Below are 57,671 nucleotides of genomic sequence, written 5' to 3' on the forward strand. Positions count from 1 at the left end.
GCGCCGAAGATGGCTTCGAGCTGGTGCTCGGCGATGCCGATGCCGGTGTCCCGCACCCGGAAGGCGAGCGCCGCGCCGTGCCGCCGTACGGCGGGCGGCAGATCCGCGCCGGTGACGGGCTCGATGCTCAGCTCCACGCGCCCGGTCTCGGTGAACTTCACCGCGTTGGACAGCAGGTTGCGCAGCACCTGGCGGAGGCGCGAGTCGTCGGTCAGCAGGGCGACGGGCACGCCCGGCCCGGTCACCACGTCGAAGCCGAGCCCCTTCTGGCCGGTCATCGGCCGGAAGGTGGACTCCACATAGGCGAGCAGCCGGTCCAGCGGCACCCACTCGGGGGAGATGTCCATCTTCCCCGCCTCGACCTTCGACAGGTCGAGGATGTCGTTGATGAGCTGGAGCAGGTCGGAACCGGCCGAGTGGATGATCTCCGCGTACTCGACCTGCTTGCCCGTGAGGTTGCCGCTCGGGTTCTGCGCCAGCAACTGCGCCAGGATGAGCAGGCTGTTGAGCGGGGTGCGCAGCTCGTGGCTCATGTTGGCCAGGAACTCCGACTTGTACTTGGAGGCGAGCGCCAGCTCCTGCGCCCGGGTCTCCAGCTCCTGGCGGGCCTGCTCGATCTCCAGGTTCTTCGTCTCGATGTCGTGGTTCTGCCGGGCGAGCAGCGCCGCCTTCTCCTCCAGCTCGGCGTTGGAGCGCCGCAACTCCTCCTGGCCCACCTGGAGTTCCTCGGAGCGGGCCTGCAGCTCCGCCGTCAGCCGCTGCGACTCGTCCAGCAGCTCATCCGTGCGGGCGTTGGCGATGATGGTGTTGACGTTGACGCCGATGGTCTCCCGCAGCTGCTCCAGGAAGTCCCGCCGCACGGGCGTGAAGCGGTGGACGGAGGCCAGCTCGATCACGCCGAGCACCTGGTCCTCGACCACGATCGGCAGCACCACCAGGTGCGACGGCTCGACGAACCCGAACCCGGCGGGCACGGTGACCGCCCCGGCGGGCAGGTCGTCCACCGCGACCGTCCGGCGCCCGGCGGCCGCCTGCCCGACGAGCGACTGCCCGAAGCGGAACCGCGGCCCGTCACCGCCCTCGGGGCGCCCGTACGAGCCGATCATGCGCAGCGACGGGCCGTCGTCCGCCTCCTCGGCGAGGTAGAAGCCGCCGTACTGGGCGCCGACGAGCGGGGTCAGCTCCTCCATGATCAGCCGGGCGACGAGGGTGAGGTCGCGGTGGCCCTGCATCATCCCGGAGACGCGGGCCAGGTTGGACTTCAGCCAGTCCTGCTCCTGGTTGGCGCGGGTGGTCTCGCGCAGGGAGCGGACCATCGCGTTGATGTTGTCCTTGAGGTCGGCGACCTCGCCGGACGCCTCGACGGTGATGGACCGCGTCAGGTCGCCCTCGGCGACGGCGCTGGTGACCTCGGCGATGGCCCGCACCTGGCGGGTGAGGTTCCCGGCCAGTCCGTTGACGTTCTCGGTGAGCCGCTTCCAGGTGCCCGAGACGCCCTCGACCTCGGCCTGGCCGCCCAGCCGGCCCTCGCTGCCGACCTCGCGGGCCACCCGGGTGACCTCGGCGGCGAACGAGGAGAGCTGGTCGACCATGGTGTTGATGGTGGTCTTCAGTTCGAGGATCTCGCCGCGGGCGTCCACGTCGATCTTGCGGGTCAGGTCGCCGTTGGCGACGGCCGTGGTGACCTGCGCGATGTTGCGGACCTGCCCGGTGAGGTTGTTCGCCATCGAGTTGACGTTGTCGGTCAGGTCCTTCCAGGTGCCCGCGACGTTGGGCACCCGCGCCTGCCCGCCGAGCATCCCCTCGGTGCCGACCTCGCGGGCCACCCGGGTCACCTCGTCGGCGAAGGCGGACAGCGTGTCGACCATCCGGTTGATCACGTCGGCGAGCGCGGCGACCTCGCCCTTCGCCTCCACCGTGATCTTCTGCGACAGGTCGCCGCGCGCCACCGCCGCCGCCACCTGCGCGATCGAGCGGACCTGCCCGGTGAGGTTGGACGCCATCACGTTGACGTTGTCGGTGAGGTCCTTCCACGTGCCCGAGACCCCGCGCACGGTCGCCTGGCCGCCGAGGTTCCCCTCGGTGCCGACCTCGCGGGCCACCCGGGTGACCTCGTCGGCGAACGAGGAGAGCTGGTCGACCATCGTGTTGATGGTCTCCTTCAGCTCCTGGATCTCGCCGCGCGCCCCCACGTTGATCTTCTGGGAGAGGTCGCCCTTGGCCACCGCCGTGGTGACCTGGGCGATCGACCGCACCTGGGCGGTGAGGTTGTCGGCCATCACGTTGACCGACTCGGTGAGGTTCTTCCAGGTCCCCGAGATGCCCTTGACGTCGGCCTGGCCGCCGAGCCGTCCCTCGGTGCCCACCTCGCGGGCGACCCGGGTGACTTCGTCGGCGAAGGCGGAGAGCTGGTCGACCATGGCGTTGACGGTGTTCTTGAGGGCGAGGATCTCGCCGCGGGCGTCGACCGTGATCTTCTGCGACAGATCGCCCTTGGCCACGGCCGTCGTGACCTGAGCGATGTTGCGGACCTGGGCGGTGAGGTTGCCGGCCATGAAGTTGACCGAATCGGTCAGATCCCGCCACACCCCGCCCACGCCGGGCACCTGCGCCTGCCCGCCGAGCCGTCCCTCGCTGCCCACCTCGCGGGCCACGCGGGTGACTTCGTCGGCGAAGGCGGAGAGCTGGTCGACCATCGTGTTGACGGTGTTCTTCAGCTCCAGGATCTCGCCCTGCGCCGCCACGTCGATCTTCTGCGACAGATCGCCCTTGGCCACGGCGGTGGCCACCTGCGCGATGTCGCGGACCTGCGTGGTGAGGTTGCCCGCCATCGCGTTCACCGAGTCGGTGAGGTCCTTCCAGGTGCCGGAGACCCCCGGCACCCGCGCCTGCCCGCCGAGCCTGCCCTCGCCGCCCACCTCGCGGGCGACCCGGGTCACCTCGGAGGTGAACAGGGACAGCTGGTCCGTCATGCCGTTGAAGACGGTCGCTATTTCGCCGAGCAGCCCGTCGGCGTCCTCCGGCAGCCGGATGCCGAAGTCGCCGTCGCGCACGGCCGTCAGCCCGGCCAGCAACCGTCGCAGCTCCGCCTCGCCGACGTCGGGAGCGTTGCCGCCGCCCCGCCTGCGGCCCGGTACCGCGCCGGCCGTGGACTCGCCCATCTCGCCTCTCCCACCCGCCGGCGCGCCAAGGGGCGGCCCACGGGAGGGGTCTCCCGTGCCGCCCGTTGTCGGCCGTTCGCCCGTCGCCCGGCTCGTCGATCCGCTTCGTCGCTCCGTACAGCGGCTGTACGGCCGTGGGGAAGGATACTCGGACCGCGTCGGACGCGGTCGTCCCGCCGGTCCGGAAGGGCGGCGGCCGCCGGCTACCGCCGCCTCCCGGCCGGAGCGGTCCCGAGGACCGCGCGCAACAGGCGGGCGCCCCACGTGCCATGAGGCGGCGGGCCCACCGGGACGGTCGGCGGGACCCGGTCCGCCCGCAGCCGCCCGCCCAGGTCCCGCAGCACGTCCGGCGGGCACCCGGCGCGCAGCCGGGGGAACAGCCGCTGCTCCTCCTCCAGGACGTGCAGGCTCACCTGTTCGACGAGGGACACCAGCGAACGGGTGAACAGCGGGTCCTCCGGGCCCCGGTCCGCCACCTCCCGGAGGATGCCGCCGATCCGCCCGTGGTCCGCGCGTTCCCGCTCCACCCACGCGGCACCGTCGGCCACGTACCGGCGCACCGCCGGGTGGAGGTGCCGCTCCTCGGCCTCCGCGTGCCGCGTGAGCCGCGCGGTGACGTCGTCGGCGAGGCGCTTGCGCTCCGGACCGCCGGGCGGCGCCGCCCGGATGCCGTCGAACAGCGCGTCGATCGCCCGGTGCTCGGCGGTCAGTTCACCGATGAGGTCGGCTCGTTCCGGCACCTTGCTCCCTCCAGAGGGCGGATGGTCCGCCGTATTCCTTCCCGGCCGCCGGTCCGCCCGATCGGACGGCGCGCCCCAAGGCCCCACTTGGGCCAGCGCACCGGGCCCGGCAGGCCGGCGTGCGGCATACGGAGGGCCCTGTCCCGTCCGGCCGTGTCGCCCGCCGCGTTCGGCCGGCCGGCCGTCCATGCTCCGGGTACCCGGGCGGACGGAGCGAGGAGCGGCGCGTGCTGGTGCGGAAGCGGAAGGCGAGGATCGAGGCGCGGGCGCGCGAGGCGGCCGTCATGGGATACACGGCGCTCGACCGCCGGGCCCCCGTCTCGGAGGCGGGACGGCAGCTGCTGCGCAAGGCGTTCCCCGACCACTGGTCCTTCCTCCTCGGCGAACTCGCGCTGTACTCCTTCGTCGTCCTGGTGCTCACGGGCAGCTATCTGACACTGTTCTTCAGCCCGAGCATGACCGAGGGCGTGTACGACGGCTCGTACGGCCCGCTGCGCGGCCTCCGGGTGTCCGACGCCTACGCGTCGACGCTGCACATCAGCTTCGACGTGCGCGGCGGCCTGCTGATCCGTCAGACGCACCACTGGGCCGCCCTCGTCTTCGTCGCCGCGCTCGGGGTCCACCTGCTGCGCGTCTTCTTCACCGGCGCCTTCCGCCGCCCCCGGGAGCTCAACTGGGCCGTCGGCGTCACCCTGTTCCTGCTGGCCCTGCTGGAGGGGTTCTGCGGGTACTCGCTGCCGGACGACCTGCTGTCGGGCACCGGGATGCGGACCGCGTACACGATCGTGACGTCGATCCCCGTCGCCGGCACCTACCTCGGCTTCCTCCTGTGGGGCGGCTCCTACCCCGGGCACTCGATCGTCCACCGGCTGTACGCCGTGCACGTCTACTTCGTGCCGCTCGCCCTGTTGGCGCTGGTCGGGCTGCACCTGGTGATGGTGGTGTACCTCAAGCACACCCAGTGGTCCGGGCGGGGGAGGACCAACCGGAACGTCGTCGGGCAGCCGATGGTGCCGCAGTTCGCCACCAAGTCCGCCGGGCTGTGCCTGATGGTGTCCGGGGTGCTCGTGGTGCTCGGCGGTGTCGCCCAGATCAACCCGGTGTGGGACTTCGGCCCCTACCGCACGGACCAGGTGTCGACCGACGCCCAGCCGGACTGGTACGTCGGCTTCCTGGAGGGCGCGCTACGGCTGATGCCGCCGTGGGAGAACACCGTGGCCGGGCACACCCTCATGTGGAACGTCCTGGTCCCGGCGGTGCTGCTGCCCGCCCTGCTGTTCCTGCTGCTCTACCTGTACCCCTTCTTCGAGCGCTGGATCACCGGTGACCTGATGGAGCACCACGTCTGCGACCGGCCCCGGGACCGTCCGGTGCGGACCGCCCTGGGCGTGGCCGCCCTCGTCTGCTACGCGGTGCTGCTGGCCGCGGGCGGCAACGACGTGACCGCGTCCGTCTTCCGGGTCTCGGTGGAGACCCTGACCTGGATCTTCCGGGTGGCGCTGGTCGCCGGCCCGGTGCTCGCCTTCATGGTGGCCAAACGGGCCTGCCTCGCGCTGCAGGCCCACGACCGGCGGCTGCTGGAGGAGGGCGAGGAGTCCGGCGTCGTCGGCCAGAGCGCGTCCGGCGGCCTCGCCGAGCGGCACCGCCCGCTCGACGCCGCGCACCGCTACCGGCTGCTCGTCCGGGACGTCCCCCCGCCGCTCGCCCACCCGGGGGAGGCAGCGCCCCGGCGGGAGCGGCTGCGGGCGGCGCTGAGCGCCTGGTTCTCCCGCGACCGGGTCGACATGCCGGCGACGGACGAGCAGCGCCTGCAGGTCACCGGGCGGACCGCGGGACCCCTGCCCCCGGCGGAGGAGTGAACGGGCGCCGGGCGACCGCCGTTCACACGTCCACGTCGGTGAACTGGAAGACCATGCCGAACACACCCGCCAGCATGACCCCGCAGCCGATCAGGAACAGCCACAGCCCGAAGACGATCCCCACGCCCATCAGCGCCATGCCCACGGCGGTGACCGGCGGGTAGGCGCTGTGCGGCGGGAAGAAGTCGACGGTGCCGGCGCGCTCCCGCACCTCCGCGTCGGGCACGTCCTCCGGACGGCGGCCCTTGCGCCGGTAGTTCATCGCGCAGAAGAACGCGATGACGCTCGACATCACCAGGGAGACGGTCAGCGCGGCGACGCCCGCGGGCTCCCGCGCCCACCACGTGTACAGGGCGTCGGCGAGGAGGAAGAACACCGCGACACCGGCGAAGAGGATCGCCTCGGACTTCATGGGCGCTGCTCTCCCAGCGGGTCGGGGGTGGGTTCCACGGCCGCGCCCGCCCCGCGGCGGACCTCGCGCGCCTCCGGGTGGTGCAGGTCGAAGGCGGGCGAGTCGGAGCGGATGCGGGGGAGCGCGTCGAAGTTGTGGCGCGGCGGCGGACAGGAGGTCGCCCACTCCAGGGACCGCCCGTACCCCCACGGGTCGTCGGTCTCCACCTTCCGCCCGTACCGTGCCGTCTTCCAGACGTTGTAGAGGAACGGCAGCGTCGACCCGCCCAGCAGGAACGCGCCGACGGACGAGACGGTGTTGAGCGTGGTGAAGCCGTCGGCGGCCAGGTAGTCCGCGTAGCGGCGCGGCATGCCCGCCTCGCCCAGCCAGTGCTGCACCAGGAAGGTGAGCTGGAAGCCGACGAACAGGCTCCAGAAGTGCACCTTCCCCAGCCGCTCGTCCAGCATCCGGCCCGTCATCTTGGGCCACCAGAAGTAGAAGCCGCCGAACATGGCGAAGACGATCGTCCCGAACAGGACGTAGTGCAGATGGGCGACGACGAAGTACGAGTCGGTGAGGTGGAAGTCGAGCGGCGGCGAGGCGACCATGACCCCGCTCAGCCCGCCCAGCAGGAAGGTGACGAGGAAGCCGACCGCCCACACCATCGGCGTCTCGAACGAGATGCTGCCGCGCCACATCGTGCCGATCCAGTTGAAGAACTTGATGCCCGTCGGCACCGCGATCAGGAACGACATCAACGAGAAGAACGGCAGCAGGACCGCGCCCGTGGCGAACATGTGGTGGGCCCACACGACGGCCGAGAGCATGGTGATGGAGATCGTCGCGCCGACCATCCCGACGTACCCGAAGACCGGCTTCCGGCTGAACACCGGGATGATCTCGGTCACCACGCCGAAGAACGGCAGGGCGACGATGTAGACCTCCGGATGCCCGAAGAACCAGAACAGGTGCTGCCACAGCAGCGACCCGCCGGTGGCCGGGTCGTAGACGCGCGCCCCGAACTTCCGGTCCGCCTCCAGGGCGAGCAGCGCCGCCGTCAGCACCGGGAACGCCAGCAGCACCAGGATGGAGGTGAAGAGGACGTTCCAGGTGAAGATCGGCATGCGGAACATCGTCAGTCCCGGGGCCCGGAGGCAGACGATCGTGGCGATGAAGTTGACGGCCCCCAGGGTCGTGCTCACGCCCGAGAGCACCAGCCCCATGGCCCACAGGTCGCCGCCCGCCCCGGGGGAGTGGACCGCACGGCTCAGCGGCGTGTACGCGAACCAGCCGAACGACGCCGCGCCGCCCGGCACCACCAGCCCGGACACCACGATGAGCCCGCCGAACAGGAACAGCCAGTACGTCAGGGCGTTGAGCCGGGGGAACGCCACGTCCGGGGCGCCGATCTGCAACGGCATGATCGCGTTGGCGAAACCCGTGAACGTCGGCGTCGCGAAGAGCAGCATCATCACGGTGCCGTGGATCGTGAACAGCTGGTTGTACTGCGCGTTGCTGACGATCTGCAGCCCCGGGCGCGCCAGCTCCGCGCGCATCAGCATGGCCAGTACCCCGCCGACCAGGAAGAAGCCGAACGAGGTGACCAGGTACATGTTGCCGATCGTCTTGTGGTCGGTGGTGGTCACGTAGTCCCTCAGGCGCCGTCCCGTCCGGACGCGGGGGTTCTCGGAGACCGGCACCGGCCGGCGGAACCGCTGATCGTCCACGTGCGTCATGTGGCCTCCGGGGCACGGGGGAAGTACGCGAGCCGGGCGGAAACCGGCGCCTGCGGTGTAGCCGGGGCGAACGCGTCCGAAACCTCGGCGGCGGCATCCGGAGCCGTCCGCGGCCGGTGCACCCCGTCGGTCCGCCCCGCGCGCCCGTGGACTCCCCGCCGGTCCGCCCCGGGCGCCCGACGGCCCCGTCGGTTTGCTCCACCCGCCCGGCGGTTAGGCAATCACCGGCGCTCCGTGCGCCGCCGCACGGCCTGGCGGGCCGCCGCGGTCCCACGGGCGGGGGAGTACGACGGCCGAGGGTGACGATGACCGGTACCACACCAGAGAACACCCCCGACGGGGGGAACCTCGCGCCCCAGCCGCTGCGCCAGTACGCGCTGCTGGCGGATGGCGAACGCGGCGTCATCGTGGGCCCCCGCGGCGAGTACGCCTGGATGTGCGCCCCCCGCTGGGACTCGGACGCGGTCTTCTCCACCCTCGTCGGCGGCACCGGCGTCTACCTGGTCACCCCCGTGGGGCGGTGCGTGTGGGGCGGCTACTACGAGGAGGGGACCCTCATCTGGCGCAGCCGCTGGGTCACCGACGCCGGCATCGTCGAGTGCCGCGAGGCCCTCGCCTTCCCGGGCGACCCGCACCACGCCGTCCTCCTCCGGCGGATCATGCCCTGCCGGCACCCCGCCCGGATGTCCGTCGCCCTCGAACCGTGCGCGGCCTTCGGCCGGTACCCGCTGCGGGGCTTCACCCGCCGGGCCCCCGGGGTGTGGGCGGGACACGCCGGCGACCTCGCGGTGCGCTGGTCCGGCCGGTTCCCCGATTCGCGGCCGGCCGACGGCGGGGGACGGCGGCTGGTCACCGAGCTGACGGTGGAGGCGGGGGAGTGCCTCGACCTCGTCCTGGAGATCGGCGACCGGCGGTTGCCCGACCGGCCGCCCGACCCCGACGCCCTGTGGCGGGCCACCGAGGACGCCTGGCACGCGGCCGTCCCGCCGCTCGACGGCGTGGTCGCCCGGACCGACGCCCGCCGCGCGTACACCGTCCTGCGCGGGCTGACCGGCTCGTCCGGCGGCATGGTGGCCTCGGCCACCACCAGCCTCCCCGAACGCGCCGAGGAGGGCCGCAACTACGACTACCGGTACGTGTGGATCCGCGACCAGTGCTACGCGGGACAGGCCGTCGCCGCTGCCGGGGACACGGCGCTGCTGGACGACGCCGTCCGGTTCGTCACCGCCCGCCTGCACGAGGACGGCCCCCGGATGGCCCCCGCCTACACCATGGACGGGCGCGTCATCCCCGACGAACGCGAACTCGACCTCCCCGGCTACCCCGGCGGGTTCGACCGTGTCGGCAACAAGGTCAGCGGGCAGTTCCAGCTCGACGCGTTCGGCGAGGCCCTGCTCCTGCTCGGCACCGCCGCCCGGCTCGACCGGCTGGATGCCGACGGTTGGCGGGCCGCCGGGATCGCCGCCGACACGATCGCCCGCCGGGGCGACGAACCCGACGCGGGTGTGTGGGAGTTGCGCCCGCGACGCTGGGCGCACAGCCGGCTGGCGTGCGCGGCGGGCCTGCGCCGGGCCGCCGGCGCCGCCCCCGGTGGGCGGGCGGCCGAGTGGAGCGCCCTCGCCGACCGCCTGGTGGCGGACACCGCCGCCCACTGCCTCCACCCGTCCGGCCGCTGGCAGCGCTCACCCGAGGACCCCGGCCTGGACGGCGCCCTGCTGCTGCCCCCGCTGCGCGGCGCCGTCCCCGCCGACGACCCCCGCACCCGCGCCACGCTCCGCGCCTACGTCGCCGAACTCACCGAGGACCACTACGCCTACCGCTTCCGCCACGGCGACCAACCGCTGGAGGAGGCCGAAGGGGCTTTCCTCCTCTGCGGCTTCGTCACCGCCCTGGCCGAACACCAGCAGGGCCGCGAGGTGTCCGCCTTCCGCTGGTTCGAACGCAACCGCGCCGCCTGCGGCCCCGCCGGCCTCTACGCGGAGGAGTACGACGTCGCCCAGCACCAACTGCGGGGAACCTCCCGCAGGCGTTCGTCCACGCCTTGATGCTGGAGTGCGCGGCGCGACTGGCGGGGCCTTGGGCGGACGGATGAGTCGCCGCCCGGCTGGTGACGGACCATCAGATGTGCCGCGGTTGCGGTTCACGTTGTCTCTCACGTTGGTACCTAGGGAAGGCGATCCGGTCGGCCGGTGACGGACGGCGCATCATGCGGCTGTACCTACCCGCCGCGTTGTTCTTGACGCTTTCACCGGTCTCGGGGTGGTCACTTGCGCTCTGCGGCGTCACTGCTGCCACAAGCCGGTCGGCAGGGTGACGAGGATCACGTCCGTGAGGCCGTGATTTGGCAGCAAAGGGCGTACACGGCGCCGGGCGTTGAGGCGGTATGCAGGGGAAATGGGTATGCGGCGGGTGGAAGGCGGCTCTGAAGTATGCGAAAGCAATTTGCGATTTTTTGCATGTGCACGTGCATCGCTGGAGGTTCGACAAAGAGGGCTCCACCCCAAAGAGTGCTCTCCTATCGGAAACCCTTCTCGTTGTGGCCATTCTCGGTCACGAGATTGCCGCAGTAGTCGATCAAAGTGCAGGGGATTCGATCGCGACGACAAAACGTTGGGCAAAGCGCAGTGAGGGGCTTGACGGATAGTGAGGAATCGCGTCTCGCTTAGGAGGTTTCGCGCGAAATGGATCTTCGGTGCCGAGGTGGCGCCGGGCGTTAACGGTGGCCCGCTAAGCTGGCTTCAAGGCAGCGTCAGAGCCTGCCAACTGAAAGAGGCGGTCGCGGGATTGGGGCCCGCAACCGCCTCGCATGAGCCAATACGCACTGTTAGGGAGCACATTGCTCATGATCGAAAGTCGACAACGCGAAGAAGCGCCCCCGACCTCAGGCTTAAGTATGCCCTCATCTGGGGCGGAAGGAACGCGCCCAGAGGGGACTGGAGTCAAGGCACTCCTGAGAGTGGTGTACTGCCTGATCATCGTCGTGCGGTCCTGCGCGGCCGGTGAGGTCTCATTCGAGAGCCTGCTTCAAGTGCTGGGCAGCGCTCAACTGTTGACTCGGGAGCTTGTGGTGGCCTTGCGCAGGCGGCGCCGCCACTGAGTGGGCGCGGTGGGCGGCGGCCATGTGTCGTCGCCCTCCGTCACCCGTTCTGCTGATGGCATCCACCCACGTCCTCGCCCACCCCTCGATCGGGGTCTGTCCCACACCGCCGAGCCGCCCTACGATGGGCGGCTTCTTGTCGTGGCCGGACCGCAACCGAAGGGGGCAGCGTGGTCCGCAGAGAGAAGGAACAGGATCCCGACATCGACCCAAACGTACCGAGCGTGGCGCGCATGTACGACTGGTTATTAGGAGGGATCGAGAACTACCAATCGGATCGCACAGCCTGCTCCGAACTGCTCAAGATTGCGCCAAGTTCGCGCGAAATCGCCCTTCATAACCGGGCTTTCCTCCGCAGAGTCGTCGGCATCCTGGTACGCGACTACGGAGTGGAGCAGTTCCTCGACCACGGCTCGGGGCTCCCCACCCAGGACAACGTGCACCAGGTGGCCCAGCGGATCGACCCCGACTGCCGCGTCGTCTACGTCGACAACGACCCGATCGTCCTGGCCCACGGCCGCACCACGCTGGACGAGAACCGCAACACGGCGGTCGTCTCCGCCGACATGCGGGACACGGACGAGATCTTCGGCCATCAGGCCGTCCGCGACCTTCTCGAACCGGGCCGCCGCACAGCGGCGTTGTTCGTCTCCGTGCTGCACTGCCTGCCCGACACCGGTGATGCAGAGGACCCCCGCGAAGTCGTCCGCCGCACCGCGGAACGCCTGAGGGAACTCGGGCCCGGCAACCTCATGGTGATCTGCCAGCTCGTCAGCGACGATCCCGCCATCCGTCGCCAGGTCACCGAGCTGATGGCGCGCAGTACGGGCGGCAAGTGGGGCCGGGTGCGGGAGAAGGAGGAAGTCCGCGCCTACTTCGACGGCCTCGACGTCCTGGATCCCGGGCTGGTCGACGTCATCGACTGGCGGGCCGACCCCACGGCGCCACTGCCGGCCAAACGCCCGGAGGAGTGGGTCGAATGGGGCGGAGTGGCGCGCCTCCCCGGCTGACGGCGCTCAGCTGAACCCGGCGATCGCCTTCTTGAGGAGGAGTTCGCTCTCCCTCCGGTCGGCGGCGCAGCTGCTCAGCCGGTTCAGGACGTGCCGGTACTGGTCGATCTCCCTCGGGCGGGTCAGGTACTGGGCGCTGTTGAGGTGCTCCAGGTAGACCAGCTCGGGGGGGCCACCGTCGTCGAAGTACAGGTGAGTGACCGACGACAAGGGGACGGCGTCGGCACCCTTCAAGAACGGGATCACCCTGATGTTGATGCCGCCCTGCCGACCGATGTCGATCAGGTACTGGAGCTGTTCCCGCATCACTTCCGGGCTCCCCACGAGCCGGCGCAGAACCGCTTCCTCCAACAGCGCGACCACCCTGGGGCGGCCTGCCCTGAACGCCGCCCGGCGGCCCTGGCGCAATCGGACCCGGCGGTCGATGGCGTCCGCGCTCGCTCCGTGCAGAGCGGCACTGATCAGCACCCGGGTGTAGGCCGGTGTCTGGAGAAGGCCGGGGACGACGTGGGTCTCGTACGTGTAGATCTTCTCCGCCTGGCCCTCCAGGCTGATGAGCCGGCGCAGGAAGGCCGGGGTGACATCCGTGTACTGCTGCCACCATTCCTCGCTGCGCGTCTGCTGCAGCAACTCCTCGATCATGCGCAGCCGTTCCGCTGGAACTCGGTAGAAGTGGACGAGGTCCCAGATGTCCCGCTCCTTCGGCGGGCTCTCGCCGCGTTCCAGGCGGCTGACCTTGGAGATCGACCCCCGGATGACAGGGGCGACGTCCTTCAGGCCCAGTCCGCGCTCCTGGCGCATCCTGCGGAGTTCGTCGCCCAGGAGACGGGTGGAGCCCGACTGCTTCTGGTCACTTCGCCGACCGGCGACGGAAGCAGCTTGCTCCGGCTGAGGCTTGGGAACGGCAGACATCCACTCTCCCCTGCGCGACCGACACATGCCGGTCCCAGCATGGAGGGTGGATGCCTGCCGTTCTACCTCTGGCCTACGGTTCCGGCCTCAGTCGACCAGGCCGTCGAACTCGCAGCGCTTGGCGCCCCGGAGGAAGGCGACCATCTCCTCCCTGGTGTAGACGAGGGCCGCCCCGTCGGGGAAGCGGGAGTTGCGCACCGCCACCTCCCCGCCGGGCAGCTGCGCCAGCTCCACGCAGTTGCCCTCGCCGATGCTGTCGCTGCTCTTGACCCACTCCACGTCCGCGAAGGCGCTCGCCGGCATGCCGTTGCTGAAGATCATGTGAATGACCTCTCCCTTGCGCTTCTGACCTGCGGGTTTGCTTCTGACGAGATCACCGTTTCCCATATGCAATTGCATGGGAAGGGGTGATGAGAATGCTAGGGAGTGCGGGACGCTCCGTGGTGTCCCCCGAAAGTGTGTGGTTGAAAAACGCGTGACAAGTGCTGTGCCGCCGTTGCCCTGGGAGGTCGCGTGGGGCCACCGGGCAGCGGGTTCTCAGCGTCACCGGCAGACAGCACAGCACACCTTTTCGAGTGGATCGGGCAGGGGAGTTCTTTGCCGCCCGCGTCCCACGGCAATGACTGAGATGCGCCCGTCTCCGCCGCCGTGAAAGGAACCCCGCCGTGTCCGTGCCGTCCACGATCGACCACAAGACCCGCGGCTACAGCCTGGCCCAGGCCTACTGCCTCGCCCAGGCGTCCGATCTCGCCTACAAGGACAAGGGCGCCATCGAGAAGCAGGCCCGCGACTGGGGCTTCGACACCGTACGGCACCACGAGACGCGCTTCACGCCACCGTTCCCACTGGAGGACACCCAGGCGTACACGATGGCCGGCGACGACATGGTCATCGTCGCCTTCCGGGGCACCGAACCCGCGAAGATCAAAGACTGGCTCTCCGACGCCACCACCCCGCCCCGGCCTGGCCCGGCGAGGACCGGCTACGTCCACTACGGCTTCGCTGAGGCCCTGGAGTCCATCTACCCGGAGATCAAGGACACCCTCCAGGAAGTGCGGACCGACGGCCAGACCCTCTGGTTCACCGGCCACAGCCTCGGCGGCGCGCTCGCCATGCTCGCCGGCGCCCGGATGTACCTGGAGGACCCCAAGCTCCTGGCCGACGGCGTCTACACCTACGGCCAGCCCCGCACCTGCGACAGAATCCTCGCGATGGCCTGCAACAAAGGCTTCAAGCAACGCCTCTACCGCTTCGTCAACAACAACGACATCGTGCCGCAGCTGCCACCCGAGCCGGCGTACACCCATGTCGAGACCCTGCGGTACATCGACGTCGACGGTCGGATCCGCGAGTCCATGTCGTTCTTCGGCGGCCTCGCCGACAAGGCGAAGGGCCTGACCGCGGACGCCTTCGCCCCGGCGAGCGACGGCATCCGCGACCACTCGATCCACAGGTACCTCGCCGCACTGGAGCAGAACCTGCGCTGACGTCCGACGATCACTGCTTCCCGGCGATCGCTGACCCCAGGCGACCGCTGCCTCAGGCGACCAAGGACATCCGTCCCGGCGAACCAAGGGTGGGACACACGGGGAGCCGCCCCCGGGCCCGGCCAGGCTGGGAGGGCGGCAGTTCCCCCACAGGCCGGGACGAAGGACCACGAGCACACTCAGCCGCCGGGGCGGCAGCCCGGCACCACGGGACCGACCCGGGGCGGTGTACAGCTCTTCAGGCGGCGGTCAGGAGAACGCCCGCACACCGAGCCCCGTGGGCCTGGAAGACCGGGGCGCCGACGCTCTGCGCGCACAGGGGCGGGGAGTCGCGGGAAGGGAGGACTTCCCCTACCGCTCGCCCGGAGGGCCGCTCGGCTCGTCGGTGTCGTCGGGCGGCGCGGCGTCGGGTCGCGGATCGGGGCACCTGGGGACGCCGTGGGACGGACCGCCGGCGGACGGCTCACCACGGAACCGGCCGTCGGGGCATGATCCGTCCGGGGAGGAGAGGGCCTGCTGCCCTTCGGCGCGGGTCGCCTGCCGGCAGATGCACCGCGCGTCGACGGAGGCCGGCGGTGTCTCGCCGCGTGGGACGGCCGGGGGCGAGGGTTCGTCCGTTGCGGGGGCCGGCCGGGGTGACGGAGCCGCGGGCCGGAGGAGTGGCGCTTCGGTGAGCGACAGTCCGTCGTGGGCGTCGGCCGCGGGCGGTCGGCCCGACGTCGACGGCATGGTCGTCGTCGATGGCCGGCCGGTCGGGGGCCCGGGCGCTGCGAGCGACGCGTACGGTCTGGGCACGGGCGAGGACGGAATGGGCTGTGGGCCGGGTTGCGGAGCGACGGGTGCCGGGACCGGGGGCGCCGGCGGAACGTAGGTGGCGCTGAAGGACGCGCATCCGCTCGTCACCATCAGCACAATCGCCACCAGGACGGGCTGTAGCGCGGACGACACTGGGCCACTTCGCACACTGACTCCTTCGCTGCGGACCGTCGGCACGGTGTGTGGGTGAGGGCAGAGGCTGTGCCGAGCGGACGAGATTCCGTGCGGCGCCTCGCACACCCCGGCCCCACTCACCGGAGGCCCGGAAGGCGCTGCCGGACCTGATGGCGCGCGCCCTCGTCAGGGTCGGGCGCTGAGGACCGAGATGAAGATCTTCAGTCCGGTGAACAGCGTCACGATCGACCGCCACACTGCCAGGATCGTGTGCGCCGTGGCGACGGGGGCGGTGGCGATGAGGAACAGAAGGATGATCACGACCAGCCAGAAGAAGAGACCGCGCGGACGCGACAGCAAGAACCCTCTCCTCGGATGACGGTGGTGCCGGGCGGACGCGGTCCTGGTTCATTTTCGTCTTCCGGCGCGGGCCAGGTAGGCGGCCAGGACGAGAGCCGCCGCCCAGGGAGCGCGGGAGCCGGTCTCCTTCCCTCCGCCGCGGCGGTTGGGTTCGCCGGCGACCTTGGCGTGGAGGGTGAGGTCCTGGTCGGCGAGGGTGCGCAGGATGCCGCGGGTCTGCTGGAGTGCTCCCGGTGCGGCGATGATGATGTCCAGGGCGGTGCGGGCGGCTTGTCGCTCGGAGAGGGTTTCGCGGGCGAGGCCGAAGATGATGGTGCGCAGGTTGTCGGCGAAGACGTCGGTGATGGACAGTTCCGGGCACAGGTAGCGGATGGATCCTTCGAGGTTGGCGAAGGATTTGCCGAGCAGGGAGATGGTGGGGCTGCTGCGGATGCCGCGGTGGGTGGCGTGGGTGAGGACGGCGGTCAGGGTGAGGCCGAAGTCGAGTTCGTCGAGGGAGGCGGAGGTGACCTTGGGTACGAGGCGGCTGATGTCGGAGCGGAAGCCGGCCAGGTCGGCCCAGGCGGTGGGGTGTCCCATCTCGGCCCAGGTCTTGGCCAGTCCGGCGCCGTCGTTGTCGGCGATGGTGAGCAGGGCCAGCACCAGGCTGCGGCTGGTGGAGCTGTCCATGCGGCCGACCATGCCCCAGTCGATCAGGTGGGCGGGCTCGCCGGGGTGGACGAAGAGGTTGCCGGGGTGGGGGTCGGCGTGGAAGTAGCGGTCGAGGAAGAAGCCGTGGTACATGAACGCCATCAGGTCGCGGCCGATGCCGGTGCGCTGGGCGAGGGTGAAGTCGCGCGGGTCGGCGTCGCGGATCGACGTCCCGGGGGCCAGGGACTGCACCAGCACCCGCCGGGTCGGCGGCATCAGCACCCGCGGTACGGTCAGGTGCTCGTAGGTTTCGGTCAGTTGCCGGGCCCGGCGCATGTTCGCGGCCTCGACGCGGAAGTCCGTCTCGGCCTCCATGGCGTCGAAGAGCACCTCCAGCATGGCGGGTACGTCCACCACCGCGGTGAACCTCGGCGTCGCACGCGCCACGAGAGCGGCCGCCCGGCGCAGCAGCCGCATGTCGTCGGCCATCACCCGCTGTGTGCCGGGCCGTTGCAGTTTGACGGCCACGGGGGTGCCGTCGGCCAGCCGCGCGCGGTAGACCTGGGCCAGGGACGCCGCCCCCAGCGGCAAGGCCGTGTCGAAATCCCGGAGCAAGCGCCGCCACTTGGGTCCCAGGTCCGCTGCCAGCACCGGCTCGAAATCCGAGAACGGCGCGGGAGAGACCCGGTCGTGCAGCGTCGCCAACTCCTCCAGCACGGCCGGCGGTACGAAGTCCGGCCGGGTCGACAACAACTGGCCGACCTTGATGTAGAAGGGCCCGAGGTCCTGAAGCGCCTCGCGCACGGCCCGCGCCCGCTCCTCCGCCCCGTCCCCCGGTTTACGGCGGGCCCGCGCCTGTTCGGCCAGCAACCGCCCCAGCACCCGGGCGACGTACCGCGCGCGCCCACCGGACACCTTCCCCCCATCCCCAACCCCGCCATCCCGTACCGCCCGACGCCCGCGTGGACCGGCCACGACGCCGAGCGCCGATTCGGCACACCGGCCTTCCGTTTCTCCTCGCCGTCCAGTGCACGCCATGCCGTCGTGGGGCAACAACCGCGCACCCACCGGCGCGCGAGGACGGGGAGGCGCGCAGGGCGCCAGGCAGCGGAGCGCGGCGGACCCCGAGTCCGCGCGCGCCCGCCGACAGCGCCGCCGACGCCGCGTCCGCCGTGCGCGGCGGCCGCCCGCGCCCCCGCGTACATGCGAAGCGGTTACCGCTTCGATCCCCATGGAGTGGCTGAGCGCCTGATCGGTAGCGGGTCATGGCCGGCCCGAATCCACTGCCGTACGCGCGTGGGCCCGCAGTCGCGGTTACGGGGCAGGGCGAGACCGCCGGCGCCGGGGGAGCAGGGACCTTGATGCGAAGTGCCATGGCGCAGTACGTGACGCGTCTCGCTCTCGTGGCCGTGGTACCGGCGGGCGTCAGTGGATGCGCGTCCTTCAGCGAGACCTACGTTCCACCGGCCCCCGAGGCGCGTACCGCTGCCGTCCCGCGGCCCCGGAACGGCACCACGAGTATGCCGCTGCCGAGCCTCTTCGCCGCGCTCCTCGCCGTGCTCCCCGGGCCGGACTTCTCGGTACCGCCCTCACCTGTCTGCGGTCCGCTCAGTCGGCCTGCGGAAGGCGGGCGGCCGTGATCAGTGCCCAGAGAGCCGACAGACCGCCCTTTCGTGCGGCGAGGCGGGCCCGCGGTCGTCACTCGGCGGCTCGTCCGGACGTCCCGGCGCCCGGCCGCCCCGCGGCGGTCCGGCCCACCGGAACGGCGGCGGTCGCACCGGTGTCAGTGTCCTCCTCCGGCCGGACGGCGTTGCTCACCGCCTTCCGGAGGTCGTGCTCCAGGTCCCCCGCGCGGTCCAGGAAGTCGTCGGTGAAGTCCTTCACGTCGTCCATCACGTCGCCGATCAGCCGGAAGAATCCGGTGCGGCGGCTGCGTGTGCCGGTGGCCATCGGCGGAGACCTCTCTCGTGTAACAGGGGGGCGTACGGGGAAGGTACGGCGCCGGGCCCGTCGTGACAGCTCGTGCCGGCTGGGGCTGTCGGCGGCTTCTTCCATCAAAGTCGCTGGGCCAGGGCCGGTACAGAGGCGCGAGCGGTCCTGGGGCAGCATCCGGCCCTGACCGGGAGGACGGGACGGCGCGGGGCCTGTTCCGACGGAACGCCGTGCCGCAAGGAGCCGCCCTCAACGGCCCTCACGACGCTCGTGAACGTGTCAGTGCTCCGGCGCGGACAGCCGGATCCGCCCCTGGTGGTGCGCTCCGGACGGACACCGCTCGCCAGGCGGACTGCCGTCCTCCGTCCTCGCGCCGCTGTGCCTCCTTTCGCCGGACAGTGCACCCTGTTTCCCGCATCCGGGCAGGTGAAGGCTGGGCATGCGAACGATGGACGGCATCCACCGTTGCCTCGCGGGGACAGCTCACTCAGCCGGCGTCGTGCAGGGGCCGGCCCGTGTCGGTCAGGCCGGGTGACGACATCGCGCAGCGCTCGTCCCCGCGAACCGCCGACGACCAACGAACGCCCCGAGCATCCCGCATCGCGGAGGTCTCCATGAAGAGTCCGTCGGAATATACGACGAAAGTACCGCAGTCTCTGACGGCCGTGACGGACCCGAAGGCGCTGCGGTCCCTGCCGGCCTCGGCACTGCCGTCGCTGGCCGCCGACATCCGCCGCTACCTGGTGGCGACCGTGTGCGCCTCTGGAGGCCATTTGGGGCCGAGCCTGGGCGTGGTGGAGCTGACGATCGCCCTCCACCGGGTCTTCCGCTCACCGCGCGACAGCGTCCTCTTCGACATCGGCCACCAGGCTTACGTGCACAAGCTGCTGACGGGACGCCAACAGAGCTTCGGACGGTTGCGGCAGGCGGGCGGGCTCTCGGGCTACCTCTCGCGGGAAGAGTCGGAGCACGACGTGATCGAGAACTCCCACGCCTCGACCGCTCTGTCCTACGCGGACGGGCTGGCCAAGGCCCGTGCGCTGGCCGGGGAGGGCGACCGGGCGGTGGTGGCGGTCATCGGCGACGGGGCCCTGACCGGTGGCATGGCCTGGGAGGCGCTCGACAACATCGCCGCATCACCCGAACGTCCCGTGATCGTCGTGGTGAACGACAACGGCCGCTCCTACGCCCCCACCACCGGCGCCCTCGCCGCCCACCTGGCCGAACTCCGCTCCCGGCACCCCGGCTCGGCCCCGGCGGGCAACGTGTTTGCCGCACACGGACTGGCCTACCTCGGGCCCGTGGACGGCCACGACATCCCCGCCCTGGAAACGGCCCTGCGCCAGGCCCGCGCCCTCGCCCGCCCGGTCGTCGTCCACACCGTCACCGTCAAGGGCAGGGGATACGCACCGGCGGAGGCGCACGAGGCGGACCGCTTCCATGCCGTCGGCGTCCTCGACCCCGCCACCGGCCTCCCCCCGCCCACCGCCACCCTCCCCGTACAGCCACGCAGTTGGACCGCCGTCTTCGGACAGGAACTGCTGGACCTGGCCACGGAACGCCCTGATGTTGTCGCGGTGACCGCCTCCATGCTCCGGCCCACCGGTCTGCACCCCATGGCCGTACGCCACCCCGACCGGGTCTTCGACGTCGGGATCGCCGAACAGCACGCGGTCACCAGCGCCGCCGGCCTGGCCCTGGGCGGCTACCACCCCGTCGTGGCCGTCTACGCCACCTTCCTGAGCCGCGCCTTCGACCAGGTCCTCATGGACGTGGCCCTGCACCGCCTGCCCGTCACCCTCGTCCTGGACCGCGCCGGCATCACCGGCCCCGACGGCCCCTCCCACCACGGCATGTGGGACATCAGCCTGCTCGCCCCCGTCCCCGGTCTGCGCCTGGCCGCACCCCGCGACGCCACCCGGCTGAAGGAACTGCTGCGCGAGGCCGTCACCGTCGACGACGGGCCGACCGCCCTGCGCCTGCCCAAGGCCACCGTCGGACTCGACGTCGAGACACTGGCCCGGATGGACGGCCTGGACATCCTCCACCGCAGTGCGGGCCGCCCGTTGGACGTGCTGCTGATCGCCGCCGGGCCGACGGCTCAGCCGGCGGTCGAGGCCGCCCGGATCCTGGAGGACGAGGAAGGCATCGGCTGCACCGTCGCCGACCCCCGGTGGATCGTCCCCATCAGCCCCGCTCTCCTCCACCTCACCGCCCGCCACCGCCTCGCCCTCACACTGGAAGACGGCTCCCGCACCGGAGGCTTCGGCAGCCTCCTCGCCCAAGCCTGCGCCGACGCCGCCGTCACCACACCCGTACGCAGCCTCGGCCTGCCCCGGACCTTCCTGCCCCACGGCTCCCGGGCCGCCCTGCTCGCGGACGCCGGGCTGGACGCCGACGGCATCACCACCGCGGTGCTGCGCGCCCGGACCGACTTCACCACCTACGACGTCACCCCCGCCATCGACCCGGTCAACGGCGCGCGGAGGCCGCGATGACCACCGACCTCGGCATGCCCGACCTGCCCCCCAAGACGCCGGAGCGCCGCCCGACCCGACGCATCCACGTCGGCGATGTCCCCGTCGGCGGCGGCGCTCCGGTCTCCGTCCAGACCATGACCACCACCCTCACCGCCGACGTCGACGCCACTCTGCGGCAGATCGCCGAAGTCACCGCGGCCGGCTGCGACATCGTCCGCGTCGCCGTCCCCTCCCAGGACGACGCCGACGCCCTGCCCGCCATCGCGAAGAAGTCCCCGATCCCGGTCGTGGCGGACATCCACTTCCAGCCCCGCTACGTCTTCGCCGCCATCGACGCCGGCTGCGCCGCCGTCCGCGTCAACCCCGGCAACATCAAACGCTTCGACGACCGGGTCGCCGACATCGCCAAGGCGGCCTCGGCCGCCGGAGTGCCGATCCGCATCGGCGTCAACGCCGGCTCCCTCGACCCCCGGCTGCTGGCCAAACACGGCGCGGCAACCCCCCAGGCGCTGGCCGAGTCGGCGTTGTGGGAGTGCTCGCTGTTCGAGGAGCACGGCTTCCGCGACATCAAGATCGCGGTCAAGCACCACGACCCGATGACGATGGTCGCCGCCAACCGCATCCTCGCCAAAGCCTGTGACTACCCGCTGCATCTGGGCGTCACCGAGGCCGGGCCCGCCTTCCAGGGATCGATCAAGTCCGCCGTCGCCTTCGGCATCCTGCTGGCCGAGGGCATCGGCGACACCATCCGCGTCTCGCTGTCCGCCCCGCCGGTCGAGCAGGTCAAGGCCGGCATCCACATCCTGCAGTCCCTGGGGCTGCGCCCGCGCAAGCTGGAGATCGTCTCCTGCCCCGGCTGCGGCCGCCTCCAGGTCGACATCCACCGCCTGGCCGCCCAGGTGGAGGCGGCCTTCGACGGTTTCCCGCACCCTCTGCGCGTCGCCGTCATGGGCTGCGTCGTCAACGGGCCCGGCGAGGCCCGCGAAGCCGACCTCGGGGTTTCCTGCGGCAACGGCAAGGGCCAGATCTTCCGCCAGGGGCGCGTGCTGCGCACGGTACCGGAGAGTCGCATCGTCGAAGCGCTGCTGGACGAGGCACTCAAGCTCGCGGAGACGACCGACAACGCCGGCCCCACCTCCGTGGGAGGACCGAACGCGGGGGACACGCCATGAACACGCCCACTCCCTCCACGCGCGGTATCGAGCTGGACCGGGCGAAGGCCACCGTCGAGGCGATCCTGGACGACTTCCTGACCGCCAAGGCCCGGTCCGCCGAGCAACCGGAGGCGGAGCGGTTCGGCAGCGTGCTCAGCGGCCTGCTCGATGCCGGCGGCAAGCGCCTGCGCCCGCTGCTGTGCGTCATCGGCTGGCACACCGCGACCGACGCCCAGGAACCCCCCGCCCTCTGGCACCTGGCCGCCTCACTCGAACTCTTCCACGCCTTCACCCTCATCCACGACGACGTCATGGACCGCTCCGCCACCCGACGCGGCAGGCCCACCGCCCACCGCGTCCTGGCCGCCCACTACGCGGGGTGCGGCCAGGCCCGCGCACGCGACTGGTTCGGCACCAGCGGCGCCATCCTCCTCGGCGACCTCGCCCTGGTCTGGTCCGACGAACTCCTCCACCGCGGCCACCCCACCCCCCGCCAACTCACCGCCGTCCTCCCCCTCCTGAACGCCATGCGCACCGAGGTGATGTACGGCCAGTACCTCGACCTGCTCACCACCGGACGCACCCCCGACCTGCCCACCGCCCTGACCGTCATCCGCTACAAGACCGCCAAGTACACCATCGAACGCCCCCTGCAACTCGGCGCGGTCCTCGCCGCGGCCCCGCCACCACTCCTGGCCGCCTGCACGGCCTACGCCCTGCCCCTCGGTGAGGCCTTCCAACTCCGCGACGACCTCCTCGGCGTCTTCGGCCACCCCCACCACACCGGCAAATCCACCCTCGACGACCTCCGGGAAGGCAAAGCCACCGCCCTGGCCGCACTGGCCCTCGAACGAGCCGGCCCCCGCGACCGCACCCGCCTCGAACAACTCCTGGGCGACCGCACCCTCACCGAGGAGGGGGCCGCCGAAGCCCGCCGCATCATCCTCGACACCGGCGCCAAACACACCGTCGAGCAAATGATCGACGACCGTTACCGGCAGGCCATGACCGCACTGCACCGCGCCCGGCTGCCCCACGACGCTGTCCAGGCCCTGTCCGCCGTCGCCGAAGCGGCCGTATACCGCGCGTCGTGAACGCCGCCCGCGCCTGCCCCGGCTGGACAGTGACGACCTGGAACGCCACCCCGCCTACCTCCGCATGGAACCGGAGGCCGAAGGCCGGACGTGGTGCCTCGAACGGGTCGTCGTCACCGTACACACCCCCGCCCCCGAGACCCCCGTCCCCGACACCGGCCCTGCGGCGTACACCCTCGACAACCCGGTGCTGGACGGCATCGCCGACGACCGCAGGGTCTGGCTCGGCGACCCTTACAGAAAGAGCATCGCGCTCCGCGTGGTCCCGACGGCACGCACCGAACCGGCCGGGCGACCGGGCGAAGGCCGCGAGAGCCGGCACGTCCCGGCGGAAGCCGCACCGGGCCGGGCCCACGCACCCCTTGGAGAGGAACCCGTGAACGACCGACCGTCCGCTTGGAGCGCGGGTCATCCGCCGGCGCCGCGCAAGGTCCTGCTCGCCGCCCCGCGGGGTTGGTGCGCGGGTGTGGACCGTGCCGTGATCGCCGTCGAGAAGGCCCTGGAGCAGTACGGCGCGCCGGTGTATGTGCGCCATGAGATCGTCCACAACAAATACGTGGTGAAGACCCTGGAGAAGAAGGGCGCGATCTTCGTCGACGAGACGTTCGAGGTGCCCGAGGGCAACATCGTCATCTTCTCCGCCCACGGCGTCGCCCCGGTCGTCCACGAGGAAGCCGCACGCGGGAAGCTGGCCACCATCGACGCGACCTGCCCGCTGGTGACCAAGGTCCACAAGGAGGCCGTGCGCTACGCGCGCGAGGACTACGACATCCTCCTGATCGGCCACGAGGGCCACGAGGAGGTCATCGGCACCTCCGGCGAGGCCCCCGACCACATCCAGCTCGTCGACGGCCCCCAGGACGTCGCGAACGTCGAGGTCCGCGACCCGGACAAGGTCGTCTGGCTCTCCCAGACCACCCTCTCCGTCGACGAGACCATGGAGACCGTCGGCGCCCTGAAGAACAAGTTCCCCAACCTGCTCTCCCCGCCCTCGGACGACATCTGCTACGCCACGCAGAACCGGCAGACCGCGGTGAAGAAGATGGGCGCCGAGGCCGACCTCGTCATCGTCGTCGGCTCCAAGAACTCCTCCAACTCCGTCCGCCTGGTCGAGGTCGCCCTCGGCGCCGGCGCCCGCGCCGCCCACCTGGTCGACTACGCCGAGGAGATCGACGAGGCGTGGCTGGAGGGCGTGTCCACCGTGGGCGTCACCTCCGGCGCCTCCGTCCCCGAGATCCTCGTCGAAGGCGTCCTGGAATGGCTCGCCGCCCGCGGCTACGAGGACGTCGAGACCGTCAAGGCCGCCGAGGAGTCCATCACCTTCTCCGTCCCCAAGGAACTCCGCCGCGACCTCCGCGCCGAGGCCGCGGCCAACCCGTCGCCCGCCGGGACGGCTTGAACCCCGGCCGTGGTAGCCGCGTCGGCCTACGGGGCGTTGGTACCGGGCCATCACCTCGCCCGCCCCGGACCCCGACCACGTCCTCCGCTCGCGCCACGGCCGGCCAGGCGGCGGGCCTCAGGTGTCGCGCCTGCTCGGCCGGGGCGAGGCGTACTCCGGTTCGGGGTAACCCCCGCTCGCGTCATACCGGATGCTGCGCCCCTCTTGGTACCACTGATTCATGCCGGTGAGGATCGTCTCCAGGGAGCGGGCATAGCGGTCGATCGTCTCCCTGAACGGTGCGAACGACGGTACTTCGAGCAAGGCCGCGTGGAGGTCGGCGGCCTCCTTCACGTAGCGGTCGTTCATCCTCATGACGTCCGCGCACGCGTCATGGAGCGACATGCCTTCCCAGTGGCGCAGGGCCAGGATGTGGTTGATCACTTCCGTCTCGCGATGAATCTCCCGGTCCAGCGAGAAGAGGTCGTTCTGCACCACGAACAGGCGGTGGTGCACATCGAGCAGCCGTTGCAACATCGGGTGCCGATAGACCACTTCGGGCAGCAGGCAGTCGTTCACCAGCTCGGCCATGGTGAAGTGCGGGCGCATCCCGATCGCGGCATCGTGGATGGACAGACCGTAGGCGAGGGACGGAAACACGCCGGCGAGCTTGTACGGCACTTCCTCCATCACCCCATAGGTGATGTAGCGGTGGAAGCTGTCGGCCAGTCGCTCGAACCAGAAGTCGGGCATCCCTGCTTTCCGGCACTCATCCCGCACCGCGGCGACTTGCCGGAACAGTCCCAGGTCTGTCGGAGTGGGCGGCTCGCCGAGCAGAACAGCGATCAGATGGTCCCGGATCGCGGCCATCTCGGTGGCCGGACAGAGTTCGAAGTAGTCGTCAAACACGGTGTGGAAGATCAGGAGGCGGCTCGCCAGGAGAACGGCCTCCACATCATCCACGGGGAAGATGTACGCGGTCACCTGGGTCAGCCCGTGCCGCTTGTACTTCTCCAGCGTATCGGCCGACAAAAACGTGTAGTCGGTGTCGTACCAGTGGCACTCTGCCGACAACACATGGTCTTTGAAAGGGCTGGGAACCCATGGCCACGGATAGCGGGGGACAGGGACCCCGAGGTGATTCTTCCACCCACCGGTCGATGGTTCACCGGAACCGGTCATGAGTGCTCCTCTCCACTGGATGATCGGGGGGCACCGCCACCGTCAGCATAGGATCGGCATTTCCCCTGGGACAGGGCGCGCGGACGGGCCGAATTCACTCCCGTCGGCTCCGGCGTAACGGAAGTGCGGACGGGGTTCCTAGCCGGCTGTGGGTGAATGTTAGGTATGCGCTGGAATTCCCGAGATCCGACCGACGGGCACGGCATCGGGACGGGACGCCGGCCGGGGGGTATTCGTGACCCGACCGTGAGGACGGTTCCGGGGGCGCGCAGATGGCTCAGGCGCGGGGCGCTCCGCGAAGATCGGGGGCCGTGCGGCTCACGACTCGCATGCTGAGCGCTCCTCGTGCTTCAGGAGGAGGCGAGTCGTCTTTTTACGCCGAGGCGGGGCGGGCAGGTCCGAGATGAAGGCTCGAACTTCCGACCACTGGATGCGATGGGAATGATTCGAAGGGCCGGTGTGCGGAGAAGGCGGGGCACCGCGCCCAGGGCGGACTAGCGGACCGCTACGCTTCCCGCCCGGATAACAGGCAGCGCGACAGGCACAGCGTTCTTCGACCGCGCCACAACGGCTCAGAGCCCATGCCGTCACGACGAGGCAGCGAGGTGAGGACGGCACCAATGGACCCGAGCGAGATGGCCAGGCTGCGTTATCCCTTTCCCAGCCTGATGAACCCCTACGCCGAGGCGTTGCAGGAGCACACCGACCGGGCGTGGATCGATGGGGAGTGGGCCGGCATCGTGCCGCCCGAGATCGCGGAAGGATTCAAAAAGGTCAAGACCGCCTACATGACGGCGTTCTTCTTCCCGTCGGCGACTTGGGAACGGTTGATCCCGCTGGGCCGGATGATGCTGTTCTCCCTCTATCAGGACGACGTGTACGAGCGCGCCACCCCCGACCTGGTCCGGCACCTGCGGCAGCGGACGGTGGCCGTCGCCCGGGGCGAGATCACCCCACGGGAGGCGGGGGTGCCGCTCGCCCGGGCGGTCGCGCAGATCCGCACCGATGCCCTCTCCTTCATCCCGCCCACCTCGGTAGCGCGGTGGGCCGACGACCTCGATCTGTACTTCCAGGGCCTGGAAGCCGAGACCAGGCACCTCGCGGCCGGCACCGTCCCGGGCATCGACGAGTACATGGCGATGCGGGAGAAGGCATTGATGATCCACCCGTTCCTGGCCCTGAAGGAGATCGAGACCGGAACCGTCCTGCCGGAGGAGATCCATGACCACCCCGTCATCCGGCGGCTGAAATCGCTCACCGTACGGATCACCGGCTGGTTCAACGAGTTCCAGTCCTACGACAAGGACATGCGCACCGGCATGGGCAACGTGAACCTCATCAACGTCCTGGCCCACCACCAGCGCATCCGCGTCGACCAGGCCCGCGAGGAGATGTTCGCCCTCCACGACCGCGAACTGGACGAGTTCGTGCGCCTTCAGCGCTCCCTCCCGGACTTCGGCAGCTGGACGGACGCGGTCGCCCAGCACGTCCACCACTTCAGCTTCGTGATCTCCGGCTGGCGAGGCGTCGACCGGCACGTCCACCGCTATGACCCCGAGTACTACCCCGACCAGGACGCCCTCCGCGCCACCGCGGGAAAGGAAGAGGACCTGACGTGACCGACGCCGACAGCCAGGACCCGACCGCTCCCGGCCAGTCCGACACCGGCGAGGAACTCGTCATTCCCCGCCTCACCTACCCGTGGCCGACCATCGACAGCCCGCTGGCCGATGCCCTCGATGAGGAGACCTTCCGCTGGTACGACGAAGACTACGCGGACATGTTCCCCGACCCGGCCGACCGGGAACGCTACCGCAAGCAGTTGCTCTCCCGGGTCACCCCGTACATGTTCCCGACCACCGACGACATCGACCGGTTGCGTCCGGCCGCCCGGTGGATGAACTACATCACGCTGATGGACGACTTCTTCGACCTCACCCCGGCAGAGGAGATCGCCCCGCTGCGCGACCGCATCTACCAGGTCATGACCGGGCGGGACGATCCAGGGCCTGACGAACTGGGCCTGCTGCGGCAGATGGCCGCCGCCCGGGAGGAGTTCCGCCGGTACGCGCCGCAGTCCTGGATCGAGCGGATGGCGCTCAGCTACTGGCAGTACATCCATTACGGGCTGATGGAGGAGATCGCGTTTCGCAGGCAGGGCGTCTACCCGTCGATCTACCGCTGCCGCATGATCCGTATGCACTCCATCGGCATGCGGCCCTTCGCCGACCAACTCGAACCGGTGACCGGCCTGCTGCTGCCCGCCGACGTCTTCCACCACCCGGTCATCCAGCGGCTCAGGGACCTTCAGGCGTGCGTCATCTACCTCCAGAACGACATCAGCTCCCTGTACAAGGAACTCGCCCTTGGGCAGAACGAGGTGGTCAACCAGATCCTGACCATCCGCCACCACCGCCAGGTGAGCCTCCAGCGGGCTGTGGACGAAGTGGTGGCCATGCACGACCGGGATGTGGAGGAGATGTGGTCCCTCCAGCAGTGCCTTCCCGACTTCGGACCCCACCAAGCGGCCGCGTCGAACTACGTGCGGCACCTGGGAATCCAGGTCGTCGGGCTGCAGAACTGGTACGACGAGATCGGCCGGCAGTTCCGGTACGACCGCGGCGGATTCGTCACCGCTCAGTACGGCCGCGAAGAGATCGAGATCAAGACGAAGACGTCGTACGTCAACCCCGACGGCACCCCCTACCGGCCACCGCGCATTCACGGACCCGGCTGGGAAGAGCGGCGCCCCGCCGAAGTGATCGACAACACCCAGCGCTACGTCGACGACAACGGCACCCCGTGGCAGGGGCAAGGCTGACGATGCGTCAGGAAGGTCGGCAAGTGGTCAGCCTGCGTCCTGCGAGACCTTGGGGGCACTGCTCGGGCACGCGACTCGTTGTAAAGTGGGGAAACAGCCCTTGACCTGCAAAAACGCAGGCAGGGAGCCTACTCACGGGAGTATCTCCATGTACCGCACCATGATGAAGTCCAAGATCCATCGCGCCACCGTCACCCAGGCCGACCTGCACTATGTGGGATCCGTGACCGTGGACGCCGATCTGATGGACGCCGCCGATCTGCTGCCCGGGGAGAAGGTGGACATCGTCGATATCGACAACGGCGCACGGTTGTCCACCTATGTGATCGAAGGGCCGCGTGGGTCGGGTGTGATCGGGATCAACGGTGCGGCGGCCCGGCTGGTCAGCCCTGGGGATCTGGTGATCCTCATCGCCTACGGGGTGATGGAGGACGCCGAGGCCAGGGCGTTCGAGCCGCGGGTGGTCTTCGTCGACGAGCGGAACGCCGTGGTGGACCTGGGGGCCGACCCGGCGGCGGTGCCGGAGGGGGCGGGGCTGGTGCGCGGGGACCGGGTCGCGGGCGTCTAGCGAGTACCCGGGGTCGGGGCGCCGGCCGCCTCCGTCAGGGCCCGGACGGACAACCGGCCCTGGGCGCGCACCCGTTCGTCGTCCGACGGGCGGCAGCGGCCGGTCGCCGGGTCGAATTCGGCCATGATCACGCCCGCGTGGTCCGCCGCCGGCTCGTCCAGCCGGGCCGGCCAGCCGCGGGCGGTGAGCGCGGCCAGAGCCGCGCGGGAGTGCTCCGGTCCCATCAGGGTGTCCTCGGTCCCGTGCACCAGCAGGACGGGCACCGGCGCGACCGGCCGCCCGGCGGCGGAATCGATCGGGTCTATCGGATCGACCGGTTCCATCGAGTCGGTCAGGTCCGTCAGCGGCGGCGTCCCCGTCGTCCGCGCCGGCAGGTCGTAGCGCGACGCGAGGCCCACAACGGCCGCCGGGCGCCAGCCGTCGGCGACGTCGGGGCGGAGCGCGACGCCGAGGGCGGCCGAGGCCCCCGCGGACCAACCGGCCAGCACGATCCGGTCCGGATCGCCGCCGTATGCCGCCGCGTTCGCCCGGCACCACGCCAGCGAGCCGAGCAGCGCCGCCCGTCCGGCGTCGGGCGCGTCGGCCCGCCAGTCCGGTACGGCCACGACCACGCCCCGCGCGGCGACCTCCCGCGCGAGAGGGGCGAGCACGCCCCGGTCGTCCGGGCTCGTGCCGTGCCAGAGCAGCACCACCGGCAGCCCGGCGTCCGGCCCTTCGGGGCGGTGGACGTCGACGTCCTTGCCCTGCCGCGTCCGGGCGAGGTGGAGCTGCGGGGCGGGGAGCGAGGGCATGGCGGCCTTTCCGGGGAAGGGTGCGGATGGCGTGACTCCTGGGGCTTCCGCGGACGTTACCAGCCGGTTTCGCCCGTGGGGACGGCCCCGGGGCGCCCATGACGCCGCCCCCGCCCCGCGCCCCAGACCCCGCGGCCGTACGGCCGGCATCGCCACGCCACCACCGCCTCGCTGTCCGTGACCGGGTGGCTGCGCCGAGTCGCGCATCCGGGAGGCCCGGGTCATGCTGAAACGGCCGGCAGCACTCCGTGGCGTACGAGCGAGGGCGGTGACCATGACTGAGACAGCTCTCCGACGGCGTACGCGCCAGAGCCCCGCGACGGCCGGGCTGTTCGCACGGCTCGCGGCACTGCCCGACGGGCCCGAGCGGACCCGGCTGCGGCAGGAGCTGATCGCCGCCTGGCTCCCCATGGCCGAGCGCATCAGCCTGCGCTACCGGTCCAGTGGCGAGAGCCCGGCCGATCTCCGGCAGGTGGCGGCGCTGGCGCTGGTCCGGGCCGTCGACCGGTTCGATCCGGACCGCGGCTTCGCCTTCGAGTCGTTCGCCGTCCCCACCATCAACGGCGAGCTGAAGCGGCACGTGCGCGACCACGTGTGGTCGCTGCACATCCCCCGGCGTGACCAGGAGCTGCGGGCCGCGGTCCGCGCCGCGCGGTCGCGGCTGGAGCAGAAGGGCGCCGGAACGCGCGTCACCGAGGCCGCCCTGGCCGAAGAGGCCGGACTCACCGAGGCGGAGGTCCGGCGGGGCATCGACGCGGACGGGGTGCACCACACGCTCTCCCTGGACCACCCCATCGACGGCGCGGGCGAACTGCCGCTGGCCGACACCCTGGGCCGGGTGGACCGCGCGCTGGACCTGGTCATCGACCGGCAGTCGCTCAGGCCGCTGCTCGACGCCCTCCCCGAACGCGAGAAGTCGGTCCTGTACTGGCACTTCTTCGGCAATCTCACCCAGCAGCAGATCGGCGCCCGGCTGGGGGTGTCGCAGATGCAGATCTCGCGGATCCTCAGCCGCACCTGCGCCCACCTGCGGCGGCAGCTGCTGGCGCCCGTCTGATCCGGGGGCTCCGGGGCACACGTACATCATCGAACGGCATGCACAGCACGCAACGGCACCGAACGAGGTTCACGACCATGACGTCACAGCACACGCACCTGACCCCCGACCTGCCGCCCGTCGTGGAGGTGCCGGACCTGCCCGGTGCGCCGGGGCCGCGCCCGTCCGGCACGGCCCGGCGACGTGGGGAGCGGGGCGACGCGGGGGACGACGGGGGGAGCGCCGGGTCCGGGCCGTCCCGGCCCGCCGAGCCGGAACGGAGCCGGAACGAGCGTGGCGCCCATCACGAGGGTGATGGGCGCCACGAGTGCGCGGGGGAGGGTTCCGGCGGCTGACTGTGACCCGCCCCCGCGCGGTGTGCGGTCCGGTGTACCGCAGTCCGGGGGTGAATCAGTCGGCGACGCAGGTGTTGCCGAAGGTGGGGTTCAGCAGGGCGATGATGTCGATCGAGTTCCCGCACAGGTTGATCGGCACGTGGATCGGCACCTGGATGGTGTTGCCGGAGATCACGCCGGGGGAACCCACGGCCGCTCCATTGGCGTTGGAGTCGGCTACTGCGACGCCCGAGGCGCCGGCGGCGACGGCGCCGGCGGCGGCGGTCATGAGGACTGCCTTGGCGATACGCGACATGGCTGAAGCCTTTCTAAGGGGTGTTGAGCGTCAATTGTGACCGGGGTTTCCGGTGGGGATGCACCAAAATGGCCTGCTGAAGCATCAATTAACCCATTGAGGGCAATAAGTCAGATGTGATGCACGGGAATTGAGGGGGCGCCCGATACGTGGGAGCATGGCGGGTCGTCGCGGACGGCCCGCCTTCGTGCATGCCCTCCGGCGTATGGGTCCGGCGTGCAGGCGCCTTGCGCTCGCCGGGGCGGGTTTGGTAATGGAGGCGGGCTTCCGTACAGTTTCCCGGAAGCCTCAATCGAACGTATGGACTGGAAACAACAGCGGCTATGACGGTCACAGAAGAGAGCCGCGGCGACGCCCGGGGCACCGCCGAAGGGGCGGGCATCGCCCCCGAGCGCCTGGCGATCTGCCTGGACGTGCTCAAGGAGCTCGACGAGCTGCCGATCGACCACCCGGACGCGATCACCGTCCGCCGGGCCACCTCGGGCATCTACCGCACGGTCAAGCAGCGCCGCCGCCAGGAGCGCCGGGCCGCCAAGACCGCCCACGACCGCCAGGTCACCGAGGCCACGGCCACCGGCTCCGCCGACCGCATCGACGACGAGACGCAGGGCATCCTGCCCAGCTCCACCACCCTCGGCGAGATAGCGGGCATCCTGGAGCGCCCCCGCTCCTGCTACATCTGCAAGACCCGCTACGTCGAGGTCGACGCGTTCTACCACCAGCTCTGCCGCCCCTGCGCGGCCGAGAACCGCGCCCGCCGCGACGCCCGGACCGACCTCACCGGCCGCCGGGCGCTGCTCACCGGCGGACGCGCCAAGATCGGCATGTACATCGCGCTGCGGCTGCTGCGCGACGGCGCGCACACCACCATCACCACCCGGTTCCCGAACGACGCCATCCGCCGCTTCAAGGCGATGCCGGACAGCGACGAGTGGATCCACCGGCTGAAGGTCGTCGGCATCGACCTCCGCGACCCCGCGCAGGTCGTGGCGCTCGCCGACAGCGTGGCCGCCGAGGGCCCGCTCGACATCCTGATCAACAACGCGGCCCAGACCGTCCGCCGGTCGCCGCGCGCCTACAGCGAGCTGGTCGCCGCCGAGTCGGCGCCGCTCCCCGCGGGCGCGCTGCCGGCGGCCGAGGTGATCGGCGCGTTCGGCAGCGGCGCCGTGGACGCCGTCGCCGCGCTGCCCACCGGGAACGGCGAGGGCCTGACCGCCCAGGACGTCACCGACCTGGCGCTCGTCTCCGGCTCCGCCTCGCTCGCCCGGATCGAGGCCGGTACGGCGATCGACGCCGGCGGCCTGGTTCCGGACCTGGCCGCCACCAACAGCTGGATCCAGACCGTCTCCGAGGTCGACCCGGTCGAGCTGCTGGAGGTCCAGCTCTGCAACTCGACCGCGCCGTTCATCCTCATCAGCCGGCTGCGCCCGGCGATGGCCGCCGCCGCGGCCCGCCGGAAGTACGTCGTCAACGTCTCCGCCATGGAGGGCGTCTTCAGCCGCGGCTACAAGGGCGCCGGCCACCCCCACACCAACATGGCCAAGGCCGCGCTCAACATGCTCACCCGCACCAGCGCCGAGGAGATGCTGGAGACCGACGGCATCCTGATGACCAGCGTCGACACGGGCTGGATCACGGACGAGCGCCCGCACCCCGACAAGGTGCGGCTGGCCGAGGCGGGCTTCCACGCCCCCCTCGACCTCATCGACGGCGCCGCCCGCGTCTACGACCCGATCGTGCGCGGCGAGGAGGGGGAGGACCTGTACGGGTGCTTCCTCAAGGACTACCGGCGCGCCGACTGGTAAGCGGAGTGCGGTAGGGGCGGACGGACGGGCCGGTGCGCGGGAGCGCCCGGCCCGTCCGTGTGCGCGGGGTGCCCCGGCGGCCGTCCCGGGGGTGGATCGTCAGCCGGCCGGCGGGGCAGCGGACGCGAGGACCCGACGACCCGTTCGTCCCGCACCGGCGGCCCCGCCCCACAGCGCCGCGCACGACAGCGCTCCCCAGCCCACCGATACCGCCACCGCGCCGGCCCGACGCGCCGGGCCCGGCAGGGAGCGCCCCAGGAGCACCGCGTCGCCGAAGTCCGCGGCGATCCGCAGCAGCGTCGCCGTGCGCAGGGCCGCGCCCTCCGGCGCGAGGAGCATCGCCAGCCCGCAGGCGGCGTCGCGCCAGGCCAGCGGGGCCAGCGAGACGCGGACGGCGGGTGTGTCCGGGAGGCCCGAGGGGGCGCCGAGCAGCCGTGGGCGGCGGGTCACCGCCAGGCCGTAGACGGCGGTGGTCGCGCCGATCGCGCGCAGCAGTCCGGTCCGCATGCCGCCAGTCTTCCCCGGAGTCCGCCGTCCGGCACTCCGGCGGGGCGGGGGTCAGGCCGCGCGGACGGTCCGGGCGACGGGGTGCAGGGCGGCGTACTCCAGGGGCGCCGACGGGTCGATGGACACGTCCAGCGGGGCGGGCTCGGCGCCCGCGCGGACCAGCAGGTCGCCGACGGCCGCGATCATCGCGCCGTTGTCGGTGCACAGCCGCAGCGGCGGGACGCGCAGCTCCACACCGGCCGCGGCGCAGCGCTCCTCGGCCAGGGCGCGCACCCGGGAGTTGGCGGCCACGCCGCCGACCACCACCAGCGTGCCCACGCCGTGTTCGACGCACGCGGCGACGGCCTTGCGGGTGAGGACGTCGGCGATGGCCTCCTGGAGGGAGGCGGCGCCGTCCGCGACCGGCAGCGGCCGGCCGGCCGCGCGGTGCCGCTCGGCCCAGCGGGCGGCGGCGGTCTTCAGGCCGGAGAACGAGAACGTCCACGGGTCGTCGCGGGGCCCGGTCATCGGGCGGGGGAAGGCGACGGCGCCCGGGTCGCCGTCCCGGGCCGCCCGGTCCACGGCGGGGCCGCCCGGGTAGGGCAGTCCGAAGACGCGCGCGACCTTGTCGAAGCACTCGCCGGCCGCGTCGTCGAGGGTGTCGCCCAGGTGGACGATCGGGTCCCGGGCCAGGTCCCGGACCAGCAGCAGCGACGTGTGCCCGCCGGAGACGATCAGCACCACGCACGGGTCCGGCAGCGGCCCGTGCTCCAGGGTGTCGGCCGCGACGTGCCCGGCCAGGTGGTGCACCCCGTACAGCGGGACGCCCAGCGAATAGGCCAGCCCCTTCGCCGCGGCCACGCCGACCTGCAGCGCCCCGGACAGCCCGGGTCCGGTGGTCACCGCGACCGCCCCGACGTCCGCCATCGTCAGCCCGGCGTCGGCCAGCGCCTGCCGGACCACGGGCGTGGCGGAGTGCACGTGGGCGCGGGCCGCGATCTCGGGGACCACGCCTCCGTACCGGGCGTGCTCGTCCATGCTGGACGCCACCGCGTGCCCCAGCAGCCTCCCGTCCCGGACGAGGCCGGCGCCGGTCTCGTCGCAGGACGATTCGATGCCCAGCACCACCGGTGAACGTCCCACGCCGAATCCTCCTGCCGAAGTCATGTAGTTGCACATCGTACGCAATAAGTAGGTCCCGTCGTCGCGGTGCCGGGGCGGTCACCCGGGGCGCCGGCGCGCCGCCACCAGGGCCGTCAGCGCCGCGACGGCCGCGACGCAGCCGCCGAGCGCCATCAGCGTGGACGGGGACGTGCGGTCCAGCACCCCGCCCCCGGCGAACGCCCCCAGCGAGAACGTCGCCTGGAACGCCGCCGTGAACAGGACCGACGCCGCCTCCGGGGCGTCCGGCGCCGCCCGGACGAACAGCGCCTGCGAGGCCGCCGGCACCGCGCCGTACGCCACGCCCCACGCGGCCAGCAGGACCAGGGCCCCGGCCGGGCCGCCGCCCAGCACCGGCAGCAGCAGCGTCGCCGCCGCGAGCAGGCCGGCCGCCGCCCCGAAGACGTACCGCGGGTGCCGCGCCGCCCGGGGGCCGCCGAGGAAGGTGCCGAGGACGCCCGCGGCGCCGTACGCGAGCAGGAAAGCGGTGACGGCCCCATCGTCCAGGCCGGTCACCCGCTCCAGGAACGGGGTCACATAGGTGTACGTCCCGAAGTGGGCGAGGACGACGAGGAACGTCAGGAACGCCGCCGCGCGGGTGCCGGGGCGCCGCAGCACCTCCCCGAGGACCGCCGGGCGGGTCGCCAGGAGCGGAGGGAGCGGCGGGACGGTCGCGAGCAGCGCGGCCAGGACGCCGGCCGCCAGGACGGCCAGGGCGGCGAAGGCCGTCCGCCACCCGGCGAGGTCCCCGACCAGGGTGCCGGCCGGCACCCCCAGGACGGACCCGAGCGGAACCGCCGAGAAGATCACCGCGGTGGCCCGGCCGGCCGCCTGCGGTGGCACCAGCCGCTCGGCCAGCCCGGATCCGACCGACCAGAAGCCGCCGATCGTCACCCCGACCAGCATCCGCGAGACGAGGAGCAGCGGCAGCCCGGGCGCCACGGCGGCGACCACGTTCGCCACCGTCAGCAGGAGGGCGAGGGCGTGGAGCACCAGTCGGCGGTCGGCGCCCGCCGTGGCCACGGTGACCATCGGCGCGGAGACCGCCGCCAGCAGCCCCGGTACGGCCATCGCCAGTCCGGCCGCCCCGTCCGAGACGGTGAAGTCCGCGCCGATCGAGGTCAGCAGGCCGATCGGCAGGATCTCGGTGGTGACGATCGCGAAGAGGCCCAGCGTCACGGCGACGACGGCGGGCCAACCGGCCGCCGGTGGCCGGGCGGCCTCGGTCGGGCCGCCGGGCGGTGCGGAAGGGAGGACGGGCATGGAAGTTCCGTTCTGTACGGCGGGATTGGGGTCGGTGATCACTCCAGCAGCCCGCGTGGGGGAGGGGCCGGCGGATCCGCGACGCGGACGTCGCCGGCGTACGGTGATGTCGCGGATCCGCGAACCGCCCGGCCGACCGCGGGGCGGGGCGGGCGGTCTTGCCCCGATGCCGGGTGTACCGGAGTCCTCGCAGGTCAGTAGAGTTCCGGTACCGCCCGTCCATCGACCGCCCGAGGTGTCCGTCCGTGCCCGCCGCGTCCGCCGTGCCGTCCGTGCCCTCAGGGGCCGCCGAGCCCCGTACCCCCGTCACCGTCGTGGGGATCGGTGCCGACGGCTGGGAAGGGCTCGCGCCCGGGGCCCGGGAGGAGTTGCGGGCCGCCGAGGTGATCGTGGGCGGGGCGCGGCAGCTCGGGCTGGTGCCGGAGGAGTGCCCGGGGGAGCGGGTGGCCTGGCCGTCGCCGCTGCGGCCCGCCGTGCCGCGGCTGCTCGCGGAGCACGCCGGGCGCCGGTTGGCCGTCCTGGCCAGCGGCGACCCCATGTTCTTCGGCATCGGCCGGACCCTCGCCGACGAGCTGGGACCCGAGCTGCTGCGGGTGATGCCGCACCCGTCCTCCGCTTCGTACGCCTGCGCCCGGCTGGGCTGGCCGCTGGACGGCACCGAGGTGGTCAGCCTCGTCGGCCGGCCGCTCGACGCGCTCGCCGCCGCCCTCCAGCCCGGCCGCCGGCTGCTGCTGCTCAGCGCCGGCGCCGGCACCCCGGCCGAGGTCGCCGCGCTGCTGCGCGAGCGCGGTTTCGGGCCGAGCGCGATGACGGTCCTGGAACAGCTCGGCGGCGACCGCGAGGCCCGCCGCGAGGGCACGGCCGACGCGTGGGAGCACCCGGCCGGCGACCCGCTGAACGTCGTCGCCGTCGTCTGCCGCCCCGCGCCCGACGCCCTCCGGCTGCCGCTCGTCCCCGGTCTGCCGGACGAAGCGTACGACCACGACGGGCAGTTGACGAAGCGTCATGTCCGCGCGGCGACCCTCGCCGCCCTCGGGCCCGCCCCCGGCGAACTGCTCTGGGACATCGGCGGGGGCTCCGGCTCCATCGGCATCGAGTGGATGCGCGCCCACCGCTCCTGCCGGGCGGTCACCGTCGAACGCGACCCCGTCCGGGCCGGCCGGATCGCCCGCAACGCCGCCGCCCTGGGCGTCCCCGGTCTGCGCGTCGTCACCGGCGCCGCGCCCGCCGCGCTCGACGGACTGCCCGTCCCCGACGCCGTGTTCATCGGCGGCGGGCTCACCGCCCCCGGCCTGCTCGACGCCTGCTGGGCGGCGCTGCCCGAGGGCGGGCGGCTGGTCGCCAACACCGTCACCCTGGAGTCCGAGGCGCTGCTCGCCGACCGCTACCGGCGGCACGGCGGGGAGCTGGTCCGGCTGGCCGTGGCGCACGCCGTGCCCGTCGGTGGCTTCACCGGGTGGCGGCAGGCGATGCCGGTGACGCAGTGGTCGGTCGTCAAGGGCAAGGGCGGGGGCGGGGAGGCGTCCGGCCGGTCCGCGGCCGTACCCGCCCAGCAGCCGGCCCGGGCATCGAAAGAAGCCGCAGAAGCCGCAGAAGCCGTGGAAGCCGCGAGTCGTGAGCCGTGAGCCGCAGCCGTCGTGAAGCCGTGAAGCCGTGAAGTCGTAGAAGGAGCCCACCCCCATGACCGTCTACTTCATCGGTGCCGGACCCGGCGCCGCCGACCTCATCACGGTGCGCGGCGCCCGCACCCTCGCCCGCTGCGGCGTCTGCCTCTACGCCGGGAGCCTCGTCCCCCGCGAGCTCCTCGCCGACTGCCCGCCCGGGGCCCGCCTCGTCGACACCGCCAAGCTGGACCTGGACGAGATCACCGCCGAGTTCGTCCGCGCCCACGAGGCCGGTCAGGACGTCGCCCGACTGCACTCCGGCGACCCGTCCGTCTTCAGCGCCGTCGCCGAGCAGATGCGCCGGCTGGACGCGCACGGCATCCCGTACGAGATCGTGCCCGGGGTCCCCGCCTTCGCCGCCGCCGCGGCCTCCCTGGGCCGCGAACTGACCGTCCCGACCGTCGGCCAGACCGTCGTCCTCACCCGGGTCGCCGAGCGGGCCACGCCCATGCCGCCCGGCGAGGACCTGGCCACCCTCGGCCGCAGCGGCGCGCTCCTCGTGCTGCACCTCGCCGCCCGCCACGCGGACCGCGTCGTCGCCGAACTGCTGCCGCACTACGGCCCGGACTGCCCCGCCGCCGTCGTCGCCATGGCCAGCCGGCCCGACGAGATCGTGCTGCGCGGCCCGCTCGCCGGCATCGCCGACCAGGTCAGGACCGCGGGCGTGGTCCGCACGGCGGTCATCCTCGTCGGGCGGACGCTCGGGGCCGAGCAGTTCCCCGACAGCCATCTGTACTCGACGGAGCGCTGCCGTGACGCTGCGGGACGCTCGATGTTCTGAGCCCGTGCCCTAGCCCGCCGTGGCGGTCTCCGCCCGCAGGTCGGCCGCCTCGTGGCCGCCCTTGGCCGCGAGCTGCTCGGCGAGGTCCACGAGCGCGCGGGCGCCCGCCAGCTCCTCGCCCACCCGGGCCTCGCCCGGGTCGTCCGGGTGCCGGGCCGCCTTGCCGCGCGCCCGCACCTCGGTGCCGTCCCGCAGCCGCAGCAGGGCGGCGGCGCGGACGTGCCGTTCGTCCTCGTCGAACTCGACTTCCACATGCCAGCCCGCGACGTGCTGCACCGTCCTCACCTCCGCACTCCGCACCCGGCCCGGCGGCCGTACCGACGGGCCCTCGTCCCACCCAGGCTACGGCGGGCCCCGCGGCGCCGCACCCGCTCGGCCGCGCCGTTGACCCTCACACCGTGTCAGCCGCTTTCCTGAGGGGCGTCATGTTCATCATCGGAGATTTCGCCCGGTACGGACGCGTGTCCGTCCGCATGCTGCGCCACTACGACGCGACGGGGCTGCTGCGCCCCGCCCGCGTCGACGCCGTCACCGGCTACCGCTACTACAAGGCGGGCCAACTCGCCCGCCTCAACCGCGTCATCGCCCTCAAGGAGCTGGGGTTCACCCTCCGGCAGGTGCGGGCGATCGTGGACGAGGAAGTGGGGACGGAGGAGCTGCGCGGCATGCTGCGGCTGCGCCGCGCCGAACTGGAGGCCGCCGCCACCGCGGCGGCGGCCCGGCTGACGCAGGTCGAGGCGAGGCTCCGGAGCATCGAGAGCGAGGGAATCATGAGTACCCACGATGTGGTGGTCAAGGGCGTCCCGGCGGTACGGGTGGCCGAGCTGAGCGCCGTCGCGGCCGGTTACGCGCCCGAGGAGATCGGCCCGGTCGTCAGCCCGCTGTTCGCCGAGCTGTGCCGGCGGCTGGACGAGGCCGGGGTGACCCCGGCGGGCCCGGCCATCGCCTACTACGAGGACGACCCCGGCGGCTCCGGTGGCATCCTCGCCCACGCGGCGTTCCCGGTCGGCCCGGGGGTCACGGCCGCGGGCTTCGGCCTCGTCGACCTCCCCGGCATCGAGACCGCCGCCACCGTCGTCCACCGCGGCCCGATGGACGACGTCCTCCCCACGGCCCAGGCCCTCGCCCGCTGGATCGACGCCAACGGCCACCGGTCGGCGGGGTACGCGCGGGAGCTCTACCTGGAGTGCCCGGAGGACCCGGCGGGGTGGGTGACGGAGCTTCAGGAGCCCTTGCTGAAGGGCTAGTTGATTCCGAACGGGTCGGTGGTCAGCTCCTCGTCATTTTGTCGACGGCCTTGCCGATGTGCTTGTCGACCAGTGCGGGGGAGCCGATGAGCGTCGCCGAGACGCTGCCTTTGCGGACGGTGACGTACTTGATGACCGTCGGCCCGTTCGCGCCGTCCAGGGTCAGGAGAGTGCCGAACCGCTCGTCACCGAGCGCGGGGAGCTCGGGCCTGGCCGAGGTGGCCCGGGTCGGCGTGGTGCCTGCGGTGAAGGAGAAGGAGGGGCAGGAGTTGAAGGAGTCGTAGATCTCCTTGTAGACGGCGGAGATCCGAGCGGGGGAGTCGCTGTCCAGCTCGACCGCCATCCCCGAGTCCCCGGTCCCGCCGTACCTGAAGCCCGTCTTGACCTCGGCGGCGAGCTTCAAGGAGGGCAGCCGGGCGCTGAGCCGCTCCATCGCGGCGCAGCCCGTCGCTCCGAGGTCCGCCTCGTCCTTCCCGTCGTCCGGCACCTCGGTGTAGCCCGGGCCCAGGTCCGCGAGCGTCACCAGCCGCTGGCGCAGGCGGGCGGCGTCCAGCGGCTTCACGTCGGCATCGGCGCCGCCCGGCCGCTTCCTGTGCGCGTCCCCGGCGGGCGCCTGGGTGCGGACGGCCTCCGGGGTCTCCTTGCCGTCCCCCTTGTCTCCGCCGCACGCGGAGGTGGCCAGAAGCGCTCCGGCGAGGAGCGGCAGTCCCCACGCACGGGTGAAGTGCCGAAGCCGCATGTCCCTTTGTCCCCCCTGCTGTTGCCTCACTGATCCCAGGAGACCCTACCGCCCCGACGGTTACGGAAAACGCCCAGGTAACCCCCCGTCCCGGCTCTCTGAGCTGGGCGCGGCCGGCGACCGTTCCGGCCCGGTCGATCCGCGCAGGCTGCCGACGGGGACAGGCGCCCCGGGGCCGTCGCGCGCCGGCCCGTGCCGGGTGGGCTCAGCCCCGCCCCGGCCCCCTGGACTCCGCCCGCCCCACGATCGTCCCCGCCCGGTCGACGCACAGCACGTCGACGGCGACGGGTGCGCCGCGCAGGACGGTCAGGGCCTCGTCGCGGGCCGTCGCCGCGACCAGGTCGCCGAGCGGGACGCCGCGCGCGGCGCAGCGCTGGAGGGCGTCCAGACCGGTGTTGGCGGAGACGACCTCGGCCGCGAGGGCCTCGTCCGCGCCGGCGTGGCGGGCCAGTTCGGCGAGGAAGCCCTTGTCGACCTGGGAGCGGGACGAGTGCAGGTCCAGGTGGCCGGCCGCCAGTTTGGAGAGCTTGGCGAAGCCGCCCGCGATGGTCAGCCGGTCCACCGGGTGCCGGCGGATGTACTTGAGCACCGCGCCCGCGAAGTCGCCCATGTCGAGCAGCGCGTCCTCGGGCAGCCCGTGCACGGCCACCGCGACCTTCTCGGACGTCGAGCCCGTACAGCCGGCCACGTGCCGGCGCCCCGCCGCGCGGGCCACGTCGACGCCGCGGCGGATGCTGTCGATCCAGGCGGAGCAGGAGTAGGGCACGACGACGCCCGTCGTGCCGAGGATGGACAGGCCGCCCAGGATGCCCAGCCGGGGGTTCCAGGTGGAGCGGGCGATCTCCTCGCCGTGGTCGACCGAGACCTCGATCTCCACGTCGCCCGTCCCGCCGTGCCGGGCCGCGACCTCCGCCACGTGCTCGGTCATCAGCCGGCGCGGCACCGGGTTGATCGCCGGTTCGCCCACCGGCAGCGGAAGTCCCGGCCGGGTGACCGTGCCGACGCCCGGGCCCGCCCGGAAGACGACCCCCGAGCCGGGCGGCAGGAGCCGAACGGTGGCGCGGATCAGGGCGCCGTGGGTGACGTCCGGGTCGTCCCCCGCGTCCTTGACGATCGCCGCCATCGCGTGCCCGGCGGCCAGTTCCTCCGCCGCCAGGGCGAAGGCCGGCGTCTGCCCCTTGGGCAGGGTGATCGTCACCGGATCGGGGAAGTCCCCGGTGAGCAGGGCGGTGTACGCGGCGGTGGTCGCGGCCGTCGCGCAGGCGCCCGTCGTCCAGCCGTGCCGCAGACCCGTGTGCGCGAGCTGCGCGGCGCGGCCGCCCTTGGCCGTCGCGCCGGGGGCCCCGGCCGCCGCCGTGGTGTCGGTCACGCCGGCCACCCGCCGTAGGCTGGGCCTTTCCGTCCCACCGGGGGGACGGAAGGACGAGCGGAAAGGCGGCGGGTGAGCGTGGGTGCCGAGCGCCACATCCTGATCCTGGGCGGCACGACGGAGGCCCGCGGGCTCGCCGCCGCGCTGGCCGGCGAGCCCGCGCTGCGGGTCACCAGCTCGCTCGCCGGACGCGTCGCCGCGCCGCGGCTGCCCGCGGGGCAGGTGCGGATCGGCGGTTTCGGCGGCCCCGAGGGGCTGGCCCGGTGGCTGCGCGAGCAGCACGTCGACGCGCTCATCGACGCCACGCATCCTTTCGCCGACACGATCAGTTCCAACGCGGCGAGGGCCGCCGCGGAGGCTCAGGTTCCGTTGCTGGCCGTCCGCCGCCCCGGCTGGACGGCGGGACCGGGGGACGACTGGCGTCCGGTCGGGTCGCTGGCCGAAGCGGCGGAGGCGCTGCCCGGCCTGGGGAACCGCGTCTTCCTGACCACGGGCAGGATGGGACTCGCCGCCTTCGCGCACCTAGAGAATATGTGGTTCCTCGTGCGCTCGGTCGACGCCCCCTCGCCGCCGATGCCGCCCCGGACCGAGATCCTGCTGGCCCGGGGCCCCTTCACGGTCGACGGGGAGCGCGAACTGCTGCGCCGGCACCGCGTCGACGTCCTGGTGACGAAGGACAGCGGCGCCGCGGCCACGGCCGCGAAGCTGACCGCCGCCCGCGAGGCCGGGATCCCCGTCGTCGTCGTCCGCCGCCCGCCGCTGCCCGCGGGCGTGCCGACGGTCGCCGCGCCGGAGGAGGCGGTGGCGTGGCTGCGGGGGACGGGGGCGGTCTGACGCGCGGACGGGGCTGACGCGCGTACGCCCCCGACGGCGCGTGCCCGTCCGTTTCCGAACGGACGGTGGACCGGGGCGCGGCAGGGCGTGAAGGGGCGGGCGCGAGCGGTTCGATCCCCCAACGCGCCTACGCTGCCGATGAGTTGAGGGTTCGCGGTGACGTGTGATGTCGCTGTGCCGTCCCCGAGCGTGCCCGCCCCGCCGCCCCCGCCCGTGTTCAACTGCGCATCCGCGCCCCCGCCCGGGTGCGGCAGGCTGTGCCCGTAGCGTTCCGAGTACGTCCCGCAAGCGTTCCGGGGCCGGCCCCCGGGCCCGGCCCAGGGAGTGTCGCGACGGTGTCCACCGATCTCGCCGAATTCCACCGCTGGTTCGAGGAACGCCGCGCAGCGCACGCCTACCGGGTCACCCGCGTGCCCCTGACGAAGCTCGACGGCTGGAGCGCGGACCCGGAGACCGGCGATCTCCTGCACCGCAGCGGTCGCTTCTTCGGCGTGCACGGCCTGGACGTCCGGGTGCCCGGGCGCGCGGTGGAGGAGTGGCGGCAGCCCGTCATCAGCCAGCCGGAACACGGCGTCCTCGGCATCCTCGTCCGGGACTTCGACGGCGTCCCGCACTGCCTGCTCCAGGCCAAGATGGAGCCCGGCAACGTCAACGCCCTCCAGCTGTCGCCCACCGTGCAGGCCACCCGCAGCAACTACACCCGGGTCCACCGGGGCCGCGCGGTCCCGTACCTCGACCTGTTCACCACCCTGGGCCGCGGCCGGCCGCTCGCGGACGCGCTGCAGAGCGAGCAGGGCGCCTGGTTCCTCGCCAAGCGCAACCGCAACATCGTCGTCCGGACCGTCCGAAGCGACGAGGAGGTACCGGTCCTCGACGACTTCCGCTGGCTGAGCATGGACGAGATCGGCCGGCTGCTCGCGGTGGACGACCTGGTCAACATGGACACCCGGACCGTCCTCTCGCACCTCGCCGGCAGCGCCGGGCCCGCCGCCGCCCGCTTCCACGGCCGCCCGTTTCACTCCCTCCCCGAACTCCTCAACTGGCTCACCCACCACAGAACGGCCGAACCGACCGTCCGCCGCCGCATACCGCTGCGGGAGACCACCGGCTGGCGGGTGACCGACGACGAGGTGAGCCACGAGGAGGGCCGCTACTTCCGGATCATCGGCGTCGACGTCCGGGCGGGCAGCCGGGAGGTGGCCGCCTGGTCCCAGCCGCTGCTCGCCCCCCGCGGTCAGGGCGTCGTCGCCTTCCTGGTGCGCGACATCGGCGGCACCCCGCACGTCCTGGTACAGGCCAGGGCGGAGGCCGGCACCCGGGACACGGCCGAGATCGGCCCCACCGTGCAGTGCGTCCCCGCCAACTACGCCCACCTGCCGGGGGACCGGCGCCCGCGGCACCTCGACACCGTGCTGGCCGCCGCCTCGGCGCCGCCGCCCGGCCGCGTCCTGTTCGACGTGGTGCAGTCCGAGGAGGGCGGCCGCTTCCACCACGCCCGCAACCGCTACCTGGCCGTCCGGGTCGGCGACGACGTCCCGCTCGACCAGGGCGACGCCTTCCGCTGGGCGACCTGCGGCCAGCTCGCCGCGCTCAACCAGTACGGCGGCCTCCTGAACGTGGAGGCCCGCACGCTGCTCGCGTGCATGGGGTTCATCCCGTAGGGGGGCGGCCGTGTGCGCCGCCGCCCCCCTACGGACCCGTCACCGCTCCGGATACCGCCGCGGCGTCCAGACGATGTCCGTCCCCTCGCCGGGGCCGCGCCGCACCGCCCGCGTCTGCGTCGAGCCGACGATGAGGAGGGTGCGCATGTCGACCTCCTCGGGGACGAGTTCCCCGAGCCGGACCACGCGGACGCTCTCCTCCGGGCCGCCCACGTCCCGGCCGAGTACCACCGGGGTGTCCGGGGAGCGGTGCTCCAGCAGCAGGTCGCGAGCCTTGCCGACCTGCCAGACGCGGCTGCGCGAGCCCGGGTTGTACAGGGCGAGCACCAGGTCGGCCGCGGCGGCGGCGCGCAGCCGCTCCGCGATGACCTCCCACGGCTTGAGCCGGTCGGAGAGCGACACCACCGCGTAGTCGTGCCCGAGCGGCGCGCCCGCCCGGGCCGCCGCCGCGTGCGCGGCCGTCATGCCCGGCACGATCCGCACCGGGATGTCCCGGTACGGGCCCTCCGAGGCGACCTCCAGGACGGCGCTGGCCATCGCGAAGACGCCCGGGTCGCCCGAGGAGACGACCGCCACCCGGCGCCCCTGCCGGGCCAGGTCCAGGGCGAACTCGGCGCGTTCCGACTCCACCTTGTTGTCCGAGGCGTGGCGGCGCTGCCCGGGGCGGAGGGGCACCCGGTCCACGTAGGTGGTGTAGCCGACGACGTCCTCGGCGGCGGCCAGTTCACCGCGCGCCTCCGGCGTCAGCCACCGCGGCCCGGCCGGGCCCAGTCCGACGACGACGACCTCGCCGCCGTCCGTCCCCGAAGGCTCCTCCGCCGGGACGGGACCGGTGGCGGCGGCCACCCGGCTGGGCAGCACGGCCACCGAGAAGTACGGGACGGACTCCGGGTCCACCTCCGCCACCCGCCCGGTGCGCTCGCCGGGCATCGTGGCCCGCTCCACGTACCGCGCCTCCGCCAGCCGGCCGGAGCGCTCCAGCGCGCCCCGCACCGCCGGGAAGGTGCGGCCGAGCTTCATCACCACGGCGGAGTCGGTCGCCGCGAGCCGCGCGGCCAGCTCCTCCTCCGGCAGCGTGCCCGGCAGGACGGTCAGGACCTCCTCGCCCTCGACCAGCGGCTCGCCCAGCCGCGCCGCGGCGGCGCTGACGGACGTGACGCCGGGGACGACCTCGGTCGGGTAGCGGTGGGAGAGCCGCTTGTGCATGTGCATGTAGGAGCTGTAGAAGAGCGGGTCGCCCTCCGCGAGCACCGCCACCGTGCGCCCGGCGTCCAGGTGCGCGGCCAGCCGCGCCGCGGCCTCCTCGTAGAACTCCTCCATCGCGCCCCGGTAGCCGCCCGGGTGGTCCGTGGTCTCCGTGGTGACCGGGTAGACCAGCGGCTCCTCGATGTGGTCGGCGCGCAGGTGCCGTTCGGCGATGGAACGCGCGATGCTGCGGCCGTGGCGGGCGCTGTGGTACGCGACGACGTCGGCCGCCGCGATGCACTCCACCGCCCGCAGGGTCATCAGCGACGGGTCGCCGGGGCCCAGGCCCACCCCGTAGAGGCGGCCGGTGGCCGGGGACTGCTGCTCGCTCACTCTTCCTCGCTCGCTATCGCGTTGATCGCGGCGGCGGCCATGGCGCTGCCGCCGCGCCGCCCGCGCACCACCAGGTACTCCAGCCCCAGCGTGTTCTCCGCCAGGGCGTCCTTCGACTCGGCCGCGCCGATGAACCCGACGGGTATGCCGAGCACCGCCGCCGGGCGCGGCGCGCCCTCGGCCACCATCTCCAGCAGCCGGAACAGCGCGGTGGGCGCGTTGCCGACGGCCACCACGGCCCCGTCCAGCCGGTCCCGCCACAGCTCCAGGGCCGCGGCGCTGCGCGTCGTGCCCATGCGGGCGGCGAGTTCGGGCACGGCCGGGTCGGTGAGGGTGCACAGCACCTCGTTGTCCGCCGGCAGCCGCTTGCGGGTGACGCCGCTGGCGACCATGTTGGCGTCGCAGAGGATCGGCGCGCCCGCGAGCAGCGCCTTGCGCGCCGCGGTCACGACGTCCGGGGAGTACGCGAGGTCGCGCACCAGGTCCGTCATCCCACAGGCGTGGATCATGCGGACCGCGACCCGGGACACGTCCGGCGGCAGGCCGCCGAGGTCCGCCTCGGCGCGGATGGTGGCGAAGGACTGGCGGTAGATGGACGCGCCGTCCTTGTCGTAGTCGAACACTGTGCTGCCTCTGCCTCGCTCGCTGGGCTTGCTGGTCGCGCTCACGCGCGGGATGCGCTCACGCTCGGGTCGCGTGCACGCGCCGGTCGCGTCACACGCCGGTCGCGGTCACGCGCTCGGGGACGACCGGCCGGCCGGGGCCGGGGCGCGCCGGGCGGTACGTGCCCCGGGGGCGGGCGTCCGGGACGTTCCCGGAGGGTGCGCCCGCGCGGTCGGCCTCGTCGGCATGGTCGTCATGGTCGGTACATCTATACATCGGCCGTGCTCCGCCGGTACCCGGCACCCGGTCGCCGTGTGCGGGACCCTCACGGCGTCCCGTCGCCGTCCGGGCCGGAGCGGGCGGCGGCCACCGCGCCGGGCAGGTCGGACGCGGTGACGGTGACGGGGTGACCGCCGTCCTCCGGCCCCCCGCCCCCGGTCCGTACCGCCACGCGGTAGCCGTCGTCCGCCGCCAGGACGTCGACCCACCGCCCGCCGGGGTGTCCGCAGCGCCGTTCGCACCCCGACCAGTAGACCGGCAGGTCCCCGGTGCCGCCAGGGCGCGTGCCGGTGAGCGCGGCGGTCGCGTCGGCGCGCACGTCGGCGCGCGACTTGGCGCAGCCCGGGCGCCCGGCGCAGGCGCCCGCGCCGTACCAGGGGGAGGCGGCGGAGACCACCAGGCCGGCGTCCGCGAGTCCGGCGAGCCGGGCGGCGGCCTCTCCCGCGTCGGCCAGGCCGGGGACGACGACGCCCCGCCAGGGCGTCACGCGCAGTTCGCCGGAACCGGCCTCGGCGGCGGCGACCAGCAGCCGCCACTGACCGGCGGTCAGCCGGCCCAGCGGAGCGGCGACGGAGAGGGCGGTACGGCCGTGGGGTCCGGACACCGGTCCCGGTGGCGGCGCGGCCGAACGGGCCGTGGGGACGGCGGCGGGGACGGCGGTCATCCCGGCGGCGGCGAGGGCGGCGGCCAGGGCGGTGACGTCCGGGCGGCGGTCGGCGGGGAGTTCCGTGACCCGCCACGCGGAACCGCCGTGCGCGGCGAGGAAGTGACGGGCCGCGACGACGGCCGCGCGGGGCGCATCGGCGGCCGGGAGGCGCAGGCCCGGGCCCTCGGCGGCGTAACAGAGCACGGCCGTCCCGCCGTCCGGCTCTGCGATCAATGTCACATCGGGGACGAGGGCGGCGATGTCGCCGCGGCCGTCGTCGAGGCCGAAGAGGAAGCGGCCGGAGAGGGCGGTGACCTCGTCGTCCGCGCAGAGCAGACGGTCCAGTTCGCGGGCCCAGGCGCCGACGTCCGCGTGGCCGGTCCCGTCGAGGCCGTGCAGGGGGGACGCGGCGATGTTCCGGACGCGCTCGTGGCGGTCGGAGGGGAGGAGGCCGGCGGCACGGAGGCGGGTCCCCAGCTCGCCTCCGGAGCCGGCGGGCAGGGCGCGGAGCTGGATGTTGCCCCGGGAGGTGATGTCGAGGTTGCCGTCGCCCGACTCCTCCGCCAGCGCGGCCAGTTCCGCCGCCTGACGGATCGTCAGAAGTCCGGCCGGGAGGCGGACGCGGGCCAGTGCGCCGTCGTCGGCGGCGTGCAGGCGGAGGGCGCCGGGGCACGCGTCGCCGCGGTCGCGGACGCGGTCGCCGCCGGGGGGTGTGGGGGTGACGGGCATGGCGGCGAGCATACCGACGGGGTCGGGGGGTGGGTTTGCCCCGGTCCCGCCCCTTCGCCGTTTCCTGGGGCTGACGCCCCAGACCCCGCTTTCGCGGCTTCGCCGCTCGTCCTCAAGCGCCGGACGGGCTGATTTCAGCCCGTCCGGCGTTTGAGGACAACCGCGCGGAGCGCGGTTTCAGGGGGTGCGGGGGCTTGCCCCCGCAAGAAACGGTGAAAGGGCGGGTCCGGGGCAAAACTCCCCCCTCGGCCCCGAACCCGCAGGTCGCTACTATGGCTGATCGGCGGAACCATCCGCCGGACGCCAGCGACGGCGCCAGGGGAGGAAGCCGGTGGAACTCCGGCACGGTCCCGCCACTGTGAGCACGGCAGCAGCACAACGCACCACGCCGCCGAGCGAGTCAGGAACTCCCGCCGTCCTCCCAACCGCCCGGGGCGCGGACCCCGAGGAAGGCCGTGCCGTGATCCTTCTGCTGTCGACCTCCGACACCGACCTGCTCAGCGCCCGCGCTGCCGCCGCCCAGGGCAGCCCGGTCCCGTACCGGCTCGCCAACCCCTCCCGGCTCGCGCTCGACGAGCTGCCGGCGCTGCTGGACGGCGTCGACCTCGTCGTCGTACGGCTGCTCGGCGGTGTCCGCGCCTGGCAGGAAGGGCTCGACCGGCTCCTCGCGGCGGAGAAGCCCGTCGTCGTCCTCACCGGCGAACAGGCCCCCGACGCACAGCTGATGGAGCACTCGACCGTGCCCATCGGCATCGCCGCCGAGGCGCACGCCTACCTCGCCCACGGCGGCCCCGCCAACCTCGAACAGCTCGCGCGCTTCCTCTCCGACACCGTGCTGCTCACGGGCCACGGCTTCGAGCCCCCGGCCGCCGCCCCCACCTGGGGCCCGCTGGAGCGCACCCCCAAGCCGGGGGCGAGCGGCCCGACGGTCGCCGTGCTCTACTACCGCGCCCACCACATGAGCGGCAACACCGCGTTCGTGGAAGCCCTCTGCGGCGCCATCGAGGACGCCGGCGGCCGTGCCCTGCCGCTGTTCGTCGCCTCGCTGCGCGCCCCCGAGCCCGAGCTGGTCGAGGCGCTGGGCGCGGCCGACGCCGTCGTCACCACCGTCCTCGCGGCCGGCGGGACCAAGCCCGCCGCCGCGTCCGCCGGTGGCGACGACGAGTCCTGGGACGCCGGAGCGCTCGCCGCCCTCGACGTGCCCGTCCTCCAGGCGCTCTGCCTGACCGGGCCGCGCAGCGCCTGGGAGGAGAACGACGAGGGGCTCTCGCCGCTGGACGCCGCCACCCAGGTCGCCGTCCCGGAGTTCGACGGCCGCATCATCACCGTCCCGTTCTCCTTCAAGGAGGTCGACGAGGACGGACTCCCGGCCTACGTCGCCGACCTGGAGCGCGCCGCCCGCGTCGCCGGGATCGCGGTCAAGCACGCCCGACTGCGGCACGTCCCCGCCGCCGAGAAGCGGATCGCCCTCGTCCTCTCCGCGTACCCCACCAAGCACTCCCGCATCGGCAACGCCGTCGGCCTCGACACCCCCGCCAGCGCCGTCGCCCTGCTGCGCCGCCTGCGCGAGGAGGGCTACGACTTCGGCGACGAGCCCGTGCCCGGCCTGGAGTCCGGCGACGGCGACGAGCTGATCTACGCCCTCATCGAGGCCGGCGGCCACGACCAGGAGTGGCTCACCGAGGAGCAGCTCGCCCGCAACCCCGTCCGCATCCCGGCCGCCGACTACAAGCGCTGGTATGCCCAACTCCCGGCCGAGCTGCGCGAAGCCGTCGAGGAGCACTGGGGTCCCGCTCCCGGCGAGATGTTCCTCGACCGCAGCCGCAACCCCGAGGGAGACATCGTCCTCGCCGCCCTGCGCCGCGGCAACCTGCTGATCCTCATCCAGCCGCCGCGCGGCTTCGGCGAGAACCCCATCGCGATCTACCACGACCCGGACCTGCCCCCGTCGCACCACTACCTCGCCGCCTACCGGTGGATCGCCGCCTCCCGCGAGGACGGCGGGTTCGGCGCCGACGCCATGGTCCACCTCGGCAAGCACGGCAACCTGGAGTGGCTGCCCGGCAAGAACGCCGGCCTGTCCGCCGCCTGCGGCCCCGACGCGGCCCTCGGCGACCTCCCGCTCGTCTACCCCTTCCTCGTCAACGACCCGGGCGAGGGCACCCAGGCCAAGCGCCGCGCCCACGCCACGCTCGTCGACCACCTCGTCCCGCCGATGGCCCGCGCCGAGTCGTACGGCGACATCACGCGCCTGGAGCAGCTGCTCGACGAGTACGCGCAGATCTCCGCCATGGACCCGGCCAAGCTCCCGGCGATCCGCGCGCAGATCTGGACCCTGATCCAGGCCGCGAAGCTCGACCACGACCTCGGCATGCAGGACCGGCCCGACGACGACGGCTTCGACGACTTCCTGCTGCACGTCGACGGCTGGCTGTGCGAGGTCAAGGACGCCCAGATCCGTGACGGCCTGCACGTCCTCGGCGGCGCGCCCACCGGCCCCGAGCGCGTCAACCTCGTCCTGTCCATCCTGCGCGCCCGGCAGATCTGGGGCGGCACCTCCGCCCTGCCCGGCCTCCGCGAGGCCCTCGGCCTGGACGAGTCCGCCGCCACCCGCACCACCGCCGACGAGGCCGAGGAGCGCGCCCGCGCCCTCGTCGAGGCCATGGAGGCGGCGGACTGGAACCCCGAGGCCGTCGCCGGCGTCTGCGCCGAACTCCCGGAAGGGCAGCGCGACGGCGTCGCCGCCATCCTCGCCTTCGCCGCCCGCGAGGTCGTCCCGCGCCTCGCCGCCACCACCGACGAGCTCGACCACGCGGTGCACGCCCTTGCCGGCGGCTTCGTCCCGGCCGGCCCGTCCGGCTCGCCGCTCCGCGGCCTCGTCAACGTCCTCCCGACCGGCCGCAACTTCTACTCCGTCGACCCCAAGGCCGTCCCCAGCCGGCTCGCCTGGGAGACCGGCCAGGCCCTGGCCGACTCCCTCCTGGAGCGCTACCGCGCCGACAACGGCGAGTGGCCCACCTCCGTCGGCCTCTCCCTGTGGGGGACGAGCGCGATGCGCACCGCGGGCGACGACGTCGCCGAGGCGCTGGCGCTGCTGGGCGTCCGGCCGGTGTGGGACGAGGCGTCGCGCCGCGTGACCGGACTCGAAGCCGTGTCCCTGGAGGAGCTGGGGCGCCCCCGCATCGACGTCACCCTGCGCATCAGCGGCTTCTTCCGCGACGCCTTCCCGCACGTCATCGGTCTGATGGACGACGCGGTACGGCTCGTCGCCGCCCTCGACGAGCCCGCCGAGCTCAACTTCGTCCGGGCGCATGCCCAGGCAGACCTCGCCGAGCACGGCGACGAACGCCGCGCCACCACCCGGATCTTCGGCTCCCGCCCCGGCACCTACGGCGCCGGCCTGCTCCAGCTCATCGACAGCCGCGACTGGCGCACCGACGCCGACCTCGCCGAGGTCTACACCGTCTGGGGCGGCTACGCCTACGGCCGCGGACTGGAGGGCCGGCCGGCCCGCGCCGAGATGGAGAGCGCCTACAAGCGGATCGCCGTCGCCGCGAAGAACACCGACACCCGCGAGCACGACATCGCCGACTCGGACGACTACTTCCAGTACCACGGCGGCATGGTGGCCACGGTGAAGGCCCTGCGCGGCAAGGCACCCGAGGCGTACATCGGCGACTCCACGCGGCCGGAGACGATCCGCACCCGCACCCTCGTCGAGGAGACCTCGCGCGTCTTCCGCGCCCGGGTGGTCAACCCCCGCTGGATCGAGGCGATGCGGCGCCACGGCTACAAGGGCGCCTTCGAACTCGCCGCCACCGTCGACTACCTGTTCGGCTACGACGCCACCACGGGCGTCGTCCCCGACTGGATGTACGACAAGCTCACCCAGGCGTACGTCCTCGACCCCGAGAACCGCGCCTTCCTCCAGGAGGCCAACCCCTGGGCGCTGCACGGCATCGCCGAGCGGCTGCTGGAGGCGGAGAGCCGCGGCATGTGGGCCAAGCCCGACGCCGAGACGCTGGCCGCCCTGCGCCAGGTGTTCCTGGAGACGGAGGGCGAGTTGGAAGGCGGCGCGGACGGGGAGTGATCCCGGCGGCCGGAGCCCCGGCGCGCGTTCGCGCCGGGGCTCCGGCCGGGCTCCCTCATCTCGCGCCGCCGTGACGCCCGTTACATCTACAGTCCTGCCATGGACGGAAAGAGGGAGCGGCACGACCCGGCGCTGGGCGTCACCTTCACCCGGTTGGCCGGCGAGCCGTTGTGGAAGCGGCTGCTCGACGAGGGGCGGCCGCGCCGGCACCGCGCCGGCGAGACGCTGCTGCGCCAGGGCGACACCGGTACGCACGTCCTCGCCCTGGTCGAGGGCGTGGTCAAGGTGACCCGGGTGGAACGGGACGGCCGGATACGCGTGTTGGCGTTCCGGGGCGCCGGCGACGTGGTGGGCGAGGCCGCGGTGCTGGAGCGGAACGAGCGGCGGCTGGCGTCCGTGTCGGCCATAGGAGACGTCACGGTCGTCGTGGTGGAGGGGCGCCGGTTCCGGGTCTTCGTCGAACGGCACGACCTGTCGCCGGTCCTCACCCGGCACGCCCTGACCCGGCTGCGGCAGTCCGACCGCGCCCGTGGCGGCTGCTGTTCGCGGGAGCGGGTCGCCCAGGCGCTGCTCGCCCTCGCCGAGGCGGCGTACGGCGAGCGGACCGGCGACGGGGCGCACCTGTCGGTCACCCGCACCGAACTCGGCCAGTACCTCGGGGTGTCCCGCAACACCGTCAGCACGGCCTTGTCCGAGATCGGCACCCCGGTGGTCACCGCCGAGCGCGGCGTTGTCGTCGTCCACGACCTCGACGCCCTGCGGGCGGCGGCCGCCGTGACGGACGGGTCGTACGCGGACGCGTGACGCTCGTCACGTCCCCAGTGCACTCGTGGTGCACACCGAACCACGCGACTCCAGAAGGATCCGAGGCGAGCCCGGCACCCCTACCGGGGGGAACGGGGTGCCGGGTGTCACCCCAAGGATCGTTTCCGCACGACCTCACCACCGAGGAGTCGCCCATGTCCGTCACGGACGCCCCCGCCACCGGCCCGGCCCCCTGGAGCGTCAGCCGCGACCTGCCGCCCTACCGGGGGATCCTGGCCGTGGACGCGAAGGACTTCACCGGCCGGCCCGCCGCCGAACACGCCTCCCTCACCACCGTCATCCCGCAGCTCCTCGGGCAGGCGTTCACCCGCTCCGGCCTCGAACAGCTCTGGCAGGAGCGGAAGTTCGCCAACAACACCGGCGACGGCTTCGCCATGGGCTTCGACCCCGTCGCCCTGCCCCGGGTCATCCACCCCTTCCTGCACGAACTCCAGGAAGTCCTCACCGACTACAACATCCACGCCACCGCGACCGGCCGCGTCCGCCTCCGGGCCAGCCTCCACGTCGGACCGCTCCCCGACTCCGGAGCCCCCGGCGACGGCAACGGCACCCCGCGCAACGACACCCACCGGCTGCTCGACTCCCGGCCCGTCCGCGCCATCCTCGCGGCGTCCAGCGAGAGCATCACCCAGGTCGCCGCGATCCTCTCGCAGCGCGTCTTCGAGGACGCGGTCCTCTCCGGCTACACCCGCCGCCACCCGGACCAGTTCATCGAGGTGCCGGCCACCGTCGCCGGCAAGAACTTCCAGCAGCTCGCCTGGCTGTACGTGCCCGCGCCCTCCGGTAACCTCTACGACCGCCGGATCCTCGGCGAACGGCCGGAGGGCGAGGAGCCGGCGCCCGCCACCGCGCCCGCACCCGAGCGGCGGGACCGGCCCGCGCCCGCGCCCGCCGCCCACCGCGGCACCACCACCATCAACAGCCAGGGCAACCGCGGCTTCCTCAACAACGGCTCGGTGGAGGGCGGCCAGCACGTCTCCTTCGGTGCCGACCCGCGGGACGACGCGCGGGGAGCGGGCCGGTGAGCGAGTCCGCCCTCGTCGACGAGCCGGAGGCGCCCGCCTCCGACGCGGCGCCGCCGCAAGGCGATCCCGCCCCCGCTCCCGACCCCGCCCCCGACCTCGGCGAGCAGGCGGCCGAGGAGTTCGGCCGCCGCTTCCAGGTCGTCAACATCTGGGACAACCGCGGCTTCCTGAACATCTCCGACCTGGTCCGCGGCGGCCAGCACTACGACGCCGCCGGCGACGGCGAGCCGACCGCCCCGCGCGGCGACGGCGTCGAGCCGCGCGAGGGCGACATCCCCGCCGAGCGGACCGCCCTCGCCCTGGAGGGGTTCGCCGAACCCGGCTGGTTCGCGGGCGCCCTCGGCCGGCTGCGCGACGACCGCCTCCTCTTCCTCGCCGGACCGGACGGCACCGGCCGCCGCACCGCCGCCCTCAACCTCCTCCACCGGCGCACCGGTTGCTTCGCGCTCCGGGCCCTCGACTCCGACACCGACCTCACCACCTGGGCCCCCGGCGCCGCCCCGGCCCGCGGCTACCTCGCCGACGGCCTCCTCGAACCGCGCCTCACCGCGCTCGACACCATCGCCCTGGACGGGCTCCGCGCGCGCCTCGAACAGGCCGACGCCCACATGGTCGTCGTCATCCCCTGGACCCCGGCCGTCCTGGCGCACCTCGGCGACACCCTGCACACCCCGCCGGTCCGGGCCCTGCCGCCGGAGCCACGCGCCGTCCTCGACGCCCGGCTGGCCGCCGTCCTCGGCGGCCCGGCCGACGTCGCCCCCGCGCTGGCCGCGCTGCCGCCCGGGCTGCTCGACGAGATCCTCCAGCCCGGCCTGCGCCCCGGCCAGGTCGTCGAGATCGCCGCCGAGATCGTCCGGGTCGTCCGGCGGGGCGCGGACCCGGAGAGCGTCCGCGAACACCTGAGCTTCCACGCGGCCGACCGGGCACCGCGGTTGCTGGACGCGCTGCGCGACAGCCCGGAGGACCTCGCCCTGCTGCTGGCCGCCTGCGTCTTCGAGCACTTCGACCAGACGCTGGTGGAGGAGGAGGCCGGGCGCCTGCTGCGGATCGCGGACGGGCGGCTCGGCGGCGGCGACCCAGACGCGGACGCGGAGGAGGCGCCGCGGGCCGTCTTCCGCCGGTCCCGCAGCGAACGGCTGGAGGCGATCGGCGCGTACGTGGGCCCCGCCGAGGTGCACACCACCTCCGCCTACAGCTACGTCACCCGGCCCGTGGCGTTCACCCGGCACCTCCAGGGCCGCGCGGTCCTTGAGCACGTCTGGCGCGAACATCCCGAGGCGGCCGAGCTGCTGGTGGAGTGGCTGGGCACCACGCCGTCGGAGCACGGGCGCGGCGACCGCGCCGGGTTCGTCCTCGGCCGGTGCGCCCAGTGGAGCTCCGGCCGCCGGGCCCTCGGGCCGGTCGAGGAACTGGCCGCGTCCACCCGGCCCGCGGACTGGCGGCTGGCCGCCCGCGCCCTGGGCGCCGCCTCCACCGACCCCGTGCTCGCCACCGCCGTCAAGGCCCGGCTGCGCGGCTGGAGCCGGCAGGTCTCGGTCTCCCGGCGCTGCACGGTCGCCCTGGCCTGCGCCACCGAGTTCGGACTGGCCCGGCCCGGGACCGCGCTCACCCTGCTGCGGACCGTCTGCGACGGACCGCGCGACGGGACGGGCGCCGTCGCCTCCGCCGTCCGCCGGGCGCTGCTCTCCCTGTTCGCCGAACCCGCGGGCCGGGCCGACCTGCTCGCCGGGCTGGTGTCCTGGTCCCGCGCCGGCGGCGCCACCCGGCAGGCCGCCTGCACCGCCACCGCGCACCTGCTGCGCACCGCCGCCGCGGCCCGGGAACCCGCCGAGTGGTGGACCCGGCACCTGCTCGGCACCCGGCCCGCCGGCCGGCCCGGCGAGGACCCGCCCGGCCTGGAGCTGATCCGGTGCGCGCTCGCCGAACCCGAGACCTTCCCCGCCGTGCGCGCCGCGCTCCTGGAGTGGCAGCGCCGCGCGGCCGACGACCCCCGCCGCGCCCCCTTCGTCGAACACCTCGCCGACCGGCTGGGCGCCGCGCCGCGCGGCGGAGTGCTGCGGCTGCTCAGCGCGTTCGAGGCGGCCCGGCCCGCCCCCGGCGGGCGGCGGGCGGCCGAGGCCCTGGCCGCCTGGCGCCAGGCCCTTTAGCCGCCGTTTCCGTACGACACCGGAACACCAGCAGGAGAGAGACCGGCATGACCCTCACCCCGTACCCGGCCACCCTGACGGACACCCCGCCGTGGCGCCGGGGGACCCGCAGCCCCCTCGGGGAGCTCATCCGCTTCCGCCTCGCGCAGCCCGGCCAACAGGCCCTGGTGCTGCTGGACGGCGAGGGCGGGACCGTCTGCGAGCCCGGCGGCCGCGGCTCGTTCGTCCGCGCCGCGTTCGGCGGCTACCGCGAGACGTACCTCGTCGACACCGCGCCCCGCACCGGCACCTGGGCGCTGCCGCCGGGCTGCGCGCCCGCGGCCCTCCAGGTCTCCTGGTGGGTCGCCGACCCGGCCCGCGCGGTGCTCGCCGGCGGCCCGCCCGAAGGCTGCTGGGCGGCCGTCGTCGGCCATTTGGACCGGCGCTTCCAGACCCTGGCCGCCCGCGCCGAGACCGCCCCCGAGCAGGCGTCGGCCCAGCACCTCCTCGAACTGCTCGCCCAGCCGCAGCCGGTGGACGCCACCGGGCTGGCCTGCTGCCTCGCCGCCGCCCAGCCCGCGGCCGAGCCGCCGCGCCCGGCGGACAAGGGCGCGCCGCCGCTGCTGTGGTCGCCGCAGCGGCGCGAGGAGTACGAGTTCTACCTCCAGGCCGTCCGCACCGGCCCCGACGCGCTGGCCGCGCTCTGGCTGCTGCACCGCCCCGAGGAGGTGCGGCAGGTCCTGGAGTGGGTGACCGCGCACCCCCCGTCCGGCGACCGGCCCGCTGCGGACGGACGGGACGTCACCCTCGCGCTCCTCGACGGCCTCTCCCCCGAGGAGCGCGAGCAGCTCGCCAAGGCCGTCACCGAGCGCGTGCACGCCATGGCGGCCCCGGAGCCGCCGTCGTGGCAGTCCGGCCTGTAAGCCCGTTGTCGGTGCCGGGCCGTAAGGTGAGTGCCTTCGACAGCGCATCCAGAGAAAGCGTGAGTGGCACCGAATGAAGCGCAAGCACGGCATCGCCATGACCGCCGTCGGCATGGCGGCGGTCCTGGGACTCTCCGCCTGCGGCAGCGACAGCAAGGACGACAAGGGGGACAAGAAGCCCGCCAAGTCGGCCGATTCCGCGCCCGGCAAGGACACGGCGTCCGGCAACGGCGTGGATAAGCTGTCCGGCAAGGAGATATCCGACAAGGCCAAGACGGAGCTGAAGAACGCGGGCTCGCTCCGCTTCAAGGTGAGCGGCAGCAAGAACGGCGAGCAGATGAAGGTCGACCTCGCCATGGACAAGCAGGGCAACTGCGCGGGCACGATCGCCACCCCCACCTCCGGGTCCGCCGAGGTGATCAAGCTCGGCGACAAGG

The 57,671-nt window shown here is 73.0% G+C and carries 46 protein-coding genes and 1 riboswitch (2 of these 47 cut by a window edge); of the genes, 24 read left to right on the forward strand and 22 right to left on the reverse strand.

Going from position 1 to position 57,671, the window contains the following annotated elements:
• Nucleotides 1-3,161, reverse strand: the 5' portion of a protein-coding gene (locus tag J7W19_RS28625) for a HAMP domain-containing protein (protein WP_004940803.1). It extends 1,123 nt beyond the left edge of the window; the window shows 3,161 of its 4,284 coding nt (coding positions 1-3,161); its start codon is at nt 3,159-3,161; the stop codon falls past the left edge of the window.
• A 203-nt stretch (nt 3,162-3,364) separates the two neighbouring features.
• Entirely contained in the window at nt 3,365-3,901 is a 537-nt protein-coding gene (locus J7W19_RS28630; protein ID WP_004940805.1) for a hemerythrin domain-containing protein, read from the reverse strand.
• A gap of 227 nt (nt 3,902-4,128) precedes the next feature.
• Between J7W19_RS28630 and qcrB the strand changes: the two genes are divergently transcribed.
• Complete coding sequence (gene qcrB, locus J7W19_RS28635; protein WP_004940806.1) at nt 4,129-5,760, forward strand: cytochrome bc1 complex cytochrome b subunit; 1,632 nt, start codon at nt 4,129-4,131, stop codon at nt 5,758-5,760.
• Between the two features lie 22 nt (nt 5,761-5,782).
• Here the strand turns inward: qcrB and ctaF are convergent, their stop codons facing one another.
• Together ctaF and ctaD are read right to left on the reverse strand one after the other, a co-directional pair.
• Nucleotides 5,783-6,172 carry an aa3-type cytochrome oxidase subunit IV gene (ctaF, locus tag J7W19_RS28640; protein ID WP_004940808.1) on the reverse strand — a complete coding sequence of 130 codons (390 nt, stop codon included), beginning with the start codon at nt 6,170-6,172 and terminating at the stop codon, nt 5,783-5,785.
• A complete protein-coding gene (ctaD, locus tag J7W19_RS28645) occupies nt 6,169-7,887 on the reverse strand; it encodes an aa3-type cytochrome oxidase subunit I (protein WP_004940810.1) in 1,719 nt (572 codons plus the stop codon). Before ctaD ends, ctaF begins: the two co-directional genes overlap by 4 nt.
• 305 nt (nt 7,888-8,192) lie before the next feature.
• On the opposite strand from ctaD, the gene J7W19_RS28650 reads away from it, so the two are divergent.
• Nucleotides 8,193-9,932, forward strand: a complete 1,740-nt coding sequence (locus J7W19_RS28650; RefSeq protein ID WP_004940812.1) for a glycoside hydrolase family 15 protein — start codon at nt 8,193-8,195, stop codon at nt 9,930-9,932.
• A 1,222-nt stretch (nt 9,933-11,154) separates the two neighbouring features.
• Nucleotides 11,155-11,994 (forward strand): SAM-dependent methyltransferase, encoded by an 840-nt coding sequence (locus J7W19_RS28655; RefSeq protein ID WP_040888291.1) that lies wholly within the window; start codon nt 11,155-11,157, stop codon nt 11,992-11,994.
• Between the two features lie 6 nt (nt 11,995-12,000).
• Here the strand turns inward: J7W19_RS28655 and J7W19_RS28660 are convergent, their stop codons facing one another.
• Nucleotides 12,001-12,906, reverse strand: coding sequence for a helix-turn-helix domain-containing protein (locus tag J7W19_RS28660; RefSeq protein WP_004940816.1), 906 nt, complete (start codon nt 12,904-12,906; stop codon nt 12,001-12,003).
• Nucleotides 12,907-12,993: 87 nt separating this feature from the next.
• Nucleotides 12,994-13,227: a DUF397 domain-containing protein gene (locus tag J7W19_RS28665; RefSeq protein ID WP_004940817.1), complete on the reverse strand. Its 234-nt coding sequence runs from the start codon at nt 13,225-13,227 to the stop codon at nt 12,994-12,996.
• 344 nt (nt 13,228-13,571) lie between these two features.
• Here J7W19_RS28665 and J7W19_RS28670 point away from each other — a divergent pair, with 344 nt between their 5' ends.
• Nucleotides 13,572-14,393 carry a lipase family protein gene (locus tag J7W19_RS28670; protein ID WP_004940820.1) on the forward strand — a complete coding sequence of 274 codons (822 nt, stop codon included), beginning with the start codon at nt 13,572-13,574 and terminating at the stop codon, nt 14,391-14,393.
• A 1,116-nt stretch (nt 14,394-15,509) separates the two neighbouring features.
• Here the strand turns inward: J7W19_RS28670 and J7W19_RS28675 are convergent.
• The 3 genes from J7W19_RS28675 to J7W19_RS28685 form a co-directional block, all read right to left on the reverse strand.
• Nucleotides 15,510-15,683, reverse strand: a complete 174-nt coding sequence (locus J7W19_RS28675) for a hypothetical protein (RefSeq protein WP_154080462.1) — start codon at nt 15,681-15,683, stop codon at nt 15,510-15,512.
• A gap of 48 nt (nt 15,684-15,731) precedes the next feature.
• Nucleotides 15,732-17,228, reverse strand: a complete 1,497-nt coding sequence (locus J7W19_RS28680) for an ABC1 kinase family protein (RefSeq protein WP_210455400.1) — start codon at nt 17,226-17,228, stop codon at nt 15,732-15,734.
• A 783-nt stretch (nt 17,229-18,011) separates the two neighbouring features.
• A complete protein-coding gene (locus J7W19_RS28685; RefSeq protein WP_004954480.1) occupies nt 18,012-18,263 on the reverse strand; it encodes a hypothetical protein in 252 nt (83 codons plus the stop codon).
• A 596-nt stretch (nt 18,264-18,859) separates the two neighbouring features.
• Here J7W19_RS28685 and J7W19_RS28690 point away from each other — a divergent pair.
• The 4 genes from J7W19_RS28690 to J7W19_RS28705 all read left to right on the forward strand — a co-directional run bounded on the left by J7W19_RS28690 (nt 18,860) and on the right by J7W19_RS28705 (nt 24,372).
• Entirely contained in the window at nt 18,860-20,743 is a 1,884-nt protein-coding gene (locus tag J7W19_RS28690; RefSeq protein WP_051072765.1) for a 1-deoxy-D-xylulose-5-phosphate synthase, read from the forward strand.
• Entirely contained in the window at nt 20,740-21,897 is a 1,158-nt protein-coding gene (gene ispG, locus J7W19_RS28695) for a flavodoxin-dependent (E)-4-hydroxy-3-methylbut-2-enyl-diphosphate synthase (protein ID WP_004954471.1), read from the forward strand. The genes J7W19_RS28690 and ispG overlap by 4 nt, the downstream gene beginning before the upstream one ends.
• Nucleotides 21,894-22,973 carry a polyprenyl synthetase family protein gene (locus J7W19_RS28700; protein ID WP_004954467.1) on the forward strand — a complete coding sequence of 360 codons (1,080 nt, stop codon included), beginning with the start codon at nt 21,894-21,896 and terminating at the stop codon, nt 22,971-22,973. Before ispG ends, J7W19_RS28700 begins: the two co-directional genes overlap by 4 nt.
• Before the next feature lie 376 nt (nt 22,974-23,349).
• Complete coding sequence (locus J7W19_RS28705) at nt 23,350-24,372, forward strand: 4-hydroxy-3-methylbut-2-enyl diphosphate reductase (protein ID WP_051072766.1); 1,023 nt, start codon at nt 23,350-23,352, stop codon at nt 24,370-24,372.
• A 117-nt stretch (nt 24,373-24,489) separates the two neighbouring features.
• Here J7W19_RS28705 and J7W19_RS28710 read toward each other — a convergent pair whose 3' ends face one another.
• The gene (locus tag J7W19_RS28710) at nt 24,490-25,533 is read right to left on the reverse strand and encodes a terpene synthase family protein (protein WP_158688833.1); all 1,044 of its coding nucleotides are present in this window, start codon (nt 25,531-25,533) and stop codon (nt 24,490-24,492) included.
• 620 nt (nt 25,534-26,153) lie between these two features.
• On the opposite strand from J7W19_RS28710, the gene J7W19_RS28715 reads away from it, so the two are divergent.
• From J7W19_RS28715 to panD, 3 genes are all read left to right on the forward strand, one after another.
• Complete coding sequence (locus J7W19_RS28715; protein ID WP_004954462.1) at nt 26,154-27,152, forward strand: terpene synthase family protein; 999 nt, start codon at nt 26,154-26,156, stop codon at nt 27,150-27,152.
• Nucleotides 27,149-28,354 (forward strand): terpene synthase family protein, encoded by a 1,206-nt coding sequence (locus J7W19_RS28720; protein WP_004954459.1) that lies wholly within the window; start codon nt 27,149-27,151, stop codon nt 28,352-28,354. The genes J7W19_RS28715 and J7W19_RS28720 overlap by 4 nt, the downstream gene beginning before the upstream one ends.
• 148 nt (nt 28,355-28,502) lie before the next feature.
• Nucleotides 28,503-28,922, forward strand: a complete 420-nt coding sequence (panD, locus tag J7W19_RS28725) for an aspartate 1-decarboxylase (protein ID WP_004954456.1) — start codon at nt 28,503-28,505, stop codon at nt 28,920-28,922.
• Here the strand turns inward: panD and J7W19_RS28730 are convergent.
• On the reverse strand, nt 28,919-29,713 hold the full coding sequence (locus J7W19_RS28730) for a prolyl oligopeptidase family serine peptidase (protein ID WP_210455402.1): 795 nt from the start codon (nt 29,711-29,713) through the stop codon (nt 28,919-28,921). The genes panD and J7W19_RS28730 overlap by 4 nt on opposite strands.
• 274 nt (nt 29,714-29,987) lie before the next feature.
• Between J7W19_RS28730 and J7W19_RS28735 the strand changes: the two genes are divergently transcribed.
• Entirely contained in the window at nt 29,988-30,770 is a 783-nt protein-coding gene (locus J7W19_RS28735) for a sigma-70 family RNA polymerase sigma factor (protein WP_004938352.1), read from the forward strand.
• Nucleotides 30,771-31,160: 390 nt separating this feature from the next.
• Here the strand turns inward: J7W19_RS28735 and J7W19_RS28740 are convergent, their stop codons facing one another.
• On the reverse strand, nt 31,161-31,400 hold the full coding sequence (locus tag J7W19_RS28740; RefSeq protein ID WP_040887449.1) for a chaplin: 240 nt from the start codon (nt 31,398-31,400) through the stop codon (nt 31,161-31,163).
• A 323-nt stretch (nt 31,401-31,723) separates the two neighbouring features.
• On the opposite strand from J7W19_RS28740, the gene J7W19_RS28745 reads away from it, so the two are divergent.
• The gene (locus J7W19_RS28745; RefSeq protein WP_004938345.1) at nt 31,724-33,205 is read left to right on the forward strand and encodes an SDR family NAD(P)-dependent oxidoreductase; all 1,482 of its coding nucleotides are present in this window, start codon (nt 31,724-31,726) and stop codon (nt 33,203-33,205) included.
• Nucleotides 33,206-33,304: 99 nt separating this feature from the next.
• On the opposite strand, the gene J7W19_RS28750 is transcribed toward J7W19_RS28745, so the two are convergent.
• The 3 genes from J7W19_RS28750 to J7W19_RS28760 form a co-directional block, all read right to left on the reverse strand.
• The gene (locus J7W19_RS28750) at nt 33,305-33,712 is read right to left on the reverse strand and encodes a hypothetical protein (RefSeq protein ID WP_004938343.1); all 408 of its coding nucleotides are present in this window, start codon (nt 33,710-33,712) and stop codon (nt 33,305-33,307) included.
• A gap of 51 nt (nt 33,713-33,763) precedes the next feature.
• Nucleotides 33,764-34,819: a tRNA (adenosine(37)-N6)-threonylcarbamoyltransferase complex transferase subunit TsaD gene (gene tsaD, locus J7W19_RS28755; RefSeq protein ID WP_004938342.1), complete on the reverse strand. Its 1,056-nt coding sequence runs from the start codon at nt 34,817-34,819 to the stop codon at nt 33,764-33,766.
• Nucleotides 34,820-34,912: 93 nt separating this feature from the next.
• Nucleotides 34,913-36,115 (reverse strand): MFS transporter, encoded by a 1,203-nt coding sequence (locus J7W19_RS28760; protein WP_004938340.1) that lies wholly within the window; start codon nt 36,113-36,115, stop codon nt 34,913-34,915.
• Between the two features lie 245 nt (nt 36,116-36,360).
• Between J7W19_RS28760 and J7W19_RS28765 the strand changes: the two genes are divergently transcribed.
• The gene (locus J7W19_RS28765; protein ID WP_004938337.1) at nt 36,361-37,740 is read left to right on the forward strand and encodes a bifunctional cobalt-precorrin-7 (C(5))-methyltransferase/cobalt-precorrin-6B (C(15))-methyltransferase; all 1,380 of its coding nucleotides are present in this window, start codon (nt 36,361-36,363) and stop codon (nt 37,738-37,740) included.
• A 55-nt stretch (nt 37,741-37,795) separates the two neighbouring features.
• Nucleotides 37,796-38,560, forward strand: a complete 765-nt coding sequence (gene cobM / locus J7W19_RS28770) for a precorrin-4 C(11)-methyltransferase (RefSeq protein WP_004938334.1) — start codon at nt 37,796-37,798, stop codon at nt 38,558-38,560.
• Between the two features lie 9 nt (nt 38,561-38,569).
• On the opposite strand, the gene J7W19_RS28775 is transcribed toward cobM, so the two are convergent.
• The gene (locus J7W19_RS28775; RefSeq protein ID WP_004938332.1) at nt 38,570-38,836 is read right to left on the reverse strand and encodes a dsRBD fold-containing protein; all 267 of its coding nucleotides are present in this window, start codon (nt 38,834-38,836) and stop codon (nt 38,570-38,572) included.
• 149 nt (nt 38,837-38,985) lie between these two features.
• Here J7W19_RS28775 and J7W19_RS28780 point away from each other — a divergent pair, with 149 nt between their 5' ends.
• Nucleotides 38,986-39,807, forward strand: coding sequence for a MerR family transcriptional regulator (locus J7W19_RS28780; protein WP_004938331.1), 822 nt, complete (start codon nt 38,986-38,988; stop codon nt 39,805-39,807).
• 22 nt (nt 39,808-39,829) lie between these two features.
• Here the strand turns inward: J7W19_RS28780 and J7W19_RS28785 are convergent, their stop codons facing one another.
• Both J7W19_RS28785 and J7W19_RS28790 read right to left on the reverse strand, forming a co-directional pair.
• A complete protein-coding gene (locus J7W19_RS28785; protein WP_004938328.1) occupies nt 39,830-40,546 on the reverse strand; it encodes a hypothetical protein in 717 nt (238 codons plus the stop codon).
• A 205-nt stretch (nt 40,547-40,751) separates the two neighbouring features.
• Nucleotides 40,752-41,924 (reverse strand): cobalt-precorrin-5B (C(1))-methyltransferase, encoded by a 1,173-nt coding sequence (locus J7W19_RS28790; RefSeq protein ID WP_004938327.1) that lies wholly within the window; start codon nt 41,922-41,924, stop codon nt 40,752-40,754.
• A 63-nt stretch (nt 41,925-41,987) separates the two neighbouring features.
• On the opposite strand from J7W19_RS28790, the gene J7W19_RS28795 reads away from it, so the two are divergent.
• Entirely contained in the window at nt 41,988-42,749 is a 762-nt protein-coding gene (locus J7W19_RS28795; RefSeq protein WP_004938325.1) for a cobalt-precorrin-6A reductase, read from the forward strand.
• A gap of 335 nt (nt 42,750-43,084) precedes the next feature.
• Entirely contained in the window at nt 43,085-44,410 is a 1,326-nt protein-coding gene (locus J7W19_RS28800; protein ID WP_004938323.1) for an NDP-hexose 2,3-dehydratase family protein, read from the forward strand.
• A 39-nt stretch (nt 44,411-44,449) separates the two neighbouring features.
• On the opposite strand, the gene J7W19_RS28805 is transcribed toward J7W19_RS28800, so the two are convergent.
• From J7W19_RS28805 to J7W19_RS28820, 4 genes are all read right to left on the reverse strand, one after another.
• Nucleotides 44,450-45,988, reverse strand: coding sequence for a precorrin-2 C(20)-methyltransferase (locus J7W19_RS28805; RefSeq protein ID WP_004938321.1), 1,539 nt, complete (start codon nt 45,986-45,988; stop codon nt 44,450-44,452).
• Nucleotides 45,985-46,611, reverse strand: coding sequence for a precorrin-8X methylmutase (locus tag J7W19_RS28810; protein WP_004938319.1), 627 nt, complete (start codon nt 46,609-46,611; stop codon nt 45,985-45,987). The genes J7W19_RS28805 and J7W19_RS28810 overlap by 4 nt, the downstream gene beginning before the upstream one ends.
• A gap of 91 nt (nt 46,612-46,702) precedes the next feature.
• Nucleotides 46,703-46,867 carry a hypothetical protein gene (locus tag J7W19_RS28815; RefSeq protein WP_158688714.1) on the reverse strand — a complete coding sequence of 55 codons (165 nt, stop codon included), beginning with the start codon at nt 46,865-46,867 and terminating at the stop codon, nt 46,703-46,705.
• Nucleotides 46,868-46,916: 49 nt separating this feature from the next.
• A complete protein-coding gene (locus J7W19_RS28820) occupies nt 46,917-48,245 on the reverse strand; it encodes a cobalamin biosynthesis protein CobG (protein ID WP_233478192.1) in 1,329 nt (442 codons plus the stop codon).
• Nucleotides 48,246-48,566: 321 nt separating this feature from the next.
• Nucleotides 48,567-48,655: riboswitch (cobalamin riboswitch) on the forward strand.
• A gap of 50 nt (nt 48,656-48,705) precedes the next feature.
• Between J7W19_RS28820 and cobN the strand changes: the two genes are divergently transcribed.
• The 6 genes from cobN to J7W19_RS28850 form a co-directional block, all read left to right on the forward strand.
• The gene (gene cobN / locus J7W19_RS28825) at nt 48,706-52,335 is read left to right on the forward strand and encodes a cobaltochelatase subunit CobN (protein ID WP_004938315.1); all 3,630 of its coding nucleotides are present in this window, start codon (nt 48,706-48,708) and stop codon (nt 52,333-52,335) included.
• A gap of 99 nt (nt 52,336-52,434) precedes the next feature.
• Nucleotides 52,435-53,139: a Crp/Fnr family transcriptional regulator gene (locus tag J7W19_RS28830; RefSeq protein WP_004938313.1), complete on the forward strand. Its 705-nt coding sequence runs from the start codon at nt 52,435-52,437 to the stop codon at nt 53,137-53,139.
• Between the two features lie 155 nt (nt 53,140-53,294).
• On the forward strand, nt 53,295-54,185 hold the full coding sequence (locus J7W19_RS28835; RefSeq protein WP_004938310.1) for a hypothetical protein: 891 nt from the start codon (nt 53,295-53,297) through the stop codon (nt 54,183-54,185).
• Entirely contained in the window at nt 54,182-56,332 is a 2,151-nt protein-coding gene (locus tag J7W19_RS28840) for a hypothetical protein (RefSeq protein WP_004938308.1), read from the forward strand. Before J7W19_RS28835 ends, J7W19_RS28840 begins: the two co-directional genes overlap by 4 nt.
• 47 nt (nt 56,333-56,379) lie before the next feature.
• Complete coding sequence (locus tag J7W19_RS28845; protein WP_004938306.1) at nt 56,380-57,234, forward strand: hypothetical protein; 855 nt, start codon at nt 56,380-56,382, stop codon at nt 57,232-57,234.
• A 73-nt stretch (nt 57,235-57,307) separates the two neighbouring features.
• A protein-coding gene (locus J7W19_RS28850; protein WP_004938302.1) for a hypothetical protein crosses the window boundary here: on the forward strand, nt 57,308-57,671 show its beginning. Its footprint extends 422 nt past the window's final position; 364 of the gene's 786 nt are visible here — the first part of the coding sequence; the start codon lies at nt 57,308-57,310; its stop codon lies beyond the right edge, outside the window.

The sequence above is a fragment of the Streptomyces mobaraensis NBRC 13819 = DSM 40847 genome (genome assembly GCF_017916255.1).
In the GTDB taxonomy this organism is placed as follows: Bacteria; Actinomycetota; Actinomycetes; order Streptomycetales; family Streptomycetaceae; genus Streptomyces; species Streptomyces mobaraensis.

Excerpts from the sequence above, each read along its gene's own strand:
- J7W19_RS28710 (WP_158688833.1), bottom strand. The coding sequence starts at position 25,533 with ATGACCGGTTCCGGTGAACCATCGACCGGTGGGTGGAAGAATCACCTC.
- J7W19_RS28730 (WP_210455402.1), bottom strand. The coding sequence starts at position 29,713 with ATGCCCTCGCTCCCCGCCCCGCAGCTCCACCTCGCCCGGACGCGGCAG.
- J7W19_RS28760 (WP_004938340.1), bottom strand. The coding sequence starts at position 36,115 with ATGCCCGTCCTCCCTTCCGCACCGCCCGGCGGCCCGACCGAGGCCGCC.
- J7W19_RS28660 (WP_004940816.1), bottom strand. The coding sequence starts at position 12,906 with ATGTCTGCCGTTCCCAAGCCTCAGCCGGAGCAAGCTGCTTCCGTCGCC.
- J7W19_RS28685 (WP_004954480.1), bottom strand. The coding sequence starts at position 18,263 with ATGGCCACCGGCACACGCAGCCGCCGCACCGGATTCTTCCGGCTGATC.
- J7W19_RS28745 (WP_004938345.1), top strand. The coding sequence starts at position 31,724 with ATGACGGTCACAGAAGAGAGCCGCGGCGACGCCCGGGGCACCGCCGAA.
- panD (WP_004954456.1), top strand. The coding sequence starts at position 28,503 with ATGTACCGCACCATGATGAAGTCCAAGATCCATCGCGCCACCGTCACC.
- J7W19_RS28845 (WP_004938306.1), top strand. The coding sequence starts at position 56,380 with ATGACCCTCACCCCGTACCCGGCCACCCTGACGGACACCCCGCCGTGG.
- J7W19_RS28820 (WP_233478192.1), bottom strand. The coding sequence starts at position 48,245 with ATGCCCGTCACCCCCACACCCCCCGGCGGCGACCGCGTCCGCGACCGC.
- J7W19_RS28690 (WP_051072765.1), top strand. The coding sequence starts at position 18,860 with ATGAAGAGTCCGTCGGAATATACGACGAAAGTACCGCAGTCTCTGACG.
- ispG (WP_004954471.1), top strand. The coding sequence starts at position 20,740 with ATGACCACCGACCTCGGCATGCCCGACCTGCCCCCCAAGACGCCGGAG.
- J7W19_RS28665 (WP_004940817.1), bottom strand. The coding sequence starts at position 13,227 with ATGATCTTCAGCAACGGCATGCCGGCGAGCGCCTTCGCGGACGTGGAG.
- J7W19_RS28835 (WP_004938310.1), top strand. The coding sequence starts at position 53,295 with ATGTCCGTCACGGACGCCCCCGCCACCGGCCCGGCCCCCTGGAGCGTC.
- J7W19_RS28715 (WP_004954462.1), top strand. The coding sequence starts at position 26,154 with ATGGACCCGAGCGAGATGGCCAGGCTGCGTTATCCCTTTCCCAGCCTG.
- ctaF (WP_004940808.1), bottom strand. The coding sequence starts at position 6,172 with ATGAAGTCCGAGGCGATCCTCTTCGCCGGTGTCGCGGTGTTCTTCCTC.
- J7W19_RS28735 (WP_004938352.1), top strand. The coding sequence starts at position 29,988 with ATGACTGAGACAGCTCTCCGACGGCGTACGCGCCAGAGCCCCGCGACG.
- J7W19_RS28785 (WP_004938328.1), bottom strand. The coding sequence starts at position 40,546 with ATGCGGCTTCGGCACTTCACCCGTGCGTGGGGACTGCCGCTCCTCGCC.
- J7W19_RS28780 (WP_004938331.1), top strand. The coding sequence starts at position 38,986 with ATGTTCATCATCGGAGATTTCGCCCGGTACGGACGCGTGTCCGTCCGC.
- J7W19_RS28700 (WP_004954467.1), top strand. The coding sequence starts at position 21,894 with ATGAACACGCCCACTCCCTCCACGCGCGGTATCGAGCTGGACCGGGCG.
- ctaD (WP_004940810.1), bottom strand. The coding sequence starts at position 7,887 with ATGACGCACGTGGACGATCAGCGGTTCCGCCGGCCGGTGCCGGTCTCC.
- J7W19_RS28750 (WP_004938343.1), bottom strand. The coding sequence starts at position 33,712 with ATGCGGACCGGACTGCTGCGCGCGATCGGCGCGACCACCGCCGTCTAC.
- J7W19_RS28740 (WP_040887449.1), bottom strand. The coding sequence starts at position 31,400 with ATGTCGCGTATCGCCAAGGCAGTCCTCATGACCGCCGCCGCCGGCGCC.
- cobM (WP_004938334.1), top strand. The coding sequence starts at position 37,796 with ATGACCGTCTACTTCATCGGTGCCGGACCCGGCGCCGCCGACCTCATC.
- J7W19_RS28650 (WP_004940812.1), top strand. The coding sequence starts at position 8,193 with ATGACCGGTACCACACCAGAGAACACCCCCGACGGGGGGAACCTCGCG.
- J7W19_RS28815 (WP_158688714.1), bottom strand. The coding sequence starts at position 46,867 with ATGTATAGATGTACCGACCATGACGACCATGCCGACGAGGCCGACCGC.
- J7W19_RS28830 (WP_004938313.1), top strand. The coding sequence starts at position 52,435 with ATGGACGGAAAGAGGGAGCGGCACGACCCGGCGCTGGGCGTCACCTTC.